Origin of the sequence: Bradyrhizobium sp. LTSPM299, from assembly GCF_000938235.1 — a bacterium.
In the GTDB taxonomy this organism is placed as follows: domain Bacteria; phylum Pseudomonadota; class Alphaproteobacteria; order Rhizobiales; family Xanthobacteraceae; genus Bradyrhizobium.
Window position 1 is genome coordinate 115,344 of the sequence record NZ_JYMU01000019.1, and the last position, 41,796, is coordinate 157,139.

40 protein-coding genes and 2 pseudogenes (1 of these 42 cut by a window edge) are annotated in these 41,796 nt (G+C 61.3%); 8 read left to right on the forward strand and 34 right to left on the reverse strand.

Features of this window, described 5'->3' with window-relative positions; all coding sequences use genetic code 11:
- Positions 1-1,281, reverse strand: the 5' portion of a protein-coding gene (locus UP10_RS13485; protein ID WP_283807650.1) for an FAD-dependent monooxygenase. The gene continues 396 nt to the left of window position 1, outside the view; the window shows 1,281 of its 1,677 coding nt (coding positions 1-1,281); its start codon is at positions 1,279-1,281; the stop codon falls past the left edge of the window.
- Positions 1,282-1,753: 472 nt separating this feature from the next.
- Between UP10_RS13485 and UP10_RS42055 the strand changes: the two genes are divergently transcribed.
- Together UP10_RS42055 and UP10_RS13495 are read left to right on the forward strand one after the other, a co-directional pair.
- On the forward strand, positions 1,754-2,341 hold the full coding sequence (locus tag UP10_RS42055) for a TetR/AcrR family transcriptional regulator (RefSeq protein ID WP_050043660.1): 588 nt from the start codon (positions 1,754-1,756) through the stop codon (positions 2,339-2,341).
- 342 nt (positions 2,342-2,683) lie between these two features.
- A complete protein-coding gene (locus tag UP10_RS13495) occupies positions 2,684-3,412 on the forward strand; it encodes an MBL fold metallo-hydrolase (protein WP_044587812.1) in 729 nt (242 codons plus the stop codon).
- Positions 3,413-3,545: 133 nt separating this feature from the next.
- Here the strand turns inward: UP10_RS13495 and UP10_RS13500 are convergent, their stop codons facing one another.
- Positions 3,546-4,025 carry a RidA family protein gene (locus UP10_RS13500; RefSeq protein ID WP_082077093.1) on the reverse strand — a complete coding sequence of 160 codons (480 nt, stop codon included), beginning with the start codon at positions 4,023-4,025 and terminating at the stop codon, positions 3,546-3,548.
- A gap of 278 nt (positions 4,026-4,303) precedes the next feature.
- On the opposite strand from UP10_RS13500, the gene UP10_RS13505 reads away from it, so the two are divergent.
- Entirely contained in the window at positions 4,304-5,251 is a 948-nt protein-coding gene (locus tag UP10_RS13505) for a LysR family transcriptional regulator (protein ID WP_044587813.1), read from the forward strand.
- Here the strand turns inward: UP10_RS13505 and UP10_RS13510 are convergent.
- The 22 genes from UP10_RS13510 to UP10_RS45785 all read right to left on the reverse strand — a co-directional run bounded on the left by UP10_RS13510 (position 5,248) and on the right by UP10_RS45785 (position 24,151).
- On the reverse strand, positions 5,248-5,466 hold the full coding sequence (locus UP10_RS13510; RefSeq protein ID WP_044587814.1) for a DUF2274 domain-containing protein: 219 nt from the start codon (positions 5,464-5,466) through the stop codon (positions 5,248-5,250). The two genes, UP10_RS13505 and UP10_RS13510, sit on opposite strands and share 4 nt — an antisense overlap.
- Entirely contained in the window at positions 5,459-6,688 is a 1,230-nt protein-coding gene (locus UP10_RS13515) for a TraB/TrbI/VirB10 family type IV secretion system protein (RefSeq protein WP_044587815.1), read from the reverse strand. Before UP10_RS13515 ends, UP10_RS13510 begins: the two co-directional genes overlap by 8 nt.
- Positions 6,685-7,713: a P-type conjugative transfer protein TrbG gene (gene trbG, locus UP10_RS13520; protein WP_502692183.1), complete on the reverse strand. Its 1,029-nt coding sequence runs from the start codon at positions 7,711-7,713 to the stop codon at positions 6,685-6,687. The genes UP10_RS13515 and trbG overlap by 4 nt, the downstream gene beginning before the upstream one ends.
- A 2-nt stretch (positions 7,714-7,715) precedes the next feature.
- Positions 7,716-8,399, reverse strand: coding sequence for a conjugal transfer protein TrbF (gene trbF / locus UP10_RS13525; protein WP_044587816.1), 684 nt, complete (start codon positions 8,397-8,399; stop codon positions 7,716-7,718).
- Entirely contained in the window at positions 8,399-9,658 is a 1,260-nt protein-coding gene (gene trbL, locus UP10_RS13530) for a P-type conjugative transfer protein TrbL (protein ID WP_044587817.1), read from the reverse strand. Before trbL ends, trbF begins: the two co-directional genes overlap by 1 nt.
- 3 nt (positions 9,659-9,661) lie before the next feature.
- The gene (gene trbK-alt, locus UP10_RS13535; RefSeq protein ID WP_044587818.1) at positions 9,662-10,042 is read right to left on the reverse strand and encodes a putative entry exclusion protein TrbK-alt; all 381 of its coding nucleotides are present in this window, start codon (positions 10,040-10,042) and stop codon (positions 9,662-9,664) included.
- Entirely contained in the window at positions 10,042-10,773 is a 732-nt protein-coding gene (gene trbJ, locus UP10_RS13540) for a P-type conjugative transfer protein TrbJ (protein ID WP_044587819.1), read from the reverse strand. The genes trbK-alt and trbJ overlap by 1 nt, the downstream gene beginning before the upstream one ends.
- Positions 10,770-13,211 (reverse strand): conjugal transfer protein TrbE, encoded by a 2,442-nt coding sequence (trbE, locus tag UP10_RS13545; protein WP_044587820.1) that lies wholly within the window; start codon positions 13,209-13,211, stop codon positions 10,770-10,772. The genes trbJ and trbE overlap by 4 nt, the downstream gene beginning before the upstream one ends.
- Positions 13,212-13,221: 10 nt before the next feature.
- Complete coding sequence (locus tag UP10_RS13550; protein ID WP_044587821.1) at positions 13,222-13,485, reverse strand: VirB3 family type IV secretion system protein; 264 nt, start codon at positions 13,483-13,485, stop codon at positions 13,222-13,224.
- Positions 13,485-13,757 (reverse strand): TrbC/VirB2 family type IV secretion system protein, encoded by a 273-nt coding sequence (locus UP10_RS13555; protein ID WP_245305483.1) that lies wholly within the window; start codon positions 13,755-13,757, stop codon positions 13,485-13,487. Before UP10_RS13555 ends, UP10_RS13550 begins: the two co-directional genes overlap by 1 nt.
- 50 nt (positions 13,758-13,807) lie before the next feature.
- Positions 13,808-14,728 (reverse strand): P-type conjugative transfer ATPase TrbB, encoded by a 921-nt coding sequence (gene trbB, locus UP10_RS13560; RefSeq protein ID WP_197086805.1) that lies wholly within the window; start codon positions 14,726-14,728, stop codon positions 13,808-13,810.
- 249 nt (positions 14,729-14,977) lie between these two features.
- Complete coding sequence (locus UP10_RS13565) at positions 14,978-15,403, reverse strand: CopG family transcriptional regulator (protein ID WP_044587824.1); 426 nt, start codon at positions 15,401-15,403, stop codon at positions 14,978-14,980.
- Between the two features lie 4 nt (positions 15,404-15,407).
- Complete coding sequence (locus tag UP10_RS13570) at positions 15,408-17,399, reverse strand: conjugal transfer protein TraG (protein ID WP_044587825.1); 1,992 nt, start codon at positions 17,397-17,399, stop codon at positions 15,408-15,410.
- 45 nt (positions 17,400-17,444) lie between these two features.
- Entirely contained in the window at positions 17,445-19,208 is a 1,764-nt protein-coding gene (locus tag UP10_RS13575) for a relaxase/mobilization nuclease domain-containing protein (RefSeq protein WP_044587826.1), read from the reverse strand.
- Between the two features lie 250 nt (positions 19,209-19,458).
- On the reverse strand, positions 19,459-20,181 hold the full coding sequence (locus tag UP10_RS13580; RefSeq protein ID WP_044587827.1) for a lytic transglycosylase domain-containing protein: 723 nt from the start codon (positions 20,179-20,181) through the stop codon (positions 19,459-19,461).
- Positions 20,182-20,354: 173 nt separating this feature from the next.
- On the reverse strand, positions 20,355-20,867 hold the full coding sequence (locus UP10_RS13585; protein WP_044587828.1) for a S26 family signal peptidase: 513 nt from the start codon (positions 20,865-20,867) through the stop codon (positions 20,355-20,357).
- Complete coding sequence (locus tag UP10_RS13590; protein WP_044587829.1) at positions 20,864-21,328, reverse strand: DUF2840 domain-containing protein; 465 nt, start codon at positions 21,326-21,328, stop codon at positions 20,864-20,866. The genes UP10_RS13585 and UP10_RS13590 overlap by 4 nt, the downstream gene beginning before the upstream one ends.
- A gap of 298 nt (positions 21,329-21,626) precedes the next feature.
- Positions 21,627-22,508 (reverse strand): replication initiator protein A, encoded by an 882-nt coding sequence (locus tag UP10_RS13595; protein ID WP_044587830.1) that lies wholly within the window; start codon positions 22,506-22,508, stop codon positions 21,627-21,629.
- A 22-nt stretch (positions 22,509-22,530) separates the two neighbouring features.
- A complete protein-coding gene (locus tag UP10_RS13600) occupies positions 22,531-22,812 on the reverse strand; it encodes a helix-turn-helix transcriptional regulator (RefSeq protein ID WP_044587831.1) in 282 nt (93 codons plus the stop codon).
- 130 nt (positions 22,813-22,942) lie between these two features.
- Positions 22,943-23,440, reverse strand: a complete 498-nt coding sequence (locus UP10_RS42970; RefSeq protein WP_082077094.1) for a DUF2285 domain-containing protein — start codon at positions 23,438-23,440, stop codon at positions 22,943-22,945.
- 79 nt (positions 23,441-23,519) lie between these two features.
- Complete coding sequence (locus tag UP10_RS42975) at positions 23,520-23,714, reverse strand: transcriptional regulator domain-containing protein (RefSeq protein ID WP_082077095.1); 195 nt, start codon at positions 23,712-23,714, stop codon at positions 23,520-23,522.
- Positions 23,715-23,878: 164 nt separating this feature from the next.
- Entirely contained in the window at positions 23,879-24,151 is a 273-nt protein-coding gene (locus tag UP10_RS45785) for a hypothetical protein (protein ID WP_044587870.1), read from the reverse strand.
- Positions 24,152-24,294: 143 nt separating this feature from the next.
- Between UP10_RS45785 and UP10_RS13615 the strand changes: the two genes are divergently transcribed.
- Positions 24,295-24,546, forward strand: coding sequence for a helix-turn-helix domain-containing protein (locus UP10_RS13615; RefSeq protein ID WP_044587833.1), 252 nt, complete (start codon positions 24,295-24,297; stop codon positions 24,544-24,546).
- Between the two features lie 357 nt (positions 24,547-24,903).
- Here the strand turns inward: UP10_RS13615 and UP10_RS13620 are convergent, their stop codons facing one another.
- A complete protein-coding gene (locus UP10_RS13620) occupies positions 24,904-25,227 on the reverse strand; it encodes a DUF736 domain-containing protein (protein ID WP_044587834.1) in 324 nt (107 codons plus the stop codon).
- Between the two features lie 672 nt (positions 25,228-25,899).
- On the opposite strand from UP10_RS13620, the pseudogene UP10_RS42980 reads away from it, so the two are divergent.
- Positions 25,900-26,738 (forward strand): annotated as a pseudogene (locus tag UP10_RS42980) (IS5 family transposase).
- Here UP10_RS42980 and UP10_RS13640 read toward each other — a convergent pair.
- From UP10_RS13640 to UP10_RS13660, 5 genes are all read right to left on the reverse strand, one after another.
- A complete protein-coding gene (locus tag UP10_RS13640) occupies positions 26,697-27,236 on the reverse strand; it encodes a hypothetical protein (RefSeq protein WP_050043662.1) in 540 nt (179 codons plus the stop codon). The pseudogene UP10_RS42980 and the gene UP10_RS13640 overlap by 42 nt on opposite strands.
- Positions 27,237-27,421: 185 nt before the next feature.
- Positions 27,422-27,874, reverse strand: coding sequence for an ester cyclase (locus UP10_RS13645; protein WP_044587837.1), 453 nt, complete (start codon positions 27,872-27,874; stop codon positions 27,422-27,424).
- Positions 27,875-28,079: 205 nt separating this feature from the next.
- Positions 28,080-29,018 (reverse strand): DUF2493 domain-containing protein, encoded by a 939-nt coding sequence (locus UP10_RS13650; protein WP_044587838.1) that lies wholly within the window; start codon positions 29,016-29,018, stop codon positions 28,080-28,082.
- Between the two features lie 331 nt (positions 29,019-29,349).
- Positions 29,350-30,390, reverse strand: coding sequence for a DUF7146 domain-containing protein (locus UP10_RS13655; protein WP_044587839.1), 1,041 nt, complete (start codon positions 30,388-30,390; stop codon positions 29,350-29,352).
- A gap of 1 nt (position 30,391) precedes the next feature.
- A complete protein-coding gene (locus UP10_RS13660; protein ID WP_044587840.1) occupies positions 30,392-34,741 on the reverse strand; it encodes a strawberry notch-like NTP hydrolase domain-containing protein in 4,350 nt (1,449 codons plus the stop codon).
- Positions 34,742-34,971: 230 nt separating this feature from the next.
- On the opposite strand from UP10_RS13660, the gene UP10_RS44150 reads away from it, so the two are divergent.
- Together UP10_RS44150 and UP10_RS13665 are read left to right on the forward strand one after the other, a co-directional pair.
- Complete coding sequence (locus UP10_RS44150) at positions 34,972-35,112, forward strand: hypothetical protein (RefSeq protein ID WP_349643962.1); 141 nt, start codon at positions 34,972-34,974, stop codon at positions 35,110-35,112.
- Entirely contained in the window at positions 35,090-35,497 is a 408-nt protein-coding gene (locus UP10_RS13665; RefSeq protein WP_349643963.1) for a hypothetical protein, read from the forward strand. Before UP10_RS44150 ends, UP10_RS13665 begins: the two co-directional genes overlap by 23 nt.
- Before the next feature lie 139 nt (positions 35,498-35,636).
- On the opposite strand, the gene UP10_RS13670 is transcribed toward UP10_RS13665, so the two are convergent.
- On the reverse strand, positions 35,637-37,760 hold the full coding sequence (locus tag UP10_RS13670) for a ParB/RepB/Spo0J family partition protein (RefSeq protein WP_044587842.1): 2,124 nt from the start codon (positions 37,758-37,760) through the stop codon (positions 35,637-35,639).
- A 134-nt stretch (positions 37,761-37,894) separates the two neighbouring features.
- Positions 37,895-38,845 carry an ArdC family protein gene (locus UP10_RS13675; RefSeq protein WP_044587843.1) on the reverse strand — a complete coding sequence of 317 codons (951 nt, stop codon included), beginning with the start codon at positions 38,843-38,845 and terminating at the stop codon, positions 37,895-37,897.
- A gap of 1,097 nt (positions 38,846-39,942) precedes the next feature.
- Between UP10_RS13675 and UP10_RS13680 the strand changes: the two genes are divergently transcribed.
- Complete coding sequence (locus UP10_RS13680) at positions 39,943-40,206, forward strand: hypothetical protein (RefSeq protein ID WP_044587844.1); 264 nt, start codon at positions 39,943-39,945, stop codon at positions 40,204-40,206.
- A 42-nt stretch (positions 40,207-40,248) separates the two neighbouring features.
- On the opposite strand, the pseudogene UP10_RS42985 reads toward UP10_RS13680, so the two are convergent.
- Together UP10_RS42985 and UP10_RS13685 are read right to left on the reverse strand one after the other, a co-directional pair.
- Positions 40,249-40,433 (reverse strand): annotated as a pseudogene (locus tag UP10_RS42985) (DUF3606 domain-containing protein).
- Between the two features lie 272 nt (positions 40,434-40,705).
- The coding region (locus UP10_RS13685; protein WP_044587845.1) for an FAD-dependent oxidoreductase at positions 40,706-41,796 on the reverse strand (1,091 nt) is incomplete at its 5' end.

Sequence of the window (41,796 nt, forward strand, 5' to 3'; positions counted from 1 at the left end):
CCGACCGAGCGACTTGCGCGGATCTATGTCGATGGCCCCGTCATCAACAAGGGCTGCATCTGGGATCACCGCATCCGACCGGTAGCGGTTGAATTCGACGTGCAAGGGATTAATGGCTCTTTTTACTTCTCCGACTTTCAAGTCGGGATCCGAGCGGGTGACGTATCGCGTGTAGGCCTGCTCGATTGCCTGCATTCCGGCTGGCTGCCGCTCCGCCGTATACGTGTCTAAGAGCCGTTGGCCTGCTCTACCGCGCGCTACATACGCAAGCTTCCACGCGATATTGTGAGCATCTTGAATTCCTGTGTTGCCACCAAAACCGCCGGTTGGCGTCATCGTGTGCGCCGCGTCGCCGGCAATAAAGATGCGCCCCTTTTGGAACGATTCGGCGGCTCGACAGACTGCAGTCCACTTCGCCACGTCTTCGACTTCAACCTCGAGGCCTGGCTCACCAACGGCATCTCGCACCAATTGGGCGGCCTTCTCTATCGTTATCCCTTCCGCTACGTTTCGCGCATTCGGACCATTAATGTCACCGGCCGTGAATACGACCAGGAATCCGCCAAGGCCAGTCTTCTCCAGTCGAAAGAACCCTCGCACGTTCCGATTGTTGACGTATATGACCCCCAAATTCCGCCCGCGAAGGGCGTTCGCGCAATCTGCGCGAAAATAGATGGTTATGCTTTGCGACATCACGGGATAACCCCGCATAGATATACCGAGCCTCTCTCGAATGGGGCTGCGGTTGCCGTCACACGCAACCAGATATTGAGACCGGATCGTGCTTTCGACGCCCGAGTCGACATCCCGCACGATCGCGCTCACACCTGTGTCGTCCTGTGAGAAGTCAACCAGCTCGGTCGAATACCGAAACTGGGATCCGAACTCCGTGGCCCGCTGATGCAAAATCGGTTCGAGCACCTGTTGCGGCATGAACAGGCGCCTAGCGGGACTAATGTCTTCAATGCCTTGATTGATATCGGGCGCGTAGTTTACGATTTCGCGCCCTGCAAGCGTCTCAACCGCGTTCGAGCCACCATTCGGATCGTACTTTTTGTACGCCGCTTTGATCACACGCTCCTCGATCCCCACCTCCCTCATCAACTCGAGAGTACGGAGTTGGAAAAAGCCGGCCCTAGGATGGATAGCTGTGCCGCGATGTTTTTCTACCGTTAGGCAATCCACGCCATGACTACCCAGGAACATGGAGGTCGCCAACCCCACCAAGCTTCCACCGACAATAAGTACCGCGGGTTCGCCCAACCTTCTAACTCCTAGCACGTACAAGCTTCGCCTGCGCTAATCGCCGCAGTTCGATATATCGATTTTCCCATTCGGTCAATTTGTTTTTGCGCTCGGGGCATTTATGGGCTGGCTTGCCTGGTTCACTATCGAGTTGAAATCAGCAACCCGCTCCCGTGGGGGCGCAAAACCGCAAGTCGACGACGATCTTGCCGAACAGCCAGGGACTTTCCGGCAACGGTTCTGTGCACGGGCCCGGCTTGTCACACCTAACCATTCAAGGCATGTTAAGCACTTCGTCGTGGCCTCTTTTCAGCTTGACCACGAAGTGGGACAGTGAAGCGAAGATGCTCGAGCATCACTGGTTTTATGTCGACAACAGGTCACTTGCGCTCGGCGCGCTGGACACTCGGAACGGATTATCTCGTTGCCGCAACGAAATGCCAAGTCTAAGCGTCCATCTGCAAGGGCGACCGCAAGCCCTGACAGCACGCGCAATCCTCGAGATCGATTGCTCGTTGTCGCGACACATGCCTTTGCTCAGAGAGGCTTCGAAGCCGTCTCGACCGGTGATGTTGCCAAGGCTGCCGGCCTGACCCAGTCGATGATCCATTACCACTTTGGCTCCAAATATCTGTTATGGAAGGCCGCCATCGATAAGCTCATGCTCGATCTTGAGGCCCGATTTCCGGCCAGCCGAGGTGAGCTCCAAGATCTTGATCCGGTATCCAAACTGAAAGTCTTGACGCGTCGCTTCATACTCATGAGCGCGGCGGATCCGGATTTTTCCCGCATCGTGATCCATGAAAGTCTTTCGCGAAGTGAAAGGCTGACTTGGCTTGTTGATCGCTATTTGAAGAGAGGGCTAAAGGGTTTCGATCAGATATTGCAGGCCGGCATCGATGAAGGAGCGATCAAGAAGCTACCGCTGTTCGCGATGACCAACACCCTCGTGTCGGCGTCCGCCTTCACGTTCTGTCTGGCGGCGATGGTCGATCAAGTGTACCGGATTGATCTCACGAAAGCGCATGCAATAAGCGAAATGGCGGACACGATTATTGATATGCTCTTCAACGGGATCCTTGTTCGCGACAAATAGGTTGATTTTTCGTCTCATTTTCACTCGTCCGGCGATAGGTGGCTCCACGGTGCGCCTGAACGCAGGACCATGTCGCTGAGCTCCTGGCGCATCATTCGAGGTTCTAGGTTCGGGCTTGAATCACGTCCGTCGCGGATCCACTAATGCTCTGCATTTTCGACCGCCTTGGCGGCGCCAGCGGATCGCCGGACTTGCCGTTGGCTCGACCCAGTTGCGAATGAGAACTTAAGGAGAGACATTGCCCGGATCAAAGGCCACCTTGAGCGACCACCTGTTTTCAGCAAAACTCAACCGGTGACGGACCACCCGAGCATTACGCCAACGAATGACGGAGGACTGAGTATGGATGTTAGAACCGACGAAATCGCTGAGCAGATTTATCGCGTGTCGGTTTTCGTACCCCACGCCGGGGGAGGCGCCGGATTTACATTCAATCACTTTTTGATTGCTGGCGATGAGCCATTGCTATTCCACTGCGGGCTCAGAAAGATGTTTCCTATCGTCTCAGGTGCGATACGCGCGATCATGCCCACCGATCGCATCCGCTGGCTTAGCTTCGGCCACTTCGAAGCGGACGAATGTGGCTCGATGAACGATTGGCTTGCAGCCGCTCCTCATGCGGAGATCATGCATGGCGTGATGGGCTGCAGGATTTCCATAGCCGATATGGCCGATCGGGCGCCTCGTTCGCTTGCCAACGGAGAGGTCGTCGACATTGGTGGGAAGCGCATCCGATACATCGACACGCCACATGTGCCACACGGTTGGGACGCGGGCGTGATCTACGAAGAGGTTACAAAAACGCTCTTTTGTGGGGACCTTTTCGCCCGTCTTGGAGACGGTCCTGCGCTGACCGAGAGCGATATCGTCGAGCCCGCCATGATAGCAGAAGACTTCTTTAATTTGACGAGCCTCGGCCCCACTACTGCGCCAAATATTCGCGGGTTGGCGGCGTTGAAGCCGAAAACTCTGGCCATCATGCACGGCTCGTCTTTTTCCGGCGACGCCGAGGGGGCGATACACTCGCTCGCCGATCACTTCGAGGCGCGGCTGCGTATGGCACTTAGATAGATGGGACTTCGACCTTGACCGCGCCGAGGTCCGTCAATGGCACATCGCGTCTTTTCGCTGCGGTACGGACTTTGGTCGTCACCGGGCGATCTGACTGTCCGTCATGACCAAGTCGTCGAAAGAAGGCCGAGCGCTATTTTCCAAGAGCAGCCGTTACGTCGATTTCTATGTTCATGAACGGCCACGCGAGCTGACTGACGACCAAGAAAGTCGAAGCGGGGATTGGAGCACTCCCGAAGGCTTCCGCTCTGCACTTTAGCGCATCCCGAAAGAACCTTACGTCAGTGGTGTAGGTAACAATCCGTACCACGTCGTTCATTGTGGCGCCCTGAGCCTCCAGCGCCTTCTTGATCTTTGAGTATGCGTAGTTGCATTGCCCCGTGAAGTCGTCGCGAAACAGTATCTCTCCGTCGCCTTCGCGCTCAGCACCTGTTCCAGAAAGGAAAATGAGCTTACTGGCGTTTGTGATGGTCACGACCTCCGAGAACTTGCCCTTGGTCCATTCACTGTAGTTGAAGTTTTCCTTCTTAAAATCTGCCTGGGCTTGCGCCGAAGCGTCCGCGCAACCCAATAGCGCGAACATCATCAGCGACGCCGTGATACGGACGAGCATCCTCCATCTCCCTTAGTGCGCTTCACTTCCTCTAGAGCCCGGAGCCGCGTTGCAACAGCGGACCGGTGAATGAGAGAGGCAGAATGATGCCTGGGCAACAACCATTTGCGAAAAAACGCTAACCAATTACCCGGACGCTAGACGGGGCCCGTTCTTTCGAGGCAGCCCCCGGCGCCAACCGATCGTTCTTGAATTTGAGAAAAAGGTTGCAATCACGTCTTTTCATCCAAGACCGCGGAAGTAGGCTCGTATTGTTTTGTCAGCCAGTTATCAGCACGATGGAAATTAACTATCCCAAAGACAATCGACGTAAGTCGAGGCCTCCCGCCATAGATTTGCAGTGCTTGCGTTTTGCTGTGGCCGCAAGCGATTGCGGCAGCATTCGGAAAGCAGCAAATACTCTTTCCGTTCGACACTCGGTCCTAAGCCGCTCGATCGGCCAACTCGAGCACCTAATCGGCGTGGCACTATTTGAGCGTTCGAGTGGAGGCATAAAGCCCACGCTAGTTGGCCAGGGGGTCCTACGCACGGCAAGACTGGTCGTGGAGCAGGTCGACGCACTGCTAGAGGCCAGTCGACATGGAGGACGCGGAGAAACAGGCCGCGTTTCGATAGGCTTCTATACCTCGATCTCTGCGGGAAGTTTGCGCGCCACGTTGGTCGAATTCCGGAAGCGATTTCCGCAGATCGAGTTGGCCACGGTCGAACGCTCGCGCGTCCGCCTCGTGAGCGCGGTTCGCAATGGCACAGTCGACGTTGTTATCAGCCCCGACCGCATTCGATCGACGGACTGCAAAATTCTTTCGCTCTGGAGCGAACGGATTCTACTTTCACTACCCGAAAATCATGCATTGACGGCCCGCGAGACGGTCTATTGGACGGACCTCCGTAGCGAAACCGTTCTCTTAAGCCAGTATGATCCAGGACGCGAACTTGAGGACCTTCTTCTTTCCAAGCTATTGTCTTCCGAAGATAGACCAAGAATCGAGCGACACGACGTAAGTCGCGGCATCATAAAAAGTCTCGTGAGCATGGGCCTCGGAGTTAGTCTTGTCATGGAATCAGATAGTGGGGCAGGCCTCGCATACCGTGAACTGCGAGACGGGACGGGATGCAGCCGAATGGACTTTTCCGCTCACTGGCGCGCCGACAACGAGAACCCCGCTCTGAGCAACCTTCTAAAGCTGCTGGCTGAGCGTTACCCTCCAGCTGCTGCTCGCGATTAGGTCTCGCGCCGCAGCTTCGCAAACGCCCGGTCAGTGGCCATAAATCGCCCCAACATAGGCGCGATCAGCTTGACCGGATCGCTGATGGGCTGACCGGATTCACGTGCGAGGACTTTCGCGTAGTCAACCAGATTTCGATGTAGGGAAGCTGGCAACTCAAGGCTGACCTTGACTGGCTTATTGTCGGGCAGTGTTCCAATCTTGAGTTTAGCCATAATTGCGTCCCCCTCTGTATGGTTCGAGAACGAGGTCGCGATTGACGATGACGCGCACCGGAAATCCCGGCCTGATCGTCAGCGTTGGCTGGATGTTAAGATTGCGTTGAACAATCTTTTGGCCAGTCTGATTTAGGCTATCGCTCGATCCGCGGCGAAGGGCTTGAATGATGTCGCCGTTGTTGCCGGTGTCGGAGCCGGCCCCGACTTCGCTGCCGACTGCTAATAACGTAGACAGGAGTGCCGCCTTGAAGAGAGCGCTCCAATGATTGTCGACCTCGTCCTCCAGACCAGCGTAGCCTCCTGAATCCGCGCCTGGCTGGCGTTCGAGCACGATCGAGCGGCCGTTCGGCATTATCAAGCGCGTCCAGACCAGCAGTACCCGTGACTGACCGAAAGCGATCTGGCTGTCATAGGTTCCGATCAAACGAGCTCCCTGCGGGACTAGCAGCAAGCGACCGGAGGGTGTGTCATAGACATTTTCGGTCACCTGCGCCGTGATCTGCCCGGGCAGATCTGAGCGAATGCCGGTAATGAGAGCTCCGGGAATAACCGTCCCTGCCTGAACCACATACGGCGAAGCCGGCTTCGTGACGCGGTCAGGGCTCGTGGTGCGGCGATCGACCGACGCATTGACGAAGGCAAGTTTGCGATCTTGGCCGTTCTGCGCAAAGCCGTCGTCAGTTCCCGGCATGGACGATGGGGCGGCTCGGTCGACACTCGAAGCCTGGGCTGCAGCGGGCATCGTCTCACGAACATTGGTGGAGGCGAACACACGGCTGACACGTGCGGCTTCGGTCTCCTGGTCACGACGCTGCTGCTCCTGATCGAGGCCCGTCGTGGTTGTGGTTGGCGGCTGTCCCTGAGCGGCGAGGATTGGTCGGCCGAGATCACCAGGAAGCGGTGGGCCAAGCGAGGGCACTTGACGCGGAACGCCAGCATAGTCCCGCGGCAATCCGGCGAGGCCATCAGCGACGTTATGATGATCGGTGCTGTAGAGTTCGTCTGGCGCGGGTCCGCGGGCGCGGTTGTTTTGCAGAGCCCAAACCACGGCACCCCCAACAAGAACCAATGCAACGGCGGTCCCTCCCGCCAGGACCTTACGGGACAGCCGCGTGACGCGGGGATGATCTGCCCTCAACCGGAACCCGTGCGCCAATTCTTCCGACCTGTTCGGCTCACTGGGCCGCTCGTTAGTGTCATCGCTCGGAAGGGTGCTCATGACGACGACCTCCCATCGGTCCGGACAATCCGGACTTTCTGTTGGTGCTCGCCCCCGAGCCGCAACTCCGCGGCCGCAAAGAGCCGGTCGACAATGAGGACGTTGCCATAGGCGCGGTAGTTCACGATCTCGGTCTTGCCGTCATGGCCAATGACGAAGAGAGGCGGCATCTCGCCTTGAACGATGCCCTGCGGGAACTCGATATAGACCTTGCGTCCATCGTCATAAGCGGTCAGCGGCCGCCAGGGCGGACCGTCGCCCTCAATGGCATAGCGGAAACGACGCTGCGTCGGATCGGGTAGCACCGGCGTCAAAGGCACGGACCGCACCCTACCCGACCGCTCCTCCGGGTAGTACCAGGCGACCGAAGGCATATAGGGCTTTTCGCGGGCACGCAGCTCGATCAGGTAGGTGCGACGGTCTGTATTGACGACGAGATTGGTTTCGATCGAAGCGCGCGTGGGCTTCACCAGAATATGGACGCGGCGGGTATCTGCGCTGCCGCTTTCGGTATCGCCGACCACCCAACGAACGGTGTCGCCCGCCGCGACCGGGCCCGATCCCGTGAGTTGTTCGCCTTCCTCGAGCGCGATGTCTGTAATTTGTCCGGGCGCGGCGTAAACCTGGTACAGCGCACCCGGACTGTAGGCATAGACCTGTGCGGCGTTAAAATATCCCTTCTTGCGCGGTTCGACCCGAGCCGCGCTGTTCGCCGTCTCGACCCGGCTTACCGGCTCGATCTCCTCCTTACTACCGGATTTGCCGCCCAGGGCCGGCTTCCACAGTGGCGGGACATGAAGCGGCCGCGGCTTGTCATCGGCAGGTAGGGGTGGCGGAGGCAATGGCGGAACATCACTATCGTAGCTGATCTCGGGCGGCGTGAACGTGGAGCAGCCACCCAAGGCCGAAGCGCAAAGCAGCAGTGCTGGAAGTATCGCCTTTCGGAACGCGAAACCATCTGATCTGAGTGAAACGGAGCGACTGCATGAAGCACGGCGCGGAGATGCCATATTGCGAAATAACATATTCACTGCCCAAGCTCCTTCGACCAGTTGATGGCGTGGACGTAGACGCCGAGGGGGTTCTTACGCAGCCGATCGGCATCGCGCGGCGTCTCGATCACCACGGTGAGAATGGCCGTCCAGCGCTCGGTGGAACTGAGAGATCCGTTGTCGTAGGCCCGTTGAACCCACGCCACCCGGAAACTCTCCGTCGATGCGCGAATAACGCTCGATACCTCGACCGAGACCTGCACTTTGCCGAGCCTGGCAAAGGGGTCGTTGGTGCGCGCGTAGTCATTAAGAGCGGTAGCACCACGATCGGTCGTAAAGTCGTAAGCGCGCAGCCAATTCTGACGCAACACGATGGCGTCAGCCGGCAGGCCCCGGACATCTTCGATGAATCGCGCCAGGTGATAGGCGATCTGCGGATCTGTCGGCTGGTAGTCTGTGTTGGCCGGTGCCACTCGCTGTGCCTGGCCAAGACGATCGACCTCGACCACCCAGGGCGTGATCGTGCCTTGGGTCGATTGCCAGACAAGACTGCCGGCAAGACCCGTCGACAGCGCGAGGCATCCAAATGCCATCAATCGCCAGTTTTTTGCCTGCACGCGGGCTGACCCGATACGGTCGTCCCAGACTTGCGCTGCTTTCTGATAGGGTGTGACCGGCTCTGGTCTGCGGCCGTAGTGAACGGAGGAACGTTTAAACATCAGCGGTTTCCTTCAGAGAGATCGATCGATGCGCCGCCTCCGCCATGGTCGCCCGAGCGAACGGCATGGGTAACGGCTGATGCGCCATGGCTGACGGTCTGGGCACGCTTCATGCGCCGCGCCCAATCGGGCGGACCATCCGGTGCGGTGTTGCCGGTCTCGGTACCGGCGCCCGCTGTGGTTGGCGCCTGCCCAGCCGACTGAGCGCTGTTACTGAGAGTTGCCGCGGCCCGACGCAGCGGGCTTGCCACTGCCGAGAGCCCGGCATCGGCGACACCGCTGAGGCCGCCACTGCGATAAGCCGCAGTCGCACCACTTGTAAGCGCGGCGCCGCCCCGCGCGGCTCCCGCCAGCGCTCCACCGGCGAGACCAGCACCGCCTGCAGCCAAGCCCGCGCCGGCGGCAACAATGCCGCCCGCTGCAAGTCCAGTTCCGACCGCGGCTCCTGCCCCGAGTTGAGGTCCGCCGGACACCAGGCCGTTCGCGATCCCAGGACCGAAGATGCCGAGACCAAGTAGCGACAATGCCGCGAGCACCAATGCCATAGCGTCTTCGATGGTCGGCTGCCCCCCGTTGAACCCAGACGTGAATTGAGAGAACAAAGTCGAGCCGATGCCGACAATGACGGCAAGAACCAGGACTTTGATGCCCGACGAGACGACGTTACCGAGCACACGCTCAGCCGCAAATGCTGTCTTGCCGAACAAACCAAAGGGGATCAGCACGAAGCCAGCAAGCGTCGTCAGTTTGAACTCGATGAGGGTCACGAAGAGCTGGATTGCCAGAATGAAGAAGGCCAGCAGCACCACGACCCAGGCGAACAGCAGGACGACGATCTGGACGAAGTTTTCGAAGAAGCTGATGTAACCCATCAGACCTGAGATCGAGTCGAGGATCGGCCGGCCGGCATCGAGGCCAACCTGGGCGATTCGACCCGGCCGCAAGAAATCCGCGGATGACAGGCCTGTACCGGAGGCTTTCAGCCCGAGACCGGCAAAGCTCTCGAACACGATACGGGCAAGATTATTCCAGTTACCGATCAGATAGGCGAAGACGCCGACGAACAGCGTCTTTTTGACGAGCCGTGCGATCAGATCGTCATCGGTTCCCCAGCTCCAGAACAACGCCGCAAGGGTAATGTCGATGGCAGCCAACGTCGTTGCAAGAAAGCCGACTTCGCTGCCCAGAAGGCCAAAGCCAGAATCGATGTAGCGGGTAAAGGTATCGAGAAACTGATCGATCACGCCGGTGCCGGTCATGGCTTACTCGTTCTCCGGGAGGGCCACCGACGGATAACCTTGCGGCATCCGACTCTGATCCTTTGGCGGTAACTCAGACGGTTGGCTGGAGAGTGCATCACTGCCAGCGGGAGCTGTCGCACTTCCCTTCCGACCGAAAAACCGCCGGCGGTTCCCAGCCCAGATCCGGCGGCAGTCATCGTAGGTCGCCGTCTGCTCCGGCTTAACCGTTTGGCAGCGCGCAAGGCTGGAAGCGAGCCTGCCCGCGGTCTGTGGGCCCGCCGAGTTCGACGCCGCTTCGTCGCCATCACCCCGGAGCTGGATGGCGCATGCCGCCATCACCAGCATCACGGATCCGGCTGCCGCGATAATTGGCAGTCGCATGAACCTTCTGAACGCGCTCATCAATGATACATCTGCACGTTTGAGGATTGATAGCCTTGGCCCGGGGTCAGAAACCGCCGCAGCTGCTCGCGGCCCTGATCCTGCGCCGCCGCGCGTTGAGCCGATTCAAGATTTTGCGCCCTGCCCTGCGCTGCAACGGTCGCCGTGAGATCGGCGAGTTGCTGAGTCTGAAGCGCAAGGATCTGGTTGCCGGCTTGTGTCGCCTGCAGAGCGCCGCTTGCGCTCTGGCTCGAAGTCACCAGCGCCGACGTCTGGGTGCGGTTGGTGTCGAGGTTGCCGACAACGCCGGCCTGAACACGCAAGGCGTCCTGCAGCGCGGCGACCGAGTTCTGCCAACGTGATTGCGCGTTGGTGATGAGTGCTTGATTGGATTGGCTGCTCGTCGCCGGCGCATAATTGGTCGAGAACGCGTGGTCGATCTGCTGCACGTCGTAGGCAATGCGTTGCGCCTGGGCGAGTAACTGCTGGGTACGTTGGATCGACGATTGAAGTTGCTGTAGCGACGAGTATGGCAAGTTGGCCAGATTCTTCGCTTGATTGATCAGCATCTGTGCCTGGTTTTGCAGCGATGAAATTTGATTATTGATCTGCTGCAGCTCGCGCGCCGCCGTCAGGACGTTCTGGACATAGTTGTTTGGATCGAAGACGATCCACTGCGCAGATACCGGCGACACGGCAGCAAGCGACAATGCGACAGCGCTCGCCGCCGCAAGAACGCAAAGACGTCTCATAACGATGGCTCCAGATTGCTCAGATTGGGGATCAGATCCGTGGCCCAAGAAGCGTCACGATGCCGTAGCCAGGCATGCACGAAGCCGTCGCGACCGTGTTCAGCGAGCAGGCGTTCGATTGAGACCTGATCGATCTTGGAAGAAGCCGCAGTAAATGCGAGCGCGACTTCGCCCAGACCCAGCTCGAACATCCGGTTACCGCGGCGGGACTGGCAGTAGTAGTCGCGCTTCGGTGTTGCCCGGCTCAACAGTTCGATCTGCCGGTCGTTGAGACCAAAGCGGCGATAGATCGCCATGATCTGTGGTTCGATGGCGCGCTCGTTCGGCAGCAATATGCGGGTCGGACAGCTCTCAATGATGGCAGGTGCAATCGCTGAGCCGTCGATGTCCGAGAGTGACTGCGTCGCGAAGATGACGGAGGCGTTCTTCTTCCGCAACGTCTTCAGCCATTCGCGTAACTGTCCGGCAAAGTCGTCGTCATCGAGCGCGAGCCAGCCTTCGTCGACGATGAGCAGGGTCGGGCGACCGTCGAGACGATCTCCAATGCGATGGAAGAGATAGGCAAGTACCGCGGGTGCCGCGCCGGTGCCGATCAATCCTTCGGTTTCAAAAGCCTGAACCGATGCTTCGCCGAGGCGCTCGAGTTCGGCATCCAGCAACCGGCCGTAGGGCCCGCCGAGGCAATAAGGTTGCAGGGCCCGCTTCAGCGCACTCGACTGGAGCAACACCGACAAGCCTGTCAGCGTGCGCTCCTGGATCGGAGCCGAGGCCAGCGACGTCAACGCGGACCACAGATGGTCCTTGGCCTCCGGCGTGATCTCGATCTTTTCCCGCGTCAGGATCGCGGCGATCCACTCCGTCGCCCAACCGCGCTCTGAGGCATCGTCGATCCAGGCCAGCGGCTGCAGCGCGACTGCCTCTGACGCATCGTCCGACAGCGCGCCCCCAAGGTCGTGCCAGTCGCCACCCATGGCGATAGCAGCGGCCCGGATCGATCCGCCGAAATCGAAGGCAAAGATCTGCGACCCCGGATAGCGGCGGAACTGCAACGCCATCAGCGCCAACAGCACCGATTTCCCGGCGCCGGTCGGGCCAACCACCAGCGTATGACCGACATCACCGACATGGAGAGAAAACCGGAACGGGGTCGAACCCTCGGCTTTTCCGAACAGCAGAGGCGGTGCCGCAAAGTGATGGTCCCTCACCTCTCCGGCCCAGACCGCTGATAGCGGAATCATATGGGCCAGGTTGAGGGTCGAGACCGGTGGTTGCCGGACATTGGCATAGGCATGTCCCGGCAAACTGCCGAGCCAGGCTTCGACAGCGTTCACCGTCTCAGTCATCGAGGTGAAGTCGCGACCCTGGATCGTCTTTTCAACCAGACGCAGCTTCTCATCGGCCACGCGCGGGTCGTCATCCCACACGGTGACAGTTGCCGTGACATAAGCTTCGCCGATCTGGTCGGAGCCAAGTTCCTGGAGCGCGGCATCGGCATCCATCGCTTTGTTGTGAGCGTCGGTGTCGAGCAGGGTCGATGCCTCGTTCGTCATCACCTCTTTGAGGATGGCGCCAATTGACTTTCTCTTTGCGAACCATTGCCTGCGGATTTTCGTCAGCAATTTCGTGGCATCCGTCTTGTCGAGCATGATCGCACGCGTCGACCAACGATACGGAAATGCCAGACGGTTCAACTCGTCGAGCATCCCGGGCGTCGTCGCGGTCGGAAACCCGACGACAGTAAGAACGCGCAGATGCGACGCACCCACTATCGGCTCGAGGCCGCCGGTCAGCGGCTGATCCGCCAGCAGCGCATCGAGATACATCGGGATCTCGGGCACCCGAACGCGGTGGCGCTTCGTCGACACACAGGAGTGCAGATACGTCAACGTCTCCGGGTCATCCAGCCAGGCGCATTCGGGCATAAATCCCTCGACCAGCTGGAGCACCCGGTCGGTGCGGTCGACGAATCCGCGCAACACTTCGCGGGCATCGGCGTTCTCGGTTCGATCGCGGCCCTCATACAGAAACCGTTCCGCCCGCGCGGCGTCCTCGGCCGGCGGCAGATAAAGAAAGGTGAGGAAATAGCTCGACTCATAGTGAGCTCCCGCCTCCTCGAACTGGGCTTTCCGCTCGGCATCGACCAGGGCGGACGCCACATCCGGAAACGTGCTTGCCGGATACCGGAATGCAGCATGGCGCTGAGCCTCGACAAAAACGGCCCAACCCGAACCGAGACGGCGCAAGGCGCTGTTGAGGCGGCCAGCGACGGCGACGAGTTCGGCGGGCACTGCGCTGTCGAGATCCGGTCCGCGGAACCTTGCGGTGCGCTGGAATGAGCCGTCCTTGTTGAGGACGACGCCCTCCCCAACCAATGCGGCCCAAGGCAGGAAATCCGCGAGGTGGGTGTTTGAGCGGCGGTATTCGGCAATATTCATCATGACCTTGAACTCAAATGCTGAGATGACCGGGAATGCGCAGATGACGGCGCACCACATCGACGAAGGCGGGATCACGCTTGGCAGCCCAGACCGCGGCCGCATGGCCGATCGCCCAGAGCAAGAGACCTGCGATCCAGAGCCGCAGACCGAGACCAAGGGCGGCTGCGAGCGTGCCATTAACGATGGCGACCGCCCGGGGTGCGCCACCCATCAGGATCGGTTCGGTCAGCGCGCGATGCACGGGCGCGACAAAGCCAGCAACGGGCTCGTCCATCAGATCAAGACCCCGCCGCCGAACGAAAAGAATGACAAAAAGAAGCTCGACGCGGCGAAGGCGATCGACAGGCCGAACACGATCTGAATCAACCGGCGAAAACCGCCCGAGGAGTCGCCGAATGCGAGCGTTAGACCCGTGACGATGATGATGATCACCGCGATGATCTTGGCGACCGGCCCCTCCACCGATTGCAGGATCTGATTGAGCGGCTGCTCCCACGGCATGTTGGAGCCGGCAGCCCAAGCCGGAGCTGCAGCGAATAGAACCATGCCTGATACGCTGAGCGACATGGCACGTAGAGAATGAGATGATCGTGGTCTCATATTTGGTCTCCTGCTGATGAAAGGCTGTAGTCGCCGGCGGGTCCGAGCCCGGTGACGCGGGCGAGTTCGGTAAGACGACGATCCGCGCCGCGGCCGGCAAGCACGGCGACGATGTTGATGGTTTCAGCGATCAGGGCGCGCGGAACGGTGATGACCGCTTCCTGAATGAGTTGCTCGAGCCGGCGTAGTGCGCCGAGCGCGGTCCCGGCATGAATGGTACCGATGCCACCGGGATGGCCCGTGCCCCACGCCTTGAGGAGGTCGAGCGCTTCGGCGCCGCGCACCTCGCCGATGGGGATGCGGTCCGGTCGCAAACGAAGTGACGACCGCACGAGATCTGACAGTGAGGCCACGCCGTCCTTGGTGCGTAGAGCCACGAGGTTCGGCGCCTTGCACTGCAGTTCGCGCGTATCCTCGATCAGCACGACGCGGTCAGAGGTTTTGGCGACTTCCGCAAGAAGGGCGTTGGTCAACGTGGTCTTGCCGGTGGAGGTACCGCCAGCGACCAGAATGTTCCTGCGTTCGGCGACGGCGCTGCGCAAGGCCTCAGCCTGATCCGAGGTCATGATGCCGGCGGCGACGTAGTCGTCGAGCGTGAAGACCGCAACCGCTGGCTTACGGATAGCAAAGGCCGGGGCCGCGACCACCGGCGGCAGCAGACCTTCGAAGCGCTCTCCGGTCTCGGGCAGTTCAGCGGAAACGCGCGGCGCACCAGCATGTACTTCCGCACCGACGTGATGCGCCACCAGCCGAACGATGCGTTCTCCGTCAGCGGCCGAGAGGCTCTCTCCTGTGTCCGTCAAGCCGCTCGACAGCCGGTCGATCCATAACCGGCCATCGGGGTTGAGCATGACCTCGACGACCGAGGCGTCCTCCAGGTATCGCGCAATGGCCGGGCCGAGCGCGCTACGGAGCATCCGCGCGCCGCGCGAGATCGCCTCTGCTTGAGCCGAATGAATTACCACTGCCGCCCCCACCAATGAGGCCGCGTGAAAAGCGCCCTCAGATGAGGATGATTAGAAAAGGCAGGAATTGGCTTGGCGCAACAACGCTCCCAAGACGATCGTAGATTGGCGTAGAAAGAGAAAGACTCGGCGAGATGAGTGGTACCGAAGACTCCGCGATCGACCTCTTGGCCCTGAAGATTCTAGCTTCTGAGAAGTCCATCAGCTCCGGTCATCCGGTTTTTCATTCACAACGTCGTCCGGGATCTCGCGTAGGAAATTCTGGCCCTTCTGTAAGCGGCGGCCAAGGGTCTCGATAAAACCTTCAAAACGCTCGCGGCCCTTGATCTGAGCGGCCGCCTGCGCATCGTTCGGCAGGGGTGGCGTGATCGTCAGCCAGAAGCGGACGAACAAGGCCAGCGTTTCGGCGGTAAGGCCAACATCCCGCTCCAGCCTCTGCATTTGTCGCGACAGCCGATCGAGACGGCGCGCAAACGCCGCCTCGCGCCTGTCCTCCCCGTCCGGCGATAAGAACGAGGCGACGGCTGCTTCGACGATTGCCGATCGGGAAAGCTTCTTGCGGTCGGCAAGATCGGCAATCTGCCTCAGAAGCTCTGGCGGAAAATACACATTCATCCGATCCCGCACGGTCTCACAACTCCATGCCATCATTCGGGTCGAGCGAGACCTGGCGAGCGATGCCACGCATCTGCCGGCGCAGAATGCGGGCCTGACCGGCGGCATCGTCCGACTCGTCGTCGAGTACAATGGAAAACTCTTCCGCCGGCCTCGGGCCGGTCGTCTCCTTGGCTATTGCGACATGATCGGGCAGCTCGGGTTCGCGGCGCAAGCCGCTGTTGGCGGCATCCTTTTCCGCCCGCTCGATCTCTGCGAGCAACGCCGCGTCCGGCATCTGCAACTTCAGCACCGACCATCCGTCCGTCCGTGGCGTCCGTCCGGATTTCGCGGGATCAGGCGGCGTTAACACCCGTTCGGTGAAACGGTGATCCTCGTAATAGCGAGCTTTCTTCGCCCGGATCGGCGGCGTACCGGCAACCATGACGATCTCGTCCGTGGGCGGGAGCTGCATCACCTCGCCCGGCGTGAGCAGCGGTCTTGCCGTCTCCTGCCGCGAGACCATGAGGTGACCAAGCCACGGATTCAACCTGTGCCCGGCATAGTTCTTCATGGCGCGCATCTCGGTCGCTGTACCCAGCGCATCGGAGACACGCTTCGCCGTGCGCTCGTCGTTGGTGGCAAAGCTAACGCGGACATGGCAGTTGTCGAGGATCGAGTTATTGGCGCCATAGGCCTTCTCGATCTGGTTCAGTGATTGCGCGATCAGAAAACTCTTGATGCCGTAACCTGCCATGAAGGCCAGCGCGGATTCGAAGAAGTCGAGCCGGCCGAGCGCCGGGAACTCGTCGAGCATCATCAGGATGCGGTGACGGCGATCCTTCGCATGCAGATCCTCGGTGAGCCTGCGGCCTATCTGGTTCAGCACGAGGCGGATCAGCGGCTTGGTCCGCGAGATATCGGACGGCGGCACCACGAGGTAGAGCGTCGCGGGCCGCGGATCGGCGATCAGGTCGGCAATCCGCCAGTCGCAGCGGGACGTGACCTCGGCGACGACGGGATCGCGGTAGAGGCCGAGAAAAGACATGGCAGTGGAAAGCACGCCCGATCGTTCATTGTCGGACTTGTTCAGCAGCTCGCGCGCGGTCGAGGCAACGACGGGATGCGGACCTTTCTCGCCGAGATGCGGCGTGGTCATCATCGCTTGCAGCGTCGTCTCGATCGGGCGCTTTGGATCCGAGAGGAACGCGGCGACGCCGGCCAGTGTCTTGTCCACCTCGGCATAGAGGACATGCAGGATCGTGCCGACGAGCAGCGAATGGCTGGTCTTCTCCCAATGGTTCCGCTTGTCGAGTGATCCCTCCGGGTCGACCAGCACGTCGGCGACGTTCTGGACGTCACGCACCTCCCATTCGCCGCGACGAACCTCGAGCAGCGGATTGTACGCCGACGACTTGGCGTTGGTCGGATCGAACAGCAGCACGCGGCCGTGCTGCGAGCGGTAGCCGGCGGTGAGCTGCCAGTTCTCGCCCTTGATGTCGTGGACGATCGCGGAGCCCGGCCAGGTCAAGAGAGAGGGCACGACCAGGCCGACGCCCTTGCCGGAGCGGGTCGGCGCGAAGCACAGCACATGCTCCGGGCCGTCGTGACGGAGATAGTCATGGCCGAGCCTGCCGAGCACGACGCCATCTGCCCCAAGCAGCCCGGCTGTCCTCACCTCACGCGGTTCGGACCAGCGCGCCGAACCATAGGTCTGGACATTCTTCGCCTCACGCGCTCGCCAGACCGACATGCCGATCGCCGCCGCGATCGAGATGAAGCTGCCGGACGCGGCTATATAGGCGCCCTCGACGAAGACCTGTGGCGCGTAGGCGTCGTAGATGTACCACCACCAGAAGAAGACCGGCGGATAATAGACCGGCATCCCGGCGAGTTCGAACCAGGGCCGGCCGAGCTCCGGCTGGAAGCCGAGCCGCCACGCCGTCCATTGCGTGGCGCCCCAGATCGTGAGAAACACGATCAAGAAGACGACGGTGATCTGGCCCCAGAGGATTTTGGTCGCGGACATGGCGAACGTCCTTGTCTGTGATTAAGCTTTGTGGAAACGATGGAGCTACAAGCCAAGGTCTCGTTTGCGACCGAGGGCCCACTCGATGCCGCCACCGCCCTTGGTTACGCCGGCGACGTGCTGGCCGAGCTTCCTCTCGATCTCGCGCGACCAGGGCACGAGCTGGAAGCCGAGGCCGTTGTCGATCATGGCGAAGCGGCCGGAGGCGAGCGTCAGGCGTTGACGATAGGTCCCGCTCACATGCTCGCCTGTCGCGGCCTTCATGTATGGCAATCCCGTCTTGGCTGATAGTTTTGCACCCGCCGCGTCCAGGTCGCGTCGACGCAAGGTGTTTAAGAGATCGCGCTGCATGATGACGCGCTGACCCTGCCGGCGGGCGAGTCCCTCGCCTGCGAGATGTTCGGCACGAGCCTGCATGGCGTCGCGCGCTTCGCGACCAAACCCGCCCATGGCGAGCGGCATGGGATCGCTCTCAACGAGGCGATGGTCGATCCAGGTCGCGCCGGGAGCGGTGATCTGCTGCTTGAGGTCGAAATCGCTGCGGTTGGCGAGCACCAACGTCGGGCGCCGGTCGTCCGGCCCCCCAAAGCGGCGGACCTCGACGATCCCTCCGATCGGCGGGGCGTGCTCGAATGCCTCGATGCCTCGGAAGCGAATGTGGTGGACGCGTCCGTCCGTGCCATCGATCACGGCATAGGCCTCGCCGGTCAGTTCGTCATGGAGTCCCCTGTCGACCAGCCGGCCGATGATCGGCGATCCCGGCTTCTCACCATCGATCACATAGTCAGCGACGCCACGGGCCCCCCCGCGGTCGGTGAAGGCGCGGTGCATAGTATTGATGACGTCGCCGCGCATGCCGAGGTCGCGGAGATTGCGCTCGGCCTCCAGTCCGACCATCCATTCGCCGGGGCCGGCTGGCGCAGCGAGGCCCATCTTCTCCAGGTGCTGGAGCCGTCCAATCATCAAACGACGGATTTCGGGGTCGGCCGCGCCGGGATTTTCGGGGCGCAGGTCGATGGCGCCGGTTTCATCGGCGGCCAGGCGGATCTCGACGTCGAGCCGTGTCCAGCGTTCGGCCGCGATCTCCTTTTCCAGGGCGTTGCGAATCTCGTACTCGGGCTTCGGACCAAGCTCGATAGACGTCAACTCCTCGGCGCGCGAACGCAGGCCCCGGCTGATGTAATCTCGCGAGATTACGAGGTCGGCGCCGGTCTGATCGACGCCGCGCACGAGCAGATGAACATGCGGATTGTCCGTATTCCAGTGATCGACGGCGACCCAATCGAGCCGAGTACCGAGATCGACTTCCATTTGCCTGGCAAGATCGCGCGTGAAGGCTTTGAGATCAGTCATCTCGCCGGCGTCCTCGGGCGAGACGATGAAGCGGAAATGATGCCGGTCGTCCTTGCAGCGATCCGCGAAGGATGCGTCGTCAGTGCGGTCACTACCGCTATCGAACATCACCGCCTTCTCACTTTTACGGCTGACGCCGTCGCGCTTGAGGTACGAGAGATGGGCGGTCAGGGGCGCGGAACGGAAGGAACGGCCTTGATGGCGAACGACACGCGCCTTCACCACCACGCGCCGCGCCGGGCTGAACAGGCGGTTGCGGCTAAAACTGATCCGGCCGCGCCCGAAGGTCGAGCGCCCGTAGCTTGAGGAGCGCTTACCCGTAGCCGCATGCGAAGGGCTGTGACCGGCCTTCTTCGCCGCGCGTAGCACCTGGTTGATGAAGCTCTTGGGCTTTGGGGCTCGCGTGCCGCGGATGCGGCCGGGGCGGATGCGTAAATCGCTGTCGCCTGCGCTCATGGCAAAGGCTCCACGAACGCGGAATGGGGAGCAGTGCCTAAAACACGATTGAATTCCTTCGCAAAAGCATTAGGCGCGGCACGCGCCTCGACCGACCGGCACGGCCGAACCCAAGCCATTCCAATGGCTTGTGGTTCGACCGGCGAGCCGCTTTTATCTCGCCGTCCCGCTGTCGTGTCTTCCCACTGTCCCCACCTTTCCGCACATTCTTCTCCAGGGCACGCTGGCGCATGCGAGCTTGCGCATTCGGTCATCGCAAACCTCCCACATCAGATTTCGCGACGAACAGCCCGGTCGCTCGGGGCACAATGGCCGAGACGTCGTAAATGGAAGCGGCCGTCGGAGCCCGGCTCGACAGGTGCCCAGGCTTCAGCCGGGCAGCGGTCGTTGAGCTTTCCGACCGCGCAACGAAGATCGCCCCCGTCGATGACCGCAGACTCGCGACTGCGCTGGAAGCTGCAATGTCGCTGCCGATGAACGGCACAAGCTTCTGCAGATAGGCCCGGGTCTCAGCTGGCAACGGTCGGCCAGCGAGATGTTCTTCATAGCGAGTAGGTCCGGCGTTGTAGGCTGCAAGGAAGCCTGGCGAACCGTACTGGTCGTGCAGTTCACGAAGGTACGCAGTACCTGCAAGAATGTTGTCGCGGGCATCGTAAGGATCTATGCCGAGGCCGTACCGCAGGCGCAAGTCCGTCCAGGTATCCGGCATGATTTGCATTAGCCCCATAGCGCCTTTCGGGGACTTGGCGCGCACGTCTCCCGCGCTTTCCGCGCCTAAGACCGAGCGTATCCATTGCACCGGTACGCCGAAGCGACGCGAGGCATCGTCAATGAAATCCGCAAAGGGATCGTTAGGTCGGGAACTCGCTGTATGCGCAGCGGATCGCGTCTCCGCTGCAGCATAAAAGTCGCACACCGTCAGCACAAAGAACAACGGTACGACGACGCGAACGATCCTCCCGAGCGAGCGCAAGCATGCCGTCGTGCTCGCGCCCGTCCAGGGTAAAGCCGCTTCGCGCCGGCCTTTCGGCCGTCCTGGACCGCCGCTGCGCGCGACGGCTGCGCAATCGTTGGTCGGGACGGAGGAATAGTGCGGCGCTCGGCCGAACAGAGGAATAGCTGGTCGGAAACTCAGTAGGCGCACGATCAGTCCTCCCAGATCCACACAGGGAACGCTCGGCCAATTACGGCCGATGTCGGCAAGAACCCGAAATAGCGACCATCCAGCGAGTTGGTGGACTGCCAGTTCATGACAAAGAGTTCGCCTTCGCCGACGACGCGGCAGCCCTGCCATTTCGGGAGCGCTCGGCCGCGGCCATCGCGATCTCGTGCCTCGCCCATTTCAATCGCGTCGACGGAGACTGCGAGCCCGCTTCGGCAGACCGTCTGCCCCGGAAGCGCCAGCACACGCTTGAGCATCGGCACCCCGGCGGGCAGGTAGCCGTTCAGATCGAGAAAGCTCGCAAGCGGTTCGGGCGCCTGAACGGCTAGGAGTTCCGTGACGAACAGGTTGTCAACCGGTCGCAAACGATAGAGGCCGAGCGGTACACTCTCGGATGCATTCCAGACGTAGAGCGGCGTGATCTCCAGAACGATTGGCGCGACAAGAGCCGCGGCACCGCCGAGCATCGCAGTCAGCGTCTTGAACCGGCTGGTCATCGCATGACCCTCTGCCGATGAAGCCACGCCTGGTGGCGTGCTTTCGTGTACGGACGCGGGTTTTCGTTGACGGACAGACGGTTATGGACGTGATGCCAATAGTCATGCGCAGCATCCGCCGGATTGATGTCCAGTGCTTCGACGGCATCGATCAACTGGAGCGCCCGTTCGACCTTGGGCCAGCCGGACAGCCGCAGAAGGATCTCACCGCCCGGCTTCACATAGGGCACCGTCGAGCACCGCTGTCCCGGTGCAACCGCCCGCAGGATGTCGATCCGCGAGATTACTGTTCCGAAGTCGTTCGACGTCCAGCGAACGAACGCAAAGATGCCGCCTGGCGCAAATGACAGCAGTCGCCGGCGACGATCGAGGATTTTTTCCGCGACGGCACGCCCAAACCGAATGCGGTTCTCGATGCGCTTCTCAAGCCAAAGGAGCTCGACTTCGGTGAGATCGCTCATGAGACCCTCCGAGCTGAGATGTTCCGATTGCCTGGCAGGAGCGCGATTGCGACAGCGCGTCCTCGCCGTCGTTGACGGCAAGGCGAGGCAGAACAGGCGGATGGTTGTTGGTGGTTGTCCCCAGCCGCGCGAATGGCGCGGTCCGTTAGAAGAAATCCGAAGGATTTCTGGTTAGAAGAGTTACGGCGGCTGGAAAGCGCTGAAAGACAAGGGCTTAAGCTCGATTCCGGTCCCCGATAGCACGAGGATCCGGTCCCTGATGGCACGAGGGTTGTGGTCCCCGATAGCACGAGCTGATTCACAGGCCATCTCCCGAATTCGGAATGAGACCGCGCTTGCGAAGTCTCTCTGTGAATGGATCGATGGGCGCGGGCGCGAAGTTCAATCGCTCGGCGCCATTGGGGTCGCGCGTGAGCGCCAGTTGGTAGCCGGGTAACGTCTGCCGCTGGACGATCTTGCGCACGTCATACGCAAAATGCTTGAGCGGCGAGAGGCTGCCGGACTTGGCATGGAGATGCACAAGATCAAAACTCCAGCCACCCTCCTGCCGGCCGCCGTGCTTGCGCACGAGACGGTAAAGCCAGCGCTCAAGTCCGCCCGTCAGATCGAAATACGCGCGATCAATCGTGAGCACGAGTGCGTCATCGATCACGCCAGTGTAGAACCAATCGGGCAGGATCAACTCAAGTCCGAGCGGTCGTCCGTTTGCGTCCGCGGTCTCTTTCCACTCGTTGATCCAGGAGAACCGGTGGCGCCGCCGTTCTGCGGGCTGGCGGATCGACGTCAGCACGGTCGTTGATTGCAACCTGTCGAGACCAGCCTTAAGGCGATCATAGTCGCGTGCGCTGGTGCCGCGGCCAACGAACGTCAGAATCTCGTAGGGAGTTGCAGCCATCAGGCGCGAGGTCTTTAGGCCTGTGTCTCGCGCTTCGACGATCTGCGACGCAGCCCAGATCAGAACATCAGCATCCCAGATAGTCGCCATACCGTGTTCCCGAACGGCTTCGACACAAATGGAGATAGCGCCGGCACGGTAATCGATGGGCACGACGCGCTTGGTCTTTGCGAGCGAAAAGAACGGATAGGCCATCAGATCCTGCGCGTCGCGTGGCGCGAGATCGCCAGGTAGCGCACGAAAGAGATCAAGCTGATCGCGTTCGGATAGGTGTTTGCGGCGCATCGCCACTGCCCTCTCCTGGTGATCAGCGGCGTACCTGGCCCGCATACGGGCGCAGGTTCGGATGCTTCTTGGCTGGCAGAACCGTCCCCTTGCCGGGATCAGACGTTGATGTCTTGGTGCCGAGATCAGCCCAAGCCTTCAGATCTTCCACAGCGTAGACGACGCGACCGCCGATTTTCCGGTACGTTGGCCCTGTGCCGTACGTGCGGTGCTTTTCGAGGGTGCGGCCGGAAAGGCCCAGATATCGCGCAGCCTCTGGCGTGCGCAGGAATCGCGGCGGTAAGCCGCCCATTGGATCGGGCATTTGAAAACTCTGTGATGGCGACGCGTACCGGCGGTGGCGCCGGCGGGTGTGCGGTCATCATGGAGGAGCAGTCCCTCGCAGGGGGATGCCGATGATCGGGGGGTGCCTTTTCGATACCCCCGAAGAGGCTCTACTTGTCTCTGCGCCTGGGCCGCAGAAGTTCGCGATAGCCGCCGCGCATCAATGCGAGGCCGCTTTGCACGAGACGGATGGTTCGATTGCGCAGATCGTGGGTTTTCCAAGCGCGATCCGGGATGCGTTTTTTGCCGAAGAGAACCTCGGCGATCGCACGATAAGTGCTCCCCGTCGCGCGCGCATCGAGCGCGCGGATGGCGGCACTCAACCGCTCGCGTCTCTGTTTGGACAGTTCGTGAAAAGGAGGCCCTGGTGCGCGTCCATTCATTGCGCGCCACAGCCGTCGGGCAGCATACGCTCGTGCGTCGAAGTCACCGTCGAACGGCAACTCTGCTACGTAGCTAGCGCCGATAGCTGGCGGTTCTTTGAGCCAGACGCGATGCTCCTCTGCGCCCAAGCGAAGGATCGCGTGCCATCCATCGGAGGCGCGCCGTACCTCGCCTGCCGCAAGATCTAGCAGTACCGGAGGCGCGTCATCATCAAGAGGCGACATGGTCGCTGCGACGGGAATGACAGTTGGCAGAACCTCGGGCGCCCAAAAGATGGTCTGCTCGCCACAGGACCCTAGCGGGTCATGAGCGAAAGCAGATGCCCCACCTCCTCCTGAATTGCGGGGTTACGTCACCATCAGAATTGTTGGCGATCATCGCTTCGTAGTCGCGTCGATAATCCGCATTGCGACGAAGACATTCCCAGGCGATGTCGGTGATATCAGCATCTTGCAGGCTCTTGTAAGACTCCGGCGACCGCCAGTTGAATGCAGTCATTGCTTCCGTCCCTTCCGCACAGCTAACGAAGATTGCGGCGCAATAATTCTGATCGATTGGGTTGTAGGAAGCCCCTACTTTGGCACCACGTGGTGCCCCGGGATGACCACTAATCAGTCGAAGAAAATTTTGTTCTCGACGGCAATTGCGTCGGTGAATTTCTTCTAATTGGAGCCTGCACCGCGCAAAAGACGTCCCTGCTCGGTCACCCACTTGGCGCGCGCAAGATGACTCAGGTATGCATTCTGTGCACGGTCAGGTTGGCGGTCAGGATCAATGTGCAAGACTATTCGTGCAACTTCCCGCCAGTTAGCCCCCTCGCTCTCGGCCTGCAGAAGACGCGCGTACGTCACGACGTGCTGTTCGTCATAGGCTGTTAGCGCCGAATCGGTTGGCGCGACATCCGCAACGTCAGGGTCTAGCTCCGGCTTCTTCATCAGTATCCCAGCAAACAGCGAATGCCAGCTCGGTTCCGCAAGTCTCACTTTAGCCGCATTCTGGCCTCGGCGACCAGCGAAGCGGTCCGAATACATATTATAGGAGATAAACCTCATAGTATGTAAAGCCGCAACTTGCGCGCATGGACATGCGCAAGTTAGTCGGTCGGAATTTCGCACGACTGCGGAAGCAGAAGCGCTTCACGCAGGAGAAATTCGCCGAGATGTCCGGCTTTACACAACAATATATCAGTGATTTGGAGCGTGGGCGCCGTAACCCGACGGTCGTAACCCTATTTGAACTCGCCGATACGTTGGGCACTAGCCACGTCGACCTCGTTCTGCCCGATGAAGAGGCGCGAGCCGAACGAACCAAGCCTGCCAAACGGAAGTAATTAAATCTGAAGGTCATCTCGATAGTTGTAGGCCCTTACTTTCACGAGCTGGGCCGAAGACCCGGCGAGCGCCGGACGCGGACACGCGTCATTGCCGCCGGGCCGCTTGCCGAACCGGCGGCGACGCATAGGCTACAAGAATGTAGCCGCGCTACCGATCCCGATTGCGCGGTTCGCTGTTCAGATGACACGCTCCGTGAAGCGCTTTGCTTTGCTTTGCTTTGCTTTGCTTTGCTTTGCCTTGCCTCGCAGCTCGAGCTGAGCATGCCGGTGCGTCTTGGTCCGCGCGGGTACAGTTGACGATGCGATGGTGAAACGCCCCGCTCGGATGAACGGGGCGTTGGTTGGCTGGCCGGCTCAGTCGCCGTTGGGCTTGCGGCTGCGGGACCAGATGAGGGTATAGGTCTCGGCGTCTTCGTCGTCGAAGAGGTTGGCGTAGATCGGAGCGTTGAAGCTCGGATCGTCCAGCTTGACCGAAAGATAATCGCGGCCCTCGCCGGAGCGCTTCGGCCAGGCGGCTCCGATCTCGGCGCGACCGACGTAGACCCGGTGGCTCGGTGCGTTCTCGTTGGTTTGGTCAGTCTCGGGGACGATGCGGACGCCCCTGGTCTGGAGGCTCAGGGTGACGATTTCGCCCTGGAATTCCTGGCCGGACTTCTTGAATGAACCGATGTTAGCCATGTCACTTCTCCTTGCTGTTTCCGAGCCCGCGACCACCGCGGCCTCGATGGCGATCTGAAAGCCGAAGGCGATCGACGCCGCACCCGTTTGGGCCGCAGCGGAGCGGAGGATGGCGGCGGTGAGACTTTCTTGCCTCGCGAGGAATGGGCGTAGCCCAGGGGAAGAAAGTCTCACCGCCGCCATTGCGGTTCAGGCGATCGAGGCGCAGCCGGCCTTCGGCCAGATCAAGCCAATGAGAGGCCAGGTGCTCGCGTGCGCTGAACAGCATTTTGGAGATGTGCCAGCGAACGATCGGCTCAAACAAGAAGTCCCGCATTCCCGGCGAAGGAAAAGGAAACCTGGCGTGCAGAAAGGCGGCCCCTTGTCTCCGAACCGACAGAAGCCAGCGTACCGCCAGCAACCCCGGGAGCAGTCTGCCGACGAGATCACCCGGCTCAATCGAAGCGGAGAGAGGACCGCGATGTCGCGATCAACAGCGACGCCCTGATCTCAGCGTCATGCCAACCGAGAGATAACAGACGCGCACAGTCACCCGCCCGCGGTCGTCGCCCCATTCGATGGCTGAATAGGGCTGAGTGCAGCTCCCGGTCTAAGTGTCTGTCCGAAGAGTTCTTGAATCATATGAATCATATGTGATTCAAGGGGTGTGGCCTGATTCGAGGAGGGTCACCGATGTGGACGAGCCAGAACCGCGGCCGTTACGACCGCAGCAAGTTGCGATATCCGAGCGATCTGACCGACGACGAATGGGCACTGGTCAGACCCCTGATCCCCCCGGGCAAGACTGGCGGTGGGAAACGGAGGGTGATCATAAGGGAAGTGGTGAACGGCCTCATGTATGTTCTCTCGACTGGCTGTCAGTGGCGCGCGATCCCGAAAGATCTGCCCCCGAAAAGCTCGGTCCACGACTACTTCGATCTGTGGACCTATGACGGTACATTGGAACGAATTCATCAAGCGCTCTATCAACAATGTCGAGAACAAGCCCAGCGGAAAGCCAGCCCGACCGCCGCCATCATCGACAGCCAGAGCGTGAAAAGCGCAGAAAAAGGGGGGCGTGCATTGATCCGCACGGGTACGATGCGGGCAAGAAGATCAAGGGCAAGAAGCGGCACATTCTTGTCGACACAGTAGGCCTGCTGCTCCACGCCATCGTTCATCCGGCCGACATTCAAGATCGAGACGGAGGCGCTCTCGTTATGGCGACCCTATGCGGCACGTTCCCGTCCTTGAAAATGCTGTTCGTTGACGACGCATATAAAGGACCGAAATTTGCGAAAGCGGTTGCAGAAGTTCTCCCGCTTCTCGAAATTGAAATCGTCAAACGTTCCGATCTGGTCAGCAAATTTGTGGTCTTGCCTAAACGCTGGATCGTTGAGCGCACCATTGGTTGGCTCAACCGCTGCCGCCGCCTGGCCAAGGATTGGGAGTGCTTCAACCGAAAGGCCTTGGCATTCTTGCGCCTCGCCTCAATCCGCTTCATGCTCAGAAAACTCTGCAATCCGGCCTGAAGTCTCCGGACAGACACTAAGAGCTGGGTCGGTCTGCATCGACACATTCGCCCAAGCGATACCCCCGACAGCGATGGCGCCAAGCACGGCGAACGACTCCCGCCACGATCCCTCGGGAATACCGAGGTGTGCAAGGACAAGGGTCACACTATAGCCGGCGTATGCCGCCGGAACCGCGAATAGTAGCCCAATGACCAGGCGCACGATCGGAGAGCGCGCGACGGAGAAGGCGTACCGCCCGCCCACGAATGTGAAACCGGCCGCAACGAAGCCAACAACGATGGCACCGAACGGACCTGCTCCGGCTTGAATTGAATAGATTCCCACGGTCATGCCGACAAAGAACGGCAATGCATGGGTTGCGAGCGCGAATAGTGCCCAGCAGAAGATGCCAAGCCCGACGATATTGAGAAGAACGCCTATGATGAGCATGGTGATGGTCCCCGTGACAAAGGTTGCAAGGGTCGCGCCTTCCACCACCACCACGGCGCGGTCCAAGGAATAACCGATCCCGCCCGTGTTTGGAATCCCTTACGGTCAAGTTTCAGGCATGAACAAGCCATGCTGGAGAGCAGCCCGGTCGCTGTTGCGATGGAGACCGACATTGAACGGTGGCGCAGACGTGTCGCCGTTGCCGGCCTTCGAGACGGCAATCAGGAAGGCCGCCTATTCGATTGTCGTAGCTAAGCGGCAAGCTTGATCAGCCCGAGCTGCTGCAACGCGGTGACGCCGTCGTCGAGCCCGATTTCCTCGGTGATCTTGCCGTCTTTCAGCTTTCGAACAGTCGTGCCGGTAAATTGCATTTTCCGACCGGTGTTCGCGGGCAAGGAGCCAGCCAGGAAATCGCCGAACGCGGGGCCGGTGTGCGTCCCTCCACCTTGCCAGCGGCCGACCACATAGTCGCCCTCCGCGATTAGATCGGCGGCGCCCCAGAAGTTGAGATCGGGAAAGGCCTTACGGAAATCCGTCATGAAAGCCTTGATGTCTTCCCGTCCCCGACGTGGCTCGTGCAGTGAGTACTGAAGGAGCATATCCGGCGAAGCGAGTTCGTCGACGATTCCGAGATCGCACGCCTCACCCCAGAACTTGGTGAACCAGCGGCCGACGATGGCCTTGTTTTCATCTTGTCTCGACATGTTATCTCCTCTTGCTTCGTTGTCTCAACTGACGATCGGATCGATCGATGCGACGGACTTTGGAGCAGAGACCTTCGGTCTGCCGCCCGATTTCCGACCTCCGCAAGACGGCACGGGCAGCAGTCCTTTACGACCAGGGAAATCAACCGTTGCAGCTGCGCAAGCGAGTTGAGTGTCATTTTATGCGACCTCGGAGAGGCGGCGCTTACGCGCCGCTATTGCCGAATTTCCAGACGGGGATGCCGAGCTTCCGTGCCTTGTCAGCCAGGTTCTCCTGAATGCCGGTGCCGGGGAAGACAATGACGCCGATCGGCAGCACATCGAGCATCTGATCGTTGCGCTTGAAGGGTGCTGCCTTGGCGTGTTTGGTCCAATCGGGTTTGAAGGCGATTTGCGGAATCTTGCGATGGTCGGCCCAACGGGCGGCGATACGCTCGGCGCCCTTCGGCGAACCGCCGTGCAAGAGAACCATGTCCGGATGTTTGGCGTGGACCTGATCGAGCTTGTCCCAGATCAGGCGATGATCGTTGCAGTCCAGGCCGCCGGTGAAGGCGATCTTCGGCCCGGCGGGCAATAGCACCTCAGTCTCGGCCCGGTGTTTGGCGGCGAGGAAGTCGCGACTATCGATGACAGCCGAGGTCAAGGCGCGGTGGTTCACCATCGAACCGCTGCGCGGATGCCAGTGCGATCCGATATGGCGGGCGAAGTGTTCGGCTGCCTGGTCGCGGAAATATTCCATGCTGTTGCGCCGCTCGATCAGCGTCATGCCCTCGGCAGTGAGGCGCTCGAGTTCGACCGAGCGGATTTCGGAGCCGTCCTGGTCGCGTTGGCTGCGCTTCTGTGCCTGTTCGTTGTCGTCGAGTTCGCGTTCGATGCGTTCGTTGGCGCGGTGGAAGAGATTGACGGTTGACCAGAGCAGATCCTCGAGGTCGGGTTCGAGGCGGGTTTCGCTCAAGCTCGCGATGAGTGCGTCGAAGATATCGGCGACGGCGGCAGCGACGATGCGGGCCTCGGGTAGCGGCCTCGGGTCGGGTTCGTCCTGGAAGGGGCGGTAGCCGTGAAGCTGGAGTTCGGTAAGGACGTGATCCGTTGGGGATGTGGTGTGCGGCTGCTCGTAGTCGGTCTCGGTGCGCTCGATCGTCATGGCGGCTTTCCTTGGTCGGATTGGTCGCGCTCATCGCGGCCTTCATGGCGACGAAAGGCGGCGGGCGGACCGGACCTGCACCGCCGAGCGCAGCGACAGCGGCCGTAGCGAAGCGAAGGATGGCGGGAGCCGGCTATTTTGCCTCGCGATGTAAAGCGCCCATTAGGGCGCGACGGAAAATAGTCGGCGGACGCCATTGCGTGGCCGGACCGCTTGCCGCAGGGTCGCCCTCTCAAGAAGGCCGTGAGCGCGGCCCTCTCCGAACAAAGAGAAGCCTGAGGATTGGGGCGCACCGTCCGGGCGGAGTACCAGCCTCGTCCCCTGTTCTCGTCTAAACCCCCGCGATCAAGAACCGACCAACGTCCTCCAGGGTGAGCTGGATGCGCAACGCTGCACCTAGCGCGTTGATGTCAAAATTCCGCAGATCCTCGTTGAAATCGCCACACTGCGGCGAGAGCACTGTCGCCTCGATTCCGGCTGACTGCGCCCGGTCGAACAGTCCTGCCACCGCGCCATCGCCCGCCCGATCATCGTCACGGACGATATAGAGTCGGCGCAGCGCTGCCGGAAACAGGATGGCTGTCAGATGCGCGGCTGAGAGCGCTGCGACCATCGGCATGCTGGGCATAACGCAGCGGAGCGACAGCATGGTCTCGATGCCCTCGCCCGCCGCCATCACGTCGCCAGCCAGACCGAAACGGACCGCGTGCCCGAGAAGGTAACCCATCGCCCGGCGTGGGGTATCGACCGGTGCCTTGTCGCGCCCTGACGGATCGAGCCAGGTGCGATGCGCTCCGGTGATATGGCCTTTCAAATCGGTAACAGCCGCAATCATTGCGGGCCAGACTTCGGTCGCGGCGTCTACATCGGGACGATAGTAGCAGCGCGGATGGGATCGCAGGCTGTCGATGCCGTGCAGATTAGTGATGCCGCGTCCCCGCAGGTAAGTCTCCACAACCGTGCCGGCAATCGGCTGCGACATGCCGAATAGACGCCGTGCCGATTCAGGTGAACCGGTCGGTACCGATGGCAGGCGCGATCGACTGTCAGATTTGGGTTCGGATCGCGGCAAGCTCAGAAAGCGTCGGGCTTCATTGGCTATGTCGTGGAAATCGACCAAGCCGCAACTTTCGCGGATCACGTCGAGGAGGTCACCATGCTCGCCGGTCGCTGCGTCGGTCCATTTGCCGGCCGGGCGACCGCCCGTGCCTTTCGGTTTCAGGCGGACAAACATCGATCGGCCGGACGTGTTCCTGACGTCGCCGACTAGCCAGTAATTGCCGACGCGACGCCCGTTGGAGAGATAATGACGGCACACCGCCTCGGCCTCGCGCGCGAGGCGATGCGCCAGTTCTGCCGCATTGCGCGGCATGTCACGCCGCCGCCCGATCGGCGATGCGGGCAATCGGATAGCACTCCAGAACCTTGGCCAGGATCGCGGGACCGGTTGCGTCGACTGGGACAAAGAAACGCAACTTCCACGAAATGATTTCGCCGAACAGGCCGTAGGCGCGCAGTCGATCCCGCATCGGCTCAGAGAAACCAGTCAATTCGATTCGGTTTGCGCCCATCACGCGGACGCGCCTGACCTGAAGACCCTCGGCGAGATCGAGAATGGTCTTACCATCGATCAGCACTGTGAAGGCGGCGTCCGGGGAAAGACTCGACGTTCCGGCTTCCAGCACACTGGCGACCCACGCGGGTGAGACCTTGCGGCCGATGAGGCGCTCACCGGTGTCGGTTTGGAGCCGATAGACCCGTGTCGATTCATTCGGCAGGCGCTTCCAGATCGGCAACAGTAAGCCTGCAACGATATGGATTTCGCTATCGGTGAACTCTGGAACCTCGGCAATCTCGGCCTCCCAGGCGCGGGCGAAGCTGTCGCGGTCGACTTCCCGCCAATTGGTCTGCGGCATCATAGCCAACGGTATCGTGGGATGTTCCATCGGGCGGATGAGGCGGACCCGGCGTTCGACCTCGCCGTCGTCGAGCATCAGACTTCGGGCCGGGATCTGCACGGCGCCGCGGCCCGACTGGCTGTTGATCAGAAGAACCCCGCGGGGGTCGGAGAGGCGCTTCAGCGCCTCATCGAGCGTGACCGGCCGGTTGCGTTCGCGCTGGGTAACGGTCAACAGGCGCGTCTCCGCAGAGGTGCCGGGATGGGTATAAATCGCCTGCCGGTTGCCGACGACGAAGCTCTCGGCCGTCAACGTCTCCAGTCCGACATCATAGGTGCCGGACGCGATCGCGCCCTCGATCCGCGCACTCAGCAACTGCTCGAACGCGGAAAACAGGATGTTCTGGAGATCAATAGTCAGCGCCAACAGTCTGTTGAGGAAGGTGGTAATCGGCGGCAACTCGTCCTTCATGCCATTGTCATCGGTTAGCTTCAACCCGGTCGCATCCTCGAACGTTTGAAGCGAACAATCCCTGACCTTGCCGGTAACGAGCAGGACATAGAGCTGGCGCAACGCATCGCGCGCGTAATGGCTCTCGAGATTGTCTTCGGGGCGGAACAGGCCCTGCCCGCCGGTCTGGCGTTGTCCCTTGGTGATGGCGCCCAACGTGTCGAGACGCCGCGCGATGGTCGAGAGAAAGCGCTTCTCGGCCTTCACATTGGTGGCGATGGGCCGGAACAGCGGCGGCTGCGCCTGGTTGGTGCGGTTGGTGCGGCCCAATCCCTGAATGGCGGCATCGGCCTTCCATCCGGCTTCCAGCAGATAATGTGTGCGCAAACGCCGATTCTTTGCCGACAGCTCCGCGTGATAAGAACGCCCGGTACCGCCGGCGTCGGAGAAGACGAGGATGCGTTTGACGTCATCCATGAACGCCTGGGCCTCGCCGAGGTTGGAGGAGCCGACGCGGTTCTCGACGACCAATCGATCGACGCCATCACCCCCTCGCTTGCGGACAATCCTGCGGGAGCGGCCCGTCACCTCGGCCACGATGTCGGTCCCAAAACGCTGCACGATCTGATCGAGCGCGCCATGAACCGGCGTCAACGACGCCAGCTTCTCGATCAAGAGGTCACGACGCGCGATGGCGTCCCGGCATTGCACCGGCTGGCCATCTCGGAAGGCCGGCCGCGATGACAGGTTACCTTCGCTATCGGTAAACGGCTCGTAGAGTTGGGTTGGGAAGCTGTGCGTCAGATAATCCAGCACATATTCGCGCGGTGTAATGTCGACCTGGACGTCGCCCCATTCCTCGGTCGGGATTTCGGCGAGCCGGCGTTCCATCAACGCCTCGCCGGTCGAGACGATCTGGATCACAGCCGCATGACCGTCTCTCAGATCACGTTCGACTGAGGCGATCAACGACGGTGTCTTCATCCCCGTGATGAGATGATTGAAGAAGCGTTGTTTCGCCGATTCGAACGCTGATCTGGCGGCGGACTTGGCCTGCGCGTTCAGCGTGCCAGTCGCCCCGGTGATGTTCGCAGCCCGCATGGCCGCGGCGAGATTATTATGAATGATCGCGAAGGCGCCGGCATAGCTGTCATAGATGCGGATTTGCTCATCAGTGAGCTGATGCTCAATCAGGTCATACTCGATGCCTTCGTAGGACAGCGACCGCGCCGTGTAGAGACCGAGCGCCTTGAGGTCGCGTGCCAACACCTCCATTGCCGCGACGCCGCCCGCCTCGATTGCCTCGACGAACTCGCTGCGCGTCGCGAACGGAAAGTCCTCGCCGCCCCACAGCCCGAGGCGCTGAGCGTAGGCGAGGTTATGAACCGTGGTGGCGCCGGTCGCCGAGACATAGACGATGCGCGCGTTCGGCAGCGCGTGCTGAAGGCGAAGCCCCGCACGGCCCTGCTGCGACGCGGCCTGGTCGCCGCGTTCGCCCTTGCCGCCTGCGGCATTCTGCATCGCGTGAGACTCGTCGAAGATGATGACACCGTCGAAGTTCGCGCCCAACCATTCCACGATCTGTTTGACCCGCGAAACCTTCTCGTCGCGCGTGTCGGATCGCAGCGTGGCGTAGGTGGTGAAAAGGACGCCCTGCTCCAGACGAATCGGCGTGCCCTGGCGGAAGCGCGACAACGGCGTGACCAGCAGCCGTTCCATGCCGAGCGCCGACCAGTCGCGCTGGGCATCCTCGATCAGCTTGTCGGACTTGCTGATCCACACCGCACGGCGGCGGCCCTTCAGCCAATTATCAAGCAGGATGCCGGCGACCTGACGGCCCTTCCCCGCACCGGTGCCGTCTCCCAAAAACCAGCCACGCCGGAATTGCACGGCATTGTCCGCACCGTCGCGCGCCGCGCAGACCAGGTCGTAGGTCTCGTCAACGGTCCATGATCCCGCAAGGAGCTGGGAATGCGCCTCGCCCGCATAAATGACGGACTCAAGCTGCGCATCGGACAGCAGACCGTTGGCGATGATGTGGGCCGGAAGGTGCGGCCGGTAGGACGGGACCGGCGGCGCCACCGACGCCATGGCGGCTGATTGGACCAGCTTGGTGGGATGTGGCTGAGAGCCGGGAATACGGATCGATTGAAGAAAATATTCTTCGTAAAGCGCTTCGGTGATCCGGCCGCCCTCAGCCGGTGTCCAAGCAACGGTCTCATAGGCGAATTCAACCGCCGTCGGATCCGCCGTGGGAGCCGCGATGCCGGACGGGCGCATTGCATAGGCGCGGACGGTTCGCGGAATGCCCGGAAGCGCGCTTGGCGAAGCGGCGACTGTCATCGTGATCGGCAGTCGTACCGGAACGTACTCCGTGACCCATCCGAGCAGCGTGGCAACGTCCGGCGCCACCCCGAGAGGCGACCGAAATGTCGTCGCATCGTCCGCAGGCAACCGGTCGAACACGGTCATCCGTGTCTCGATGGCGGTGCCGTGCTTCGCGAAGACCCCACCAATAATGGCGGCGGTGAAGACGACGCGCCCGCGATCCTGCAACCGGATGAAGGCATCGCGCCAGACCGGATTGTCCGGGGAACAACTCGCCCCGGTGATTGCGACCAGCCGGCCGCCTTCGGGGAGCCGCGCCAAGGCCGACGCGATATTTCGCAAGGCAGCGTCGGCCATGGGGCGATCGACGTTGGCGACGACCGAGAATGGCGGATTCATCAGGACGACGCTTGGCTTGATGCCGGTATCGAGATGATCGTCGATGTGCGCAGCGTCGAAGCGCGTCACAGGCGTACCGGGAAAGAGAAGTGAAAGAAGTCCAGCGCGGGTTTCGGCGAACTCGTTCAGAACGAGCGACGCACCCGACAGCTCGGCCTGGACGGCGAGCAAGCCCGTGCCAGCCGACGGCTCAAGCACAACATCCGCCGGCGTGATCGCGGCCGCGGCGCACGCTGCGAAACCAAGCGCGATGGGTGTGCTAAACTGCTGAAGCGCGTCACTCTCTTCCGAACGGCGGGTGTGGGTGGGAAGAAGTCCGGCGAACTTTGCCAGCATCGGCAGCATCGCGGCGGGCGAATCGGCACGCGCGCGCATGGCCGGACCAAACTTGCGAAGAAAAAGGACGGTGGCTGCTTCACAGGCGTCGTAGGCCGTCTTCCAGTCCCATCCACCATTGGCGTCGGAGGCGCCAAAGGCGTTTTCCATCGCTGTGCGCAATATCGCCGCATCGACGCGCTGACCGCGCTCCAGATGCAGACGAAGATGTTGCGCGGCGATAGCGATCGCGCCGGCCTTGTTCAGAGAAGCGGGCGTAACGGGAAGCGGCGCGGCCGCAACGGCGGCCACGGATGCGGGAATGATCGTCATGGAGGAAGCCTCGGAGAGCGGGGAAGGATCGAGCCGCAGGGCGCTCTCTCGACCGCGCCGGCTCAAACCCATCCCGGCCCGCCTCTCACTCTTACGAGGACGCTAACTGACCGCCAGGAAGTTCCAGACCAAGTGGCTGCGCACCGAGGAAGCGAAAGGAAACAGCCCTTTCGTCTCACGAATGGGCGCGCTATCTTTCTGCCCAGCGAGAATCGCGACGAAGTGATGAGATGAACGACCAAAAGCTCAAACGACGGGTCACGCCAGCCGAACGAGAGGCGCTGAAAGTATTCGGGCAGGTCAAGACTGAGAAAGCCGTAAGCGAGCACGAAAAGGCACAAAAGGCTTTTGACGAAAATCGCGAAGCTTGAAAGCATTGCGTTTGGCGCGGGAAGCCGCCGAAAAGGCAAAGCGAACATGACGCCCACGCTTTTTCCTTCGGTCTTTACGATCGAGATCGGCGGCACCCCAACGGTGACGTTCGAAGCAAAGAGCCTCCGTGAAGCAAACGAAATTTGCAACGCGCCGTGGCTCGGTGAAGATTTCACGTCAGCAAATTCCAACGGCACACCGTTGTGGGATGGCAAAGCCCTCCTGAGAGCACGCATGGGCTACGCGGACGAGATCGCAACATTTGCCGATGCTTCCAAAGATGCTCAACCATCCGACGGAATGATACTGGTCTATCTCGTCGAATTGGACGACGATGACACCGCAGAGAATTCCGAACCCAGTTCAGCTACGCATCAGCGCTGAGAAGCGATGGTAAAAGATTCGTGCGAGCTGGACCGGGATGATCTTGGAGCTCCTCGAAAGAAAAAGCCCGGCACGGAATGCCGGGCTTGGGACGGGATAAGAAGGTGTGGGTTGGCCGGAGCCCCCACACCTGGGAGATTTATTCCGCCGCAATGATGTGTGGCCGGTCGTCGTCGGCCTCGGTGTCAGCTTCGTCCTCGCCGGCCGCGAGGAATTCCGGTAACGCTTCGGGATCTGCAGCCGGCTCTCCTACCGCGCCCACCTCATCGAGACGAAGTGGTTCGGGCAACCATCCGGTCCCCTCGAGCAGTCTCTCGGCCTCCCGCGCCATATCGCCTTTCTTGAGGTGGTCGATGAGCTGCACCGATTGCTCGCCCTTTACCTCGCGTACGGCCTCGAGAATGCGAGGTTTGGTGACCCGGCCCAGATAGTTGTCGACGGTCGGCTTCCAGCCCACTGCTGCCATATCGAGACCGACGGCGCGGGCAAGAACGTTAGCGTGATCGAGCCTTCGGCGTATGCCGTTCGCGGAGACGCGGCCCTCATTGTAGCGGTTGGAGGGCTCGTAGAGCGCATTGACCGCGGATGATGCACAATGCGCGAACAACGCGGCCTGCTCTTTCCCGTCGAACGCCGTGAGCACGTTCCATAGATCAGCTTCGTCCTTGGGCAGGCGGGCTTTCCATCCGTCATTGCGCCCGTCGATAGCCTCCGCTGATGCACTCTCCTTCAAGCCGGGCGCTTGAGTAGGGAATGTCGGGGTCCGGATGGCGATTTCCAGGCAGCCGCTCGAGGACGAGAAGCGGTAGAAGGTCGCCAACACGAAATTGTGCAATACCGCCTGGAAGGCGACGGCCGGATCGTTCGCCAGTGCATTGCGCAAGGCCAGTGTGCGATGTGCGGTCAGCTCGATGATGAGCCGATCCGGCAGCGGCTTGACCGTGTCGTCGTCGTCCTCCTCGACGGGTTCGGATGGCGCACCGCCGACAGAGATGACCGCGCGTTGGACCACACCATTGGTCGTAGGCCGGTCATCGTTGGTCTCTCCGTCACCTTGTACTTCGCTTTCGGGATCGACGACGCTGGGCGCCTCATCTTCCGGCCGCACGTAGCCACGGGCGATCGCCAGCAAACCCTCGGCATTGATGCTGACGAAGACGCCGGCGCGGGGGATCTCGGCCGGATCGTAGATAAGCGATCGAGATTCCAGGACGGACTGCGCCGCCTCGATTTCTCCGAGGCGCTGATCAATCTCGTCGGGCAGTTCGTCGGCGTCCTGGTAATCCTCCTCTATCTTGGCGTGCTCGGCGCTGAGGGCGTCAAGCGTCGCCCGCTCCTCCTCCGTCAGATCAGTCGGTTCGCCCTCAATCTCGCGCAACCCGCTAGTGTGACCGTAGGGGAAATCGACGGCCACCGCGATCCACTTCCAGCCTTCGGCCGCGATCGTCTCGGCCTCGGCCTTCAGCTTCTCGGTAGCGAGACGATCGAGCAGCGGCACATCCTGCAACCAGCCGCCATCGTCGTGTGCGAACAGATCCCGCATGACGGTGCCGCCGGCACGCTCGTAGGCATCCAGTCCGACGAACTGGGCCCGACGGTCGGAAGCGCGCACGGTGTTCTCCGTCAGCATCCGCCGGATCTGATATGGCTCGTCGTTGCCCGATCTGGTGACATTGTCCCAGGCCTGCTCCTGACGCGCCTGGTCGGCCGTGACCGAGAAGGCCATCAACTGTTCGAGCGTCATGCCATCGTCGGCATAGACGTCGTGCAGTTTCGGCGACACTGACGCCAGACGCAGGCGCTGCTTGACGATCGCCGGCGAGACGAAGTGCCGCGCGGCGATATCCTCTTCACTCATGCCACCGTCACGCAGCAGCTTGAACGCGCGGAACTGATCGAGCGGATGCAGACCGACCCGCTCGTCGTTCTCGGCGAGGGAATCGTCCTCGGCGATGCCGCCATCCCGAACCACGCAGGGGACAGGTTGCGTCTTCGCCATACGCTTCTGCTTCACCAGCAGTTCGAGCGCACGGTAGCGGCGTCCACCGGCGGGCACCTCGAACATGCCGGTCTCCTGGCCGTCGGCATCGACGACCGCACGAACGCTCAGGCTTTGTAACAGCGTGCGCTGAGCGATGCTCTCCGCCAGTTGCTCGATCGAGATGCCGGCCTTCACGCGGCGGACGTTGGACTGGCTGAGCACTAGTTTGTTGAAGGGAATATCGCGGGAGGGACTGAGCTTGATTTTCTGAACGCTTGCCATGTCGGATTCTCCACGACGGGCGGCCGAAAGACTCTCTCTCGACCTCCTACCCGTCACAGACAAGCCGGCGCGCCTCTCACTCTCTGACGCGCAGCACCAACTGAAGGCGGACACTGAAACGACGTGCGGATGCATCACGCGGCCTCCTCGTTGCCCTCAACGACGGAATCAATCGCGTGCAGCAGAAAGGCGAGCAGGAAATCGGCGGCTTTTGATGCCGCGCTCGCGGCGCGCACGACGGCGCGATTATCCTCGCGCAGCACCTCCAGCCAGGACCTGATGTAGTCCGCGTGGCGCACGGTCGGCACGATACCGAGCGAGGCACAAACGAAGGCACCCGCCATTTCTGCGACCAGTTCCTCGCGCGCGTATGATTTTGAGCCGAACGAACCCGAGTGGTCGCGTTTGAGGCGGGACGCCTGGCCGGTCCAATGACCGAGTTCATGAAAAGCGGTCCGGTGCCAATTGATCGGCTCGAAATAGGCAGCCGGCGGTGGGACCTGCACGAAATCGCCCGTCGTGTTGTAGTAGGCGCGCGCACCGCCGATGCGGAAATCCGCGCCGGTAGCTGCGATCAACGCCTCGGCTCGGGGCTCAATCTGATCTGGCAGGGGCGGGACGACCGAAGCAGCAATCTCCCGGGGCAAGCCTTCGCACTGGTCCGCGTTGAAGACGGTAAAGCGCTTAAGAAACGGGATGGCACCCGGCTCTTCACCGGCATCCGCGGCGCGCCGACGTTCGTCGTCCGGGGTAAAGCGATCGGCATAGACGACGGTCGTTCCCCGCTCGCCCTTCCTGACATGGCCGCCAAGCCCGAGCGCCTGGCGAAAAGTGAGCCAGCTCTGTCCGGAAAACCCGTGCTCGATAACTGAACCCCATAGGATCAGCACATTAATCCCGGAATATCCGCGCTGCGTCGACGCGTTACGCGGCATCGCGAGCGGCGCCTTGATCGCCGCCGTCCCCCATGGCTGCACCCACGGGATACGGCCGGCCTCCAGCTCGGCGATGATCTTGTCGGTAATTTCGGTGTAAAGGCTCGCGCGGTCGTTGCCGACACGAACTCGGGCGGTATGTCCAGACATCGCGGTTCTCCGCGACGGGCACCGGACGCCTCTCCTCCGATCTTCAACCCGTCGCGGCAGATCCGGCCCGCACTCTCACTCTCAACGGCAGTGAAGGGAAAACGGACTGCGCATGCGCGCGGCTGTCTTTTTGGCAGGATGGACACCCTAACGACCCGCGACGCGGGGCTTAAGCGCAGCCGACAAAGCGGTCTCGCGGGGAAGCGCCGAAATGCGCCGGGGCGAAGCGCAGTGAAAGAGGCAGCCGCAGGAGCGGTCTCTAATTGCGGGCGTGGTCAACTGTTCTTTACGTCTGGTGCCCCGCCAAGACGGTTATGCCCACTGCGTATGCGTGCTCCATTTGGCGGCGCGACTCATCTTGCCCTAGGCCACTCTCTTAGGTATTGCGCGCTCGACCGGAGGGGCTTCGAGAGATTTTGGGTCAGGACCGGATTGCAACATACCATCATGTCTCACGAACAACTCGGAATTGGGATCAACCGCCAACCGGTCAAACAATTCCCGTAGCTCTGGCCTAAAGCCATCACCGCACAGGGCCGCTATAGAATGAAATTTGCGCATGTCGTGCTCCCGTTTCCCGAGCACGATAGAAGTTCGGGCGCACCGCCTTCCACCCGATTTCCGATGAAAAGCGGCCTCGCAGAGGGGTAGCGAAAAGCGCCGGAGCGATGCGCAGGCAAGAGAAAGAGGCACCCGCAGGAGGGTCAGCATAGCGCCGACGCGATAGCGGCGGGACCCGGGACCGAGTGCAGTCGCGAGACCGGTTAAAAAGGCACCCGAACGAAGGGCAGTGATAGCGACGCCGGAATGAAATGACGGCGGGACCGAGGGCGAGTGCCTCCGGCGAGCGACTCATGATCGCGCGAGGGATCGAAGCCGGATGGCCGAGACGCCTTGGCGGCTCGGTTCACGAGAGCCCGGTGCGGCACTTGCCGCACGCGCTCAAACGAAAAGCCAGGAAGACTAAGTTCAGGGACTGGGTGTCTGAGCGTCAAAGATTCGAACCAAACCTTGCTCCCACCGTTGCGAATCCCAGCCATGTGTTATCGGGCGGAACGAATGACGGACAAAACGATTCGCCGTCAGGAGCCATTTCCATGCTGATGACAAGTGAACGAAGGCCGGCGATACGGACGATGCGCGGATGGGCGATTGACGTGCTTCAGAACGCTGGCGCCATCCGCGAGTGCGAGGAACACGGTTGGATGCAGGACCGCGCCGATCCGCATGCATGGGAGCGAGCGATCGATATCGCCCGTGAAGACCCGCCGGCAGGGGTCTCCCCTGATGCAGCGGCGGCGCAAGTTCGCGAAGTGCTGAACTCGATCGGTGATACCTGCCCGGAATGTCCTTCCGATTAGAAGGACCGGCGCCGAGCAACGATGCCAACCTAATCCTCTAATTCACCGGCCTAGCCGTTTCTCCACACGTTTGCGCGTGTTGCCGACCTTTTGACCGCCTTTTTCACCGCCGGTGCGGACTTTCCGGTCTTCTTCGCCTCGTACCGCACTTCGTAGTCCTGCCCGCCAGCCACCCGCGCCCGATCCTATTTTCGCCCGCGCGCCGTCGTCTTCTTCGCTACCGCCATGGGCGTCTCCTGTTGTGACATCGAAGCAACGCGACAGGGATTCGCAGGTTCCGGAGCAATTCGAACTGTGCCCATTAGGCGACATCGTTCCGTCACTTCGTCGGCGCACGCGATCCCCGCGGGCGCACCTAATTCGGCACCAATGTGAGCGCCTTTCTCAGCACCCAACGCTTCATCAGCACGGTGCCACCACCAACGTCACCACCGCCAAACGGCGACTCTGTCCGCAAGCTTGCCTATCGAACCATCTGGATGCCGATATCCATCATCCCTCAACGAGGCGGCACGTTCGCCATTAGCTGCCCCAGTCCTTCAGCCACCGTCAAATGCGCGATGACGGCGTCGCGCAGGGTCGTGTAGGGTAGTCGCGCGAGCATCGCCGTTTGCATCACGGCCATGACCTCGCCGGCCTCAGACCCGATCATCGTGAAGCCAAGAACGAGATCGTCGCTTGCGCCGACGAGAACCTTCATGAAGCCGGAGGTTTCTCCTGTTGTGTGGGTTCGCAGCACGGCCTCCATCGGCAGCGAGGCGACGCGCACCGCAACGCCCATGTGTTGCGCGTCGCGTTCGCTCAGTCCGACATGGGCGAGCGGCGGATCGGTGAACACGCAGTACGGCACCAGCCGGTCACCCGTGCTGCGCGTACCGCCGGTCAGGTTGTCCGCGATGATGCGGAAATCGTCGACCGAGACGTGCGTGAACTGCGGGCTGCCGGCACAGTCACCGACAGCCCAGACATTTGGCACGGTTGTTTCAAGCCGGTCGTTGACGCGGATGTAGCCGCGCGCGTCCAGTTCGACGCCGGCTTCCTCAAGTCCGATTCCGGCCGTATTGGGCACGCGCCCTGCCGCGACGAGGATATGGCTTCCTTGGAGCTTCTCATCGCCGGTCGGCGTGCGGACGGCGAGGGTCACTTCGCCGCCGGAGCGGCCGCTCACGCTCAGTGTGGTGGCAGACAGCAGAAGCCGAACGCCTTCCTCGCGCAGGATCCGCTGCATAGTGTCCGCGACGCCTGAATCCTCGCGGCTCATGAGCTGAGAGCCGGCCTCGATGACCGTGACCTGGCTGCCGAAGCGGCGGTAGGCCTGCGCCAGTTCCAGACCGACATAGCCGCCACCGAGCACAATCAGATGCGAGGGCACCGCATCCAGCTCAAGTGCCTCGATATGCGTGAGCGGGTGGGCTTCCGCGAGGCCGGGAATGCTCGGTATCGCCGCATGCGAACCGACATCGATGATGACCTTGTCGCCGGTCAGCCGCCGCATACCGCCGTCGTTCAGCCGGACCTCTAGCGTCTTCGGCGCCACGAAGGTTCCGCTGCCCATGACCAGTTCGGCGCCGCTCGACTTGAAGGGCGTAA

What these genes read in the sequence shown, in the direction of transcription:
- UP10_RS13495 (WP_044587812.1), top strand. Translation starts at nt 2,684, where the DNA reads ATGGATGTTAGAACCGACGAAATCGCTGAGCAGATTTATCGCGTGTCG.
- UP10_RS13500 (WP_082077093.1), bottom strand. Translation starts at nt 4,025, where the DNA reads ATGCTCGTCCGTATCACGGCGTCGCTGATGATGTTCGCGCTATTGGGT.
- UP10_RS13505 (WP_044587813.1), top strand. Translation starts at nt 4,304, where the DNA reads ATGGAAATTAACTATCCCAAAGACAATCGACGTAAGTCGAGGCCTCCC.
- UP10_RS13510 (WP_044587814.1), bottom strand. Translation starts at nt 5,466, where the DNA reads ATGGCTAAACTCAAGATTGGAACACTGCCCGACAATAAGCCAGTCAAG.
- UP10_RS13515 (WP_044587815.1), bottom strand. Translation starts at nt 6,688, where the DNA reads ATGAGCACCCTTCCGAGCGATGACACTAACGAGCGGCCCAGTGAGCCG.
- trbG (WP_502692183.1), bottom strand. Translation starts at nt 7,713, where the DNA reads ATGTTATTTCGCAATATGGCATCTCCGCGCCGTGCTTCATGCAGTCGC.
- trbF (WP_044587816.1), bottom strand. Translation starts at nt 8,399, where the DNA reads ATGTTTAAACGTTCCTCCGTTCACTACGGCCGCAGACCAGAGCCGGTC.
- trbL (WP_044587817.1), bottom strand. Translation starts at nt 9,658, where the DNA reads ATGACCGGCACCGGCGTGATCGATCAGTTTCTCGATACCTTTACCCGC.
- trbK-alt (WP_044587818.1), bottom strand. Translation starts at nt 10,042, where the DNA reads ATGAGCGCGTTCAGAAGGTTCATGCGACTGCCAATTATCGCGGCAGCC.
- trbJ (WP_044587819.1), bottom strand. Translation starts at nt 10,773, where the DNA reads ATGAGACGTCTTTGCGTTCTTGCGGCGGCGAGCGCTGTCGCATTGTCG.
- trbE (WP_044587820.1), bottom strand. Translation starts at nt 13,211, where the DNA reads ATGATGAATATTGCCGAATACCGCCGCTCAAACACCCACCTCGCGGAT.
- UP10_RS13550 (WP_044587821.1), bottom strand. Translation starts at nt 13,485, where the DNA reads ATGGACGAGCCCGTTGCTGGCTTTGTCGCGCCCGTGCATCGCGCGCTG.
- UP10_RS13555 (WP_245305483.1), bottom strand. Translation starts at nt 13,757, where the DNA reads ATGGTTCTATTCGCTGCAGCTCCGGCTTGGGCTGCCGGCTCCAACATG.
- trbB (WP_197086805.1), bottom strand. Translation starts at nt 14,728, where the DNA reads ATGCTCCGTAGCGCGCTCGGCCCGGCCATTGCGCGATACCTGGAGGAC.
- UP10_RS13570 (WP_044587825.1), bottom strand. Translation starts at nt 17,399, where the DNA reads ATGTCCGCGACCAAAATCCTCTGGGGCCAGATCACCGTCGTCTTCTTG.
- UP10_RS13575 (WP_044587826.1), bottom strand. Translation starts at nt 19,208, where the DNA reads ATGAGCGCAGGCGACAGCGATTTACGCATCCGCCCCGGCCGCATCCGC.
- UP10_RS13585 (WP_044587828.1), bottom strand. Translation starts at nt 20,867, where the DNA reads ATGACCAGCCGGTTCAAGACGCTGACTGCGATGCTCGGCGGTGCCGCG.
- UP10_RS13590 (WP_044587829.1), bottom strand. Translation starts at nt 21,328, where the DNA reads ATGAGCGATCTCACCGAAGTCGAGCTCCTTTGGCTTGAGAAGCGCATC.
- UP10_RS13595 (WP_044587830.1), bottom strand. Translation starts at nt 22,508, where the DNA reads ATGCGCCGCAAACACCTATCCGAACGCGATCAGCTTGATCTCTTTCGT.
- UP10_RS13600 (WP_044587831.1), bottom strand. Translation starts at nt 22,812, where the DNA reads ATGCCCGATCCAATGGGCGGCTTACCGCCGCGATTCCTGCGCACGCCA.
- UP10_RS42970 (WP_082077094.1), bottom strand. Translation starts at nt 23,440, where the DNA reads ATGTCGCCTCTTGATGATGACGCGCCTCCGGTACTGCTAGATCTTGCG.
- UP10_RS42975 (WP_082077095.1), bottom strand. Translation starts at nt 23,714, where the DNA reads ATGACTGCATTCAACTGGCGGTCGCCGGAGTCTTACAAGAGCCTGCAA.
- UP10_RS45785 (WP_044587870.1), bottom strand. Translation starts at nt 24,151, where the DNA reads ATGAAGAAGCCGGAGCTAGACCCTGACGTTGCGGATGTCGCGCCAACC.
- UP10_RS13615 (WP_044587833.1), top strand. Translation starts at nt 24,295, where the DNA reads ATGGACATGCGCAAGTTAGTCGGTCGGAATTTCGCACGACTGCGGAAG.
- UP10_RS13620 (WP_044587834.1), bottom strand. Translation starts at nt 25,227, where the DNA reads ATGGCTAACATCGGTTCATTCAAGAAGTCCGGCCAGGAATTCCAGGGC.
- UP10_RS13645 (WP_044587837.1), bottom strand. Translation starts at nt 27,874, where the DNA reads ATGTCGAGACAAGATGAAAACAAGGCCATCGTCGGCCGCTGGTTCACC.
- UP10_RS13650 (WP_044587838.1), bottom strand. Translation starts at nt 29,018, where the DNA reads ATGACGATCGAGCGCACCGAGACCGACTACGAGCAGCCGCACACCACA.
- UP10_RS13655 (WP_044587839.1), bottom strand. Translation starts at nt 30,390, where the DNA reads ATGCCGCGCAATGCGGCAGAACTGGCGCATCGCCTCGCGCGCGAGGCC.
- UP10_RS13660 (WP_044587840.1), bottom strand. Translation starts at nt 34,741, where the DNA reads ATGACGATCATTCCCGCATCCGTGGCCGCCGTTGCGGCCGCGCCGCTT.
- UP10_RS44150 (WP_349643962.1), top strand. Translation starts at nt 34,972, where the DNA reads ATGAACGACCAAAAGCTCAAACGACGGGTCACGCCAGCCGAACGAGAG.
- UP10_RS13670 (WP_044587842.1), bottom strand. Translation starts at nt 37,760, where the DNA reads ATGGCAAGCGTTCAGAAAATCAAGCTCAGTCCCTCCCGCGATATTCCC.
- UP10_RS13675 (WP_044587843.1), bottom strand. Translation starts at nt 38,845, where the DNA reads ATGTCTGGACATACCGCCCGAGTTCGTGTCGGCAACGACCGCGCGAGC.
- UP10_RS13680 (WP_044587844.1), top strand. Translation starts at nt 39,943, where the DNA reads ATGCTGATGACAAGTGAACGAAGGCCGGCGATACGGACGATGCGCGGA.